Source organism: Maribacter algae (assembly GCF_047345745.1).
Taxonomy (GTDB): Bacteria; Bacteroidota; Bacteroidia; order Flavobacteriales; family Flavobacteriaceae; genus Maribacter.
In genome coordinates, this window is sequence record NZ_JBLFES010000003.1 from 115,343 (window position 1) to 173,013 (window position 57,671).

46 protein-coding genes and 1 tRNA gene (1 of these 47 cut by a window edge) are annotated in these 57,671 nt (G+C 39.4%); 32 read left to right on the forward strand and 15 right to left on the reverse strand.

Features of this window, described 5'->3' with window-relative positions; translation table 11 throughout:
• Positions 1-1,356, reverse strand: partial view of a carboxy terminal-processing peptidase gene (locus ACKWBX_RS12170; protein WP_413968975.1) — the 5' portion only. The gene continues 786 nt to the left of window position 1, outside the view; the window shows 1,356 of its 2,142 coding nt (coding positions 1-1,356); it begins with the start codon at positions 1,354-1,356; its stop codon lies off the left edge, out of view.
• Between the two features lie 190 nt (positions 1,357-1,546).
• Here ACKWBX_RS12170 and surE point away from each other — a divergent pair, with 190 nt between their 5' ends.
• The 5 genes from surE (at position 1,547) to ACKWBX_RS12195 (ending at position 6,427) form a co-directional block, all read left to right on the forward strand.
• On the forward strand, positions 1,547-2,329 hold the full coding sequence (surE, locus tag ACKWBX_RS12175; RefSeq protein ID WP_413968976.1) for a 5'/3'-nucleotidase SurE: 783 nt from the start codon (positions 1,547-1,549) through the stop codon (positions 2,327-2,329).
• Positions 2,319-2,603, forward strand: a complete 285-nt coding sequence (locus tag ACKWBX_RS12180) for a hypothetical protein (RefSeq protein ID WP_413968977.1) — start codon at positions 2,319-2,321, stop codon at positions 2,601-2,603. The genes surE and ACKWBX_RS12180 overlap by 11 nt, the downstream gene beginning before the upstream one ends.
• An 18-nt stretch (positions 2,604-2,621) precedes the next feature.
• Complete coding sequence (lpxB, locus tag ACKWBX_RS12185) at positions 2,622-3,740, forward strand: lipid-A-disaccharide synthase (RefSeq protein ID WP_413968978.1); 1,119 nt, start codon at positions 2,622-2,624, stop codon at positions 3,738-3,740.
• A 100-nt stretch (positions 3,741-3,840) separates the two neighbouring features.
• Positions 3,841-4,413 carry a C40 family peptidase gene (locus ACKWBX_RS12190; protein WP_413969440.1) on the forward strand — a complete coding sequence of 191 codons (573 nt, stop codon included), beginning with the start codon at positions 3,841-3,843 and terminating at the stop codon, positions 4,411-4,413.
• Position 4,414: 1 nt separating this feature from the next.
• On the forward strand, positions 4,415-6,427 hold the full coding sequence (locus ACKWBX_RS12195; RefSeq protein WP_413968979.1) for a ComEC/Rec2 family competence protein: 2,013 nt from the start codon (positions 4,415-4,417) through the stop codon (positions 6,425-6,427).
• A gap of 12 nt (positions 6,428-6,439) precedes the next feature.
• Here the strand turns inward: ACKWBX_RS12195 and ACKWBX_RS12200 are convergent, their stop codons facing one another.
• Both ACKWBX_RS12200 and ACKWBX_RS12205 read right to left on the reverse strand, forming a co-directional pair.
• Positions 6,440-8,005: a peptide MFS transporter gene (locus ACKWBX_RS12200; RefSeq protein WP_413968980.1), complete on the reverse strand. Its 1,566-nt coding sequence runs from the start codon at positions 8,003-8,005 to the stop codon at positions 6,440-6,442.
• A gap of 41 nt (positions 8,006-8,046) precedes the next feature.
• Positions 8,047-10,275: a S9 family peptidase gene (locus tag ACKWBX_RS12205; RefSeq protein WP_413968981.1), complete on the reverse strand. Its 2,229-nt coding sequence runs from the start codon at positions 10,273-10,275 to the stop codon at positions 8,047-8,049.
• Between the two features lie 166 nt (positions 10,276-10,441).
• On the opposite strand from ACKWBX_RS12205, the gene ACKWBX_RS12210 reads away from it, so the two are divergent.
• A complete protein-coding gene (locus tag ACKWBX_RS12210) occupies positions 10,442-11,773 on the forward strand; it encodes a hydroxymethylglutaryl-CoA reductase, degradative (protein WP_413969441.1) in 1,332 nt (443 codons plus the stop codon).
• A complete protein-coding gene (locus ACKWBX_RS12215; RefSeq protein ID WP_413968982.1) occupies positions 11,773-12,681 on the forward strand; it encodes a GYDIA family GHMP kinase in 909 nt (302 codons plus the stop codon). Before ACKWBX_RS12210 ends, ACKWBX_RS12215 begins: the two co-directional genes overlap by 1 nt.
• A 51-nt stretch (positions 12,682-12,732) precedes the next feature.
• On the opposite strand, the gene ACKWBX_RS12220 is transcribed toward ACKWBX_RS12215, so the two are convergent.
• The 6 genes from ACKWBX_RS12220 to ACKWBX_RS12245 all read right to left on the reverse strand — a co-directional run bounded on the left by ACKWBX_RS12220 (position 12,733) and on the right by ACKWBX_RS12245 (position 20,460).
• A complete protein-coding gene (locus tag ACKWBX_RS12220) occupies positions 12,733-14,847 on the reverse strand; it encodes a peptidylprolyl isomerase (RefSeq protein WP_413968983.1) in 2,115 nt (704 codons plus the stop codon).
• A 93-nt stretch (positions 14,848-14,940) separates the two neighbouring features.
• Entirely contained in the window at positions 14,941-16,227 is a 1,287-nt protein-coding gene (locus ACKWBX_RS12225) for a hemolysin family protein (RefSeq protein ID WP_413968984.1), read from the reverse strand.
• Positions 16,228-16,422: 195 nt separating this feature from the next.
• A complete protein-coding gene (gene lptC / locus ACKWBX_RS12230; protein WP_413968985.1) occupies positions 16,423-17,034 on the reverse strand; it encodes an LPS export ABC transporter periplasmic protein LptC in 612 nt (203 codons plus the stop codon).
• Between the two features lies 1 nt (position 17,035).
• On the reverse strand, positions 17,036-18,406 hold the full coding sequence (locus tag ACKWBX_RS12235) for a tetratricopeptide repeat protein (protein WP_413968986.1): 1,371 nt from the start codon (positions 18,404-18,406) through the stop codon (positions 17,036-17,038).
• Between the two features lie 38 nt (positions 18,407-18,444).
• Positions 18,445-19,731, reverse strand: a complete 1,287-nt coding sequence (locus tag ACKWBX_RS12240; protein WP_413968987.1) for a hypothetical protein — start codon at positions 19,729-19,731, stop codon at positions 18,445-18,447.
• Positions 19,732-20,460 (reverse strand): type III pantothenate kinase, encoded by a 729-nt coding sequence (locus tag ACKWBX_RS12245; protein WP_413968988.1) that lies wholly within the window; start codon positions 20,458-20,460, stop codon positions 19,732-19,734. It lies immediately after the preceding gene.
• A gap of 100 nt (positions 20,461-20,560) precedes the next feature.
• Between ACKWBX_RS12245 and ACKWBX_RS12250 the strand changes: the two genes are divergently transcribed.
• From ACKWBX_RS12250 to ACKWBX_RS12270, 5 genes are all read left to right on the forward strand, one after another.
• A tRNA-Phe gene (locus tag ACKWBX_RS12250) sits at positions 20,561-20,633 on the forward strand.
• 123 nt (positions 20,634-20,756) lie between these two features.
• On the forward strand, positions 20,757-21,260 hold the full coding sequence (locus tag ACKWBX_RS12255; RefSeq protein ID WP_413968989.1) for a rhodanese-like domain-containing protein: 504 nt from the start codon (positions 20,757-20,759) through the stop codon (positions 21,258-21,260).
• A gap of 30 nt (positions 21,261-21,290) precedes the next feature.
• The gene (locus ACKWBX_RS12260; RefSeq protein WP_413969442.1) at positions 21,291-21,962 is read left to right on the forward strand and encodes a TIGR04282 family arsenosugar biosynthesis glycosyltransferase; all 672 of its coding nucleotides are present in this window, start codon (positions 21,291-21,293) and stop codon (positions 21,960-21,962) included.
• A complete protein-coding gene (locus ACKWBX_RS12265; RefSeq protein ID WP_413968990.1) occupies positions 21,959-22,774 on the forward strand; it encodes a purine-nucleoside phosphorylase in 816 nt (271 codons plus the stop codon). Before ACKWBX_RS12260 ends, ACKWBX_RS12265 begins: the two co-directional genes overlap by 4 nt.
• Positions 22,775-22,817: 43 nt before the next feature.
• Positions 22,818-23,522: a TIGR04283 family arsenosugar biosynthesis glycosyltransferase gene (locus ACKWBX_RS12270; protein ID WP_413968991.1), complete on the forward strand. Its 705-nt coding sequence runs from the start codon at positions 22,818-22,820 to the stop codon at positions 23,520-23,522.
• Positions 23,523-23,598: 76 nt separating this feature from the next.
• On the opposite strand, the gene ACKWBX_RS12275 is transcribed toward ACKWBX_RS12270, so the two are convergent.
• The 6 genes from ACKWBX_RS12275 to ACKWBX_RS12300 all read right to left on the reverse strand — a co-directional run bounded on the left by ACKWBX_RS12275 (position 23,599) and on the right by ACKWBX_RS12300 (position 29,552).
• Positions 23,599-24,648 carry an N-acetylmuramoyl-L-alanine amidase family protein gene (locus ACKWBX_RS12275; RefSeq protein WP_413968992.1) on the reverse strand — a complete coding sequence of 350 codons (1,050 nt, stop codon included), beginning with the start codon at positions 24,646-24,648 and terminating at the stop codon, positions 23,599-23,601.
• Between the two features lie 114 nt (positions 24,649-24,762).
• On the reverse strand, positions 24,763-26,025 hold the full coding sequence (locus ACKWBX_RS12280) for a POTRA domain-containing protein (RefSeq protein ID WP_413969443.1): 1,263 nt from the start codon (positions 26,023-26,025) through the stop codon (positions 24,763-24,765).
• A 70-nt stretch (positions 26,026-26,095) separates the two neighbouring features.
• The gene (locus ACKWBX_RS12285) at positions 26,096-26,815 is read right to left on the reverse strand and encodes a hypothetical protein (protein ID WP_413968993.1); all 720 of its coding nucleotides are present in this window, start codon (positions 26,813-26,815) and stop codon (positions 26,096-26,098) included.
• Positions 26,812-27,819, reverse strand: coding sequence for a glycoside hydrolase family 113 (locus ACKWBX_RS12290; protein WP_413968994.1), 1,008 nt, complete (start codon positions 27,817-27,819; stop codon positions 26,812-26,814). The genes ACKWBX_RS12285 and ACKWBX_RS12290 overlap by 4 nt, the downstream gene beginning before the upstream one ends.
• Positions 27,820-27,864: 45 nt before the next feature.
• Positions 27,865-28,806 carry a hypothetical protein gene (locus ACKWBX_RS12295; RefSeq protein ID WP_413968995.1) on the reverse strand — a complete coding sequence of 314 codons (942 nt, stop codon included), beginning with the start codon at positions 28,804-28,806 and terminating at the stop codon, positions 27,865-27,867.
• A 32-nt stretch (positions 28,807-28,838) separates the two neighbouring features.
• On the reverse strand, positions 28,839-29,552 hold the full coding sequence (locus tag ACKWBX_RS12300) for a DUF547 domain-containing protein (protein ID WP_413968996.1): 714 nt from the start codon (positions 29,550-29,552) through the stop codon (positions 28,839-28,841).
• Between the two features lie 333 nt (positions 29,553-29,885).
• Between ACKWBX_RS12300 and ACKWBX_RS12305 the strand changes: the two genes are divergently transcribed.
• The 20 genes from ACKWBX_RS12305 to ACKWBX_RS12400 all read left to right on the forward strand — a co-directional run bounded on the left by ACKWBX_RS12305 (position 29,886) and on the right by ACKWBX_RS12400 (position 57,259).
• Positions 29,886-31,232 carry an NAD(P)/FAD-dependent oxidoreductase gene (locus ACKWBX_RS12305; protein WP_413968997.1) on the forward strand — a complete coding sequence of 449 codons (1,347 nt, stop codon included), beginning with the start codon at positions 29,886-29,888 and terminating at the stop codon, positions 31,230-31,232.
• Between the two features lie 93 nt (positions 31,233-31,325).
• Positions 31,326-32,906, forward strand: a complete 1,581-nt coding sequence (locus ACKWBX_RS12310) for a 4Fe-4S binding protein (RefSeq protein ID WP_413968998.1) — start codon at positions 31,326-31,328, stop codon at positions 32,904-32,906.
• Positions 32,907-32,909: 3 nt separating this feature from the next.
• A complete protein-coding gene (locus ACKWBX_RS12315; RefSeq protein ID WP_413968999.1) occupies positions 32,910-33,401 on the forward strand; it encodes a toxin-antitoxin system YwqK family antitoxin in 492 nt (163 codons plus the stop codon).
• Positions 33,401-34,090 carry a glycosyltransferase family 2 protein gene (locus ACKWBX_RS12320; protein WP_413969000.1) on the forward strand — a complete coding sequence of 230 codons (690 nt, stop codon included), beginning with the start codon at positions 33,401-33,403 and terminating at the stop codon, positions 34,088-34,090. Before ACKWBX_RS12315 ends, ACKWBX_RS12320 begins: the two co-directional genes overlap by 1 nt.
• 1 nt (position 34,091) lies before the next feature.
• On the forward strand, positions 34,092-35,576 hold the full coding sequence (locus ACKWBX_RS12325; protein ID WP_413969001.1) for a cellulose synthase family protein: 1,485 nt from the start codon (positions 34,092-34,094) through the stop codon (positions 35,574-35,576).
• Positions 35,577-35,628: 52 nt separating this feature from the next.
• Positions 35,629-36,972: a mannosyltransferase gene (locus ACKWBX_RS12330; RefSeq protein WP_413969002.1), complete on the forward strand. Its 1,344-nt coding sequence runs from the start codon at positions 35,629-35,631 to the stop codon at positions 36,970-36,972.
• Positions 36,973-37,206: 234 nt separating this feature from the next.
• Complete coding sequence (locus ACKWBX_RS12335; protein WP_413969003.1) at positions 37,207-37,821, forward strand: GNAT family N-acetyltransferase; 615 nt, start codon at positions 37,207-37,209, stop codon at positions 37,819-37,821.
• Positions 37,818-39,026, forward strand: coding sequence for an argininosuccinate synthase (gene argG / locus ACKWBX_RS12340; RefSeq protein ID WP_413969004.1), 1,209 nt, complete (start codon positions 37,818-37,820; stop codon positions 39,024-39,026). The genes ACKWBX_RS12335 and argG overlap by 4 nt, the downstream gene beginning before the upstream one ends.
• Before the next feature lie 105 nt (positions 39,027-39,131).
• The gene (gene argC, locus ACKWBX_RS12345; RefSeq protein WP_413969005.1) at positions 39,132-40,106 is read left to right on the forward strand and encodes an N-acetyl-gamma-glutamyl-phosphate reductase; all 975 of its coding nucleotides are present in this window, start codon (positions 39,132-39,134) and stop codon (positions 40,104-40,106) included.
• A 92-nt stretch (positions 40,107-40,198) separates the two neighbouring features.
• Positions 40,199-40,993 carry a pyrroline-5-carboxylate reductase gene (proC, locus tag ACKWBX_RS12350; RefSeq protein ID WP_413969006.1) on the forward strand — a complete coding sequence of 265 codons (795 nt, stop codon included), beginning with the start codon at positions 40,199-40,201 and terminating at the stop codon, positions 40,991-40,993.
• A 212-nt stretch (positions 40,994-41,205) separates the two neighbouring features.
• Positions 41,206-42,333 (forward strand): aspartate aminotransferase family protein, encoded by a 1,128-nt coding sequence (locus ACKWBX_RS12355; protein ID WP_413969007.1) that lies wholly within the window; start codon positions 41,206-41,208, stop codon positions 42,331-42,333.
• Positions 42,330-43,526: a glutamate-5-semialdehyde dehydrogenase gene (locus tag ACKWBX_RS12360; protein WP_413969008.1), complete on the forward strand. Its 1,197-nt coding sequence runs from the start codon at positions 42,330-42,332 to the stop codon at positions 43,524-43,526. The genes ACKWBX_RS12355 and ACKWBX_RS12360 overlap by 4 nt, the downstream gene beginning before the upstream one ends.
• A 1-nt stretch (position 43,527) precedes the next feature.
• A complete protein-coding gene (proB, locus tag ACKWBX_RS12365) occupies positions 43,528-44,292 on the forward strand; it encodes a glutamate 5-kinase (protein WP_413969009.1) in 765 nt (254 codons plus the stop codon).
• Positions 44,293-44,298: 6 nt separating this feature from the next.
• Positions 44,299-45,270, forward strand: coding sequence for a Rossmann-fold NAD(P)-binding domain-containing protein (locus ACKWBX_RS12370; protein WP_413969010.1), 972 nt, complete (start codon positions 44,299-44,301; stop codon positions 45,268-45,270).
• The gene (locus tag ACKWBX_RS12375; protein ID WP_413969011.1) at positions 45,267-45,455 is read left to right on the forward strand and encodes a hypothetical protein; all 189 of its coding nucleotides are present in this window, start codon (positions 45,267-45,269) and stop codon (positions 45,453-45,455) included. Before ACKWBX_RS12370 ends, ACKWBX_RS12375 begins: the two co-directional genes overlap by 4 nt.
• Positions 45,439-46,263 (forward strand): acetylglutamate kinase, encoded by an 825-nt coding sequence (gene argB, locus ACKWBX_RS12380; RefSeq protein ID WP_413969012.1) that lies wholly within the window; start codon positions 45,439-45,441, stop codon positions 46,261-46,263. Before ACKWBX_RS12375 ends, argB begins: the two co-directional genes overlap by 17 nt.
• Before the next feature lies 1 nt (position 46,264).
• Positions 46,265-47,335, forward strand: coding sequence for a M20 family metallo-hydrolase (locus ACKWBX_RS12385; RefSeq protein WP_413969013.1), 1,071 nt, complete (start codon positions 46,265-46,267; stop codon positions 47,333-47,335).
• Between the two features lie 75 nt (positions 47,336-47,410).
• Positions 47,411-48,691, forward strand: a complete 1,281-nt coding sequence (argH, locus tag ACKWBX_RS12390; protein ID WP_413969014.1) for an argininosuccinate lyase — start codon at positions 47,411-47,413, stop codon at positions 48,689-48,691.
• A 548-nt stretch (positions 48,692-49,239) separates the two neighbouring features.
• The gene (locus ACKWBX_RS12395) at positions 49,240-56,322 is read left to right on the forward strand and encodes a BspA family leucine-rich repeat surface protein (protein WP_413969015.1); all 7,083 of its coding nucleotides are present in this window, start codon (positions 49,240-49,242) and stop codon (positions 56,320-56,322) included.
• A 4-nt stretch (positions 56,323-56,326) separates the two neighbouring features.
• Complete coding sequence (locus ACKWBX_RS12400) at positions 56,327-57,259, forward strand: PorP/SprF family type IX secretion system membrane protein (RefSeq protein ID WP_413969016.1); 933 nt, start codon at positions 56,327-56,329, stop codon at positions 57,257-57,259.
• The last annotated feature ends 412 nt before the right edge of the window (positions 57,260-57,671 follow it).

Below are 57,671 nucleotides of genomic sequence, written 5' to 3' on the forward strand. Positions count from 1 at the left end.
CTTATCATCATAAACATCTTTATCTTTTCCACCGGAGCGAACCTGAACTATTGGACCATCTTTGATGAACAATCCGGCCATCTCTACAACGGTTTTTAGTGATCCGCCGCCGTTATCCCTCAAATCTAAAATTAAACCTTCTGCACCTTCTTGTTTTAATCGCTCTACTTCCTTGGCAACATCCGTTGCTGCGTTTCTTTCACTATAATCTTCAAAATCCACGTAAAACTTTGGTAGGTTTATCAAACCATATTTATTGTTGTCACGAATAATATTAGCAGATTTGGCGTATGACTCTTCAAGTTCAACAATATCCCTGGTAAGGGAAATGGTTTCGAAAGATCCATCAACCTTGCGCACCGTTAAATCGACAACTGTTCCTTGTGGACCTTTTATCAATTTAATGGCATCTCCAATTCGCATCCCAACAATATCAATGGATTCTCCACCGTCTTGTCCTACTTTTACGATTTCATCACCCACTTCCAAACGCTGATCTCTCCACACGGGTCCTCCCGAAATGATTTCAACGATCTTAGCACCTTCGGGTTTCTTTTGAAGTCTGGCACCAATACCTTCAAACTTACCGGACATACTGGTATCAAATTTTTCTTTCTCCTCCGGAGCAAAGTAAAAGGTATGTGGGTCAAATTCATCAACAATAGTATTTATGTACTGTACAAACCAATCTTTTCGCTCCAGATCATCAACAAAATCAAAGAATTCGTCCAAAGTAGTTTCGGTAGATTTTCTGGCCTCAATTTCTGCTTCTTCCGTGGTATGAACGTTGTGGTCGTTATCATCGGAAACGGCTTCCTCATCCACATTCATATGTCTTATTTTGGAATCGTAAGTGCCTAAGGTAGCATACTTTAATTGCTTTCTCCATCGCTCTTGCAACTCCTTTTTATTGGTCGCAAATGGTTCTTCCTCATATTTAATGCTTATGCTCTCGTTTTCGGTATAATCAAAAGGTTTTTCCAAAACCTCTTTATAGATTTCTTTGGCTTCGGACATTCTTAAGACCAACCTCTGGTACACGGTATTGAAAAAAGTGATATCCGTATTTTTTATTTGATCGTCAATTTGAAATTTGTACTGCTCAAAATCAGCAATATCGGAACTTAGAAAATAGCGTTTTGTAGGGTCTATCACATCTATGAAATCTTCAAAGACATTTACTGAAAAGTCATCATCTATGTTCTTAGGCTCATAATGGCCTTTTTCGAGAACATAGGTAATCAAATCCAAAAGCAACTTGTCCTTATCGTCGTTTTCAAAAGATTTATTGGTAAAGCTGCAAGAAGCTACAGCCACTAACATTACTACTAAAACGTAGGCTAAATTTCTTTTCATAAAACTTTGTTTTTTATTCTTTTTCAAAATCTTGGAATTTAGAAGCAGTTATAGGGTTCACCACTTCCTTAATTCTCTAAGATAAAGAAAAAACCATGCCAATTTGGGACTGGATGATTAATTTTTTGTTAAACGGCATCTCTATGATATCCTTTATAAAAACGTATTTTTACTCTATAAAGTATATAGCATGCCAAAACCTTTAATATTGGTCACCAATGATGATGGAATAACCGCTCCGGGGCTTCGCGCATTGATTTCCTATATGAAGGATTTAGGCGATGTTTTTGTGGTAGCGCCGGACAGTCCACAATCTGGAATGGGGCATGCCATTACCCTTGATAGCACCCTATTTTCCAAAAGGGTACAGATGACCAAAGAACTATCCAACGTTCAGGAATATAGCTGCAGTGGAACGCCAGCGGATTGTGTAAAATTGGCCCTTAGAGAACTCTTGGACAGAAGGCCTGATATTTGTGTAAGCGGAATTAACCACGGTTCTAATTCCTCCATCAATGTAATTTATTCCGGAACCATGAGTGCCGCTATCGAAGCTGGGATAGAAGGGGTTCCCGCTATAGGTTTTTCGCTTTGTGATTACAGTTGGGACGCTAATTTTTCCCATGCCGAAGATTTCGTGAAAAAAATTGTAAGCGAGGCGCTTTCCAATGGGATTCCCAAAGATGTTGTGCTTAACGTTAACATTCCAAAACTTTCGAAAAAAGAAATAAAGGGAATAAAAATCTGCAGACAGGCAAAGGCGAATTGGAAAGAAAAGTTCGATAAAAGGACCAACCCCATGGGAAAAGACTATTATTGGCTTACCGGGGAGTTTGAACTATTGGACAAAGGGGAAGATACCGATGAATGGGCTTTGAGCAATGGCTATATCTCCGTTGTACCGTCACAATTTGACCTAACCGCCCACCATGCCATTCAAGATATTAATAATTGGGATTTAAATGAACACTAAAAAAGAACTTGCCATTGGATTTTTTGTTGGCCTTATCGCCAATACCATAGGAACCTTATCCTATATCCTGCTTTTTTCTGATTTGAGTATTGCCGAAACATATGCCGCGGCCGTAAAACAAGGTCATGTGGGAAGTCTTTTGGCTTTGGGAGCCATATTGAATTTAGTGGCCTTTTTTGGTTTTTTACGGATAAAAAGAGATAACAGGGCGAAGGGTGTACTCATCGCCACCATCCTCACAGCACTGGTCATTCTATATTATAAGGTCTTTTAATGTGAACCTATACCAAGCATGAAATACTACATCATAGCAGGGGAAGCCTCCGGAGATCTTCATGGCTCCAATCTCATTAAAGCTTTGAAAGCTGAGGATACCAAAGCAAACATTCGTTGTTGGGGAGGGGATTTAATGCAAAATGCCGGCGGAACTTTAGTGAAACATTACAAGGAAATGGCCTTCATGGGCTTTTTGGAAGTCCTTTTCAACTTAAATGCTATTTTTAAGAACATTCATTTTTGTAAGACCGATATTGAAAATTTTCAACCGGATGTCATTATTTTCATTGATTACTCTGGATTTAATCTGAGAATAGCCCAATGGGCCAAGGAAAATCATTTTAGGACCAACTACTATATTTCTCCACAAATTTGGGCATCTAGAGAAGGTCGAATCCATAAAATTAAGCGTGATATTGATGCGATGTATGTCATCCTTCCCTTTGAAAAGGAATTTTACGAGGATAAACATGATTTTCCGGTTCATTTTGTGGGTCACCCCTTAATCGATGCCATATCCAATAGAGGAGCTTTGGATAAAGAAAGTTTCTACGAAACTTTTCATTTAAAGAAGGATAAGCCCATTATCGCGTTGCTCCCCGGAAGCAGAAAACAAGAAGTGGAAAAAATGCTTAACGTAATGTTATCCGTAGCCAATTCTTTTTCAGAATACCAATTTGTTATTGCGGGAGCACCGAGTTTAGATGCAGATTTTTACACGCCGTTTCTTAAAAACCCTAATGTTGGTTTTGTCTCCAATAGAACCTATGACCTATTGAGTGTTTCCCATACGGCATTAGTTACCAGCGGAACGGCGACGCTGGAAACCGCACTTTTCAATGTTCCACAAGTGGTTTGTTATAAAGCCAATTGGCTATCCTATCAAATTGCAAAAAGAATCATCACCCTGGAATACATCTCTCTAGTAAACCTCATTATGAAAAGCGAAGTAGTGAAAGAATTGATTCAGACCAATTTGAACAGGACCAACCTAGAGACCGAACTTTCTAAAATCATAAAAGGCCCCGATCGAGAAAGAATTTTGGAATCCTACAACGCACTACGTAGAAAATTAGGTGGCGAAGGAGCCAGTAAAAAAGCTGCTGCACTTATTGTTTCAGGAATAAAAAAGTAAACCAAACATCACCTTCTTTAGACCTAAATCTATTCTCACCAACTACTTATACAAAATAATTCTATAATTTTGATGTTCAAGTAGCGTAGACATTACTTGAATTATGCGGAAATTCCTTAGCATTTTATTACTACTTATTGTTGCCAGTTGCGGGACTGGAAAAAAAAGCAAGACTTCCAAAAAACAAGCTAGGACAATCTCCGTAGCCGCTGCCAATGATGCCCGTAAAGGTGTTACGGCGAACAAACCGGTCAAATCGGAAATTACGAGCACTCCGTCCGAATACGTAACGGAAGCGGATAAAATAATAAACACGGCACTTACTTTTTCCGGCGTTCGTTATAAATTTGGGGGCACTACAAAAAGAGGAATGGATTGTTCCGGTCTGTTATACGTTTCCTTTGGAAAGCACGATATTAAACTCCCGAGAACATCAATCCATATGGCCGAAGAAGGCAAAAAAATAAAGGTCAAAAATGTAGCCAAAGGAGATTTGCTATTCTTTAAAACCAATAAGCGTGCTAAAAGAATCAACCATGTGGGTATGGTCGTAGATGTTTCCAATGACGATGTGAAATTTATTCATGCTTCCTCTTCCAGAGGTGTAACAGTATCTTCCTTAAGAGACGGATTTTGGAACAGTGCTTTTGTAAAAGCCACCCGAATCCTATAACATGAGGTTATTAGATTTTGTGCCCATAAAACTGACACTTCTTTTAGTGTTGGGAGTGCTGTTAGGTTACTACTTTCCTTTAAACGTTCACTTGGTGTTGGGCCTGGTTATATTCTTTCCATCACTTCTTGGAGTCGTCTTTTATTATGAAAAGAAAACTACATCAACTTTGTTTGGAGTTATCACAGCGTTGACAACAATTACCTTGGGTATTTTTATTATGCTTAGGGCACAGCCCATAAACCAAGCTTCCCACTATTCCCGTTCCAATACAATAGGTGCGGTACCATGGGAACTAAAAATCAAGGAAGTACTAAAAACCACATCGTTTTCTGAGCGATATATTGCTTCGGTAATCAGTCAAAATGGGACACCTACAACAGGAAAAGTCTTATTGTCACTCCCTTTGGATACCTTAAAACAGGATTTAAATGTGGATGATGAAATTATAACGTTCACAGGAATAGAAAAGTTAAATGCCCCCTTGAACCCACACCAGTTTGATTATAAATCTTACCTAAGTAAACTTGGGGTTTATCATCAAATAAGATTGAACGCTAAACATTATCTCAAGAAAGAAAACCCTTCAAGAACTTTATTGGGAATTGCCGCCCAAACCAGAAACCATATCATCCAAAAACTCAAACAGTATGATTTTGGAGCCGATGAATTAGCCGTAATACAGGCATTGCTATTGGGTCAACGCAATGATATTTCCAATAAGACCTATTCCGATTATAAAGATGCTGGGGCCGTGCATATTCTCGCCTTGTCAGGGTTGCATATTGGTGTACTCCTTTTGATTATCAATTTTCTATTGAGACCCTTGGAATATCTCCCAAAAGGAAAGGTCGTAAAATTAATACTTACACTAATATTCCTGTGGGGCTTTGCCTTTGTGGCCGGTCTTTCGCCTTCCATCATAAGGGCTTGCACTATGTTTACGTTTATTGCGTATGCTCTATACTTGAATAGGCCTAGTAACAATTTCAACATACTGTCGCTTTCTATTTTATTCATCCTTCTGTTCATTGACCCAAATTTATTATTTCAGGTCGGGTTCCAAATGAGTTATGCCGCAGTGTTCGTTATTTTTTGGATGTATCCGTTACTTCAAAAATTTTGGTTTCCAAAAAACAAAATAATTCGTTATTTCTGGCAGCTACTTTCCGTGAGTATTGCAGCGCAGTTAGGTGTACTGCCCATAAGTCTTTTTTATTTTCATCAATTTCCAAGTTTGTTCTTTGTTTCAAATTTGCTCATCGTTCCTTTTTTAGGATTGATACTAGGCTCGGGAATAGTTGTCATTGTTTTGGCATTGTTAGACAGCTTGCCAAATTGGATTGTATTTGTTTTTGATAAGATTATCGCAACCATGAATCGGATAATTGAATGGGTGGCGGCCCAAGAAGCGTTTATTTTTAGGGCCATATCGCTGGATGGTATCCAATTATGTTTTTCCTATCTCATCATTATCACTTTGGCCTTTATGCTTTCCAGAAGCACCTTTAAAAGAATGGCGCTCTTTCTTATTTGTTTGATAGGATTTCAATCCTGGACATTTTATCTAGCGCATGTCTCATCTACAAAACAGGAAGTTATAGTACCCCATGTAACAAAAAATAGTATCATTTTAAATAGAAACGGGACGCACTTAGAAATACTGTCAAATCATCAAACTACGCCAAATAATTTTGTTCAGGATTATGAGATTGGTGAACGAATCGATTCCATTTCGATAAAACCTCTTGCCAACGGCTATCGTTTCAAAAATGAATCAATCCTTATTCTGGACAGTACAGGAATTTATTCCAAAGAGCATCGGTATAATTCCATTTTAATCACACAATCCCCTAAATTGAATTTAGACCGACTCATAGAAAGCGTTGCTCCAAAAGTGATTATTGTAGATGGGAGCAATTACAAATCGTACATAAAAAGATGGAGAGCTACCTGTTTAAAACAGAAAATCCCTTTCCACTACACAGGTGAAAAGGGAGCCTATATTTTTTAACTTTTCTAAAAACTAGTGATCGGACAACTCAAAACCTTCCGTCTCATCATCATTAACGATTAAAGATTCATTATCCTCCGCACCGTGTGTAAGTCGTTTTAAAGGTTTCAACAATAGAATTACCAATAGTCCAAAAAGCACCGCGAAAACAAATAATCCACCAAAGACTTTTAGTTCTCCTGCCTGCACCGAGCTTTCCCCTATGATACCTGCTACCTTGTTTCCTAATCCCGTGGCCGCCCAATACACGCCCATCATCAATGCCATATATCTCGCCGGTGCCAATTTTGTAAAGAACGAAAGCGATACGGGAGACAAACACAATTCCCCAATAGTATGGAACAAATAGGCCAGGACCAACCAGTACATGGCAGAACTTCCGTTGGCCTCATATTGTAACGAAGCAAAGACCATATAGACGAAGCCAATGCCCATAATAATGACGCCGACCGCCATTTTAAACAGGGACGATGCTTCCTTACCCTTTAATTTTCTTTTTGCCCAAACGTTTGCGACCAAAACCGCGAACAAGATGATAAAGCCCGCATTGGCCCCTTGGAACCAAGCTGCGGGAACTTCCCAGCCCATTAGCATTCTATTGGTTTTTTCTTCGGCATATAAATTCATCAGACCGCCCATTTGTTCAAAACAGCCCCAAAACACCAATACCATTAAAAGTGATAAAAGAAGTACTACATAACGGTCTTTCTCTACTTGGCCATTCAGGTTTTTATAAATCATCATCATGAGACCCGTAACCAAGGACAGCACTATAAATAACGCCCCATACCCCCAATGGTCCGGTCCTTCAAACGTAAATCCGGCATATATGGAAAGTGCCAAAAATACTACAACAATCCCCAATTGTAATGGTGATTTGAGCAGTTGGGAAAACAATGTTGCCAAGCTCACATCTCCGGATTTTTCCTCTACCGTGGGTTCGTTCCCAACATGTACTAAAAAACGTTGCCCATACAAATAAACGACCAATCCCAATAACATACCGATGCCTGCCAGACCAAATCCGTAGTGCCAACCGTATAAAGCAGCAACCAAACCAACAGATAACGAAGCGGTAAAAGAACCCAAGTTAATACCCACGTAAAAAATACTGAATCCTTTATCCCTTCGGATATCATTTTGCTTGTAAAGGCCACCGACCATAGTAGAAATGTTTGGTTTTAGCATTCCTACGCCCAGAATGACCAATCCAAGTCCGGTGTAATAGGCCCAGATAGCATCAATGGCCAAAACACCATGGCCCGCCGTTAATAAAATGGCACCAATGGTTACCGCTTTTTTTTGTCCTATGAGCCTATCCGCAATAAAACCACCGGGAATACTCATTAAATAGACCAACATAGTGTACCAACCGTAGAGCGCCAAGGCTTCGGTCGTGGTCCAACCCAAGCCACTTTGAGGGTCATTTTCCAATGTTTTGGCCGTCATGTAGAGCGTTAACAGCGCTCGCATTCCATAGTAGGAAAAACGCTCCCACATTTCCGTAAAGAATAATACATAAAGTCCTACCGGATGTCCGAATAGCTCCCTTTTATGGGCTGGTTTAACTGTACTCATTGATTTTTGTTTAGGTTGATTATGTTGATAAGGAGGGTTAATTACCCTTTGATATTATCGGATTTCATCATTTCTTCTTGATCCATCTCCTTCATAGGTCTGTTCATTAAATTTTCATTCAAGAAATTCGTCATTTTGTTATAGAGATGTACTCTTGTGTTTCCTCCATAAATACCGTGATTTTTGTCAGGATAGATGGCCCAATCAAATTGCTTGTTCGCCTGGATCAAAGCTTCTGCCATACGCATGGAGTTCTGATTGTGCACATTGTCATCCCCTGAACCGTGGACCAATAAATAATCTCCCTTTAAGCGTTCCGCATAATTCAAAGGTGAGTTTTCATCATATCCACTTGAATTTTCTTGGGGCGTTTGCATGTAACGTTCCGTATAAATGGTATCATAAAAACGCCATGAGGTAACGGGTGCCACCGCAATGGCCGTTTCAAACGTTTCATTCCCCTTTAAAATACAATTGGTGCTCATAAATCCGCCATAGCTCCAACCCCAAATTCCAGTTCGATTTTCATCAATATAAGATAATTCGCTTAACTTTTCAGCAGCGGCGATTTGGTCTTGCACCTCATATTTCCCCAGTTCTTTTTGGGTCACCTTTTTAAAATCACGGCCTTTAAAACCAGTTCCACGACCGTCTACACAAGCAACGATATAACCTTCCGAAACTAATTTTTGATGCCAATAGTCATTTCCGTTCATCCAACTATTGGACACGTTTTGAGACCCTGGTCCGCTATATTGATACATGAACAAAGGATATTTTTTGGAGGGGTCAAAATCCGTAGGTTTTATCATGTACATATTCAGCTCGTTCCCATTTACGGAAATTGTAGAAAATTCCTTGGGGCTCAACTCATATGCCTTTAATTTTTCCAATAGCTGCGTATTATCCTTGATCTTGGTGACTTCTTTACCGTTCAATGCCTTATGCAATGTATAGGTTGGCGGTACTGTTGCACTGGAATACGTGTTGATAAAATACGTGAAATCCGAACTGAAATCAGCCGTATTTGTACCTTCTGTGGCAGCAAGTATTTTTTTGTTTTTTCCGTTGGATGCGATACTATACACGCCACGGTTTATAGTCCCGTTCTCCGTAGATTGGTAGTACACCCTATCTTCATTTTGGTCATATCCGTAATATTTTGTCACTTCCCAATCCCCTTTTGTAATCTGGTTCATCAACTTGCCATCTTGATCGTACAGATAAATATGGTTCCATCCGTCCTTTTCGCTGGTCCAGATAAAACTATCATCCGCCAGAAAGGTTAAATTATCCGTTACATCTACATAGGCATCGTCTTTTTCTTCCAATAAGAGTGCTACCGAATTATTCTTGGCATCAACCCGATGTAATTTTAATACATTCTGATGCCTATTGATTGTTTGTACGCTTAAGTGTCTTGGGTTTTTCATCCATTTAATACGAGGAATGTAATAAGGATTCCCCAGGTCCACTTTTGAAATTTCACCAGATTTTACATCCAACATATGCAATGAAACCATGGCATTGGCCTCGCCCGCTTTTGGGTATTTAAATACATTTTGTGTTTGGTATAATTCCTCTCCATAAATATCCATGGAGAATTGGGGTACATTAGTTTCGTCAAACTTTAGAAAGGCTATTTTGGTTCCGTCCGTATTCCATTGAAACGCTTTCACAAAAGCAAACTCTTCCTCATAGACCCAATCCGTAACACCGTTTATGATTTTGTTCTTTACACCGTCCGTAGTAATCTGCCGGGTCTTTTTGGATTCCAGATTAAAAATATAAAGATTATTATTGGACACATAGGCAACCTCTTTCCCGTTAGGAGATAAGGTGGGTTCCTGAATTTTAGTGTCCGAAATTTTTATAAGCTGTTTAGAGGCAACATCATATACATAAAAAATGCCAAGGGAAGACCTTCTAAAAATAGGTTCTTTTTGGGTCGCCAATAGAATTTTACTTTCATCGTCGTTAAATTCGTAAGAAGAAAAAGAGGGGATTTCCGGTAAGTCTTTTGAAGAAACAATAGTACCTACTTTTTCTTGTGTAGTGTAATCATATTTGTCAATGCTCGTGTTTTTAAAAACACGGTCCGTATTTAAAATGGTGTATTGCTTTCCATTTTTCATGGACCGTAATGCATCCAAACGCTCTGTTCTAAATGTTCCATCATATATTTCTTCTACCGTTACCGTTTTTTTCTGTGCTACCAAAAAGGCATTAAAACAAAGAAAGCATACTGTTATGATGTGTAATTTCCTCATAGGATTTTAGAATTTGTTAAATCTTTCAAGTTTACTACTATTTCTACAAAAAACCTCGGGTTAGCTTTAAAAAGAAAAGAATTTTAACTTGGATTTATCACCTCGCCCATAAAGTGCATTATGATTATCTTTATGCTTGTAATGTACCCGCCATAATAAGGTTGAAATTGAATTATACATGACCAAGCCAATAAGTGGTTTCTCCAAACTTAGCAAGAAAGATAAAATAGATTGGTTAGCTTCTGAATATACTACAGACCCAATACAGACCAAAACCATACTTGAACAATATTGGAACTCCGACGAAAAACTACAAAAGCTACATGACGAGTTTATAGAAAATACGATTACCAATTTATACCTGCCCCTTGGTATTGCGCCCAATTTTTTGATCAATGAAAAATTATATGCCATTCCCATGGCAATCGAGGAAAGTTCTGTAGTAGCAGCCGCAAGCAAGGCCGCTAAATTTTGGGGCGGCCGCGGAGGTTTCAAGACCACTGTCATAGACACTGAAAAAGTTGGCCAAGTCCATTTTATTTTTAAGGGCGATGTAAAAAAGTTAGAAACGTTTATCAATGCCATAAGACCAAAATTCTATGAGGATACTGCTGTTTTGACCGAAAGTATGTCCAAAAGGGGTGGAGGCATCAAAGACATCGCATTGCGAAATCTCAGTGAAAAGTTGGACAATTATTATCAGTTGCATTGCACGTTCGAAACCATGGATGCCATGGGCGCCAACTTCATTAACAGCTGTTTGGAACAATTTGCCGCCACCTTGAAACGGGAAGCCCAAAACTATGCTACATTTACGGAAACTGAAAAGGATTTGGAAGTGGTTATGAGTATCCTTTCCAATTATGTCCCAAATTGTCTCGTAAGGGCGGAAGTTAGCTGTCCTATTGAAGCATTGAACCTTTCAAAAGAAATTAGCCCGGTTGCATTTGCCCAAAAAATGGTACGTGCCATAGAAATAGCCAAAGTGGAACCCTATAGAGCGGTTACGCACAACAAAGGCATTATGAACGGGATCGATGCCGTTATCATGGCCACGGGAAATGATTTTAGGGCCATTGAAGCGGGTGTTCATGCATACGCCTCCAAGAACGGAAGGTATTCCAGTCTTACCCATGCCGAAATAAAGAACGATATGTTTAGGTTTTGGATTGAACTTCCTTTGGCGTTGGGTACCGTCGGTGGTCTTACCAAATTACATCCTTTGGTAAAACTGAATCTAGATATGCTAGGACAACCCTCTGCCAAAGAACTGATGCAGATTGTCGCCGTTGCCGGACTGGCACAAAATTTTGCTGCGGTAAGCTCTCTTGTTACTACAGGAATACAGAAAGGCCATATGAAAATGCACTTGATGAATATTCTAAATCAAATGAACGCGACCCATGAAGAAAAGGATGCTTTGGTCTTACATTTCAAAACTAATACGGTAACGCACAGAGGGGTTGTCATTGCATTGGAAGCTTTGAGAAACAACTAATGGAACAGGAATTTTACAGCAATGGAAAATTATTGCTAAGTGCCGAGTACGCTATATTGGATGGGGCAAAGGGTTTGGCAATCCCTACCCGATATGGGCAATCCTTAAAAATTGAAGAAACCGATTCTGGCAAGATATTATGGAAGAGTATTGACAAGAACGATACGGTCTGGTTTGAGGCAAGCTTTGATTTAATCAATCTTTCCATCAAAAAAACGACTGATAGTTCTGTCGCAAAAAGCTTACAGGCTATTTTTTTGGAAGCGAAAAAATTAAATCCCACTTTCTTATCAAAATCCAAAGGTTGTTCCATGGAAACGAAACTCACTTTCCCTCGGAATTGGGGTCTGGGAACTTCTTCTACCCTGATCAATAATTTTGCCAATTGGGCAGCAGTTAATCCTTTTCAACTATTAGAAAGGACTTTTGGCGGAAGTGGTTATGATATTGCATGCGCTCAAAATGACACCCCTATTTTATATCATATAGAAAAAGGAAAGCCTAAAGTTGAAAATGTTTCCTTTAAGCCTGATTTTGGCAAGAACTTATTTTTTGTGTACCTCAACCAAAAACAAAATAGTAGGGATGCTATAATTGCTTACAGAAAGCTGGACATCGATAAAAGTCGGTTATCAAAAAAAATAACTCAAATAACCGAGAATTTGGTAAACACATCGTCACTTGCCGATTTTGAAAATTTAATCGAATTTCATGAGCAAACACTTTCCGAAGTACTTGGAATACTACCCATAAAAAAGAAATTGTTCCCTGATTATTTTGGCACCGTAAAAAGTCTTGGAGCTTGGGGAGGGGATTTCATATTGGTTACCGGAAATAAGGACACTCCAAATTATTTTAGACAAAAGGGATACGAAACCATCATACCTTATTCTGAAATGGTTCTATAAAAAAAGGGCTTCTATACCTAGAAACCCTTTTTAATTCTTTTATATGTATCACTAATAGAACGTCGCTCTTTTATCCTCAATCTCAGCTCTTTCTTTTAATGCATTATAAACAGCAGTATTTACCCTATTGGCCGAATTGCTCTTAAGCGTATTGGAATAAGTGCTGTAATTGTTCAATTCCGTTGCTGGCGTTCTTTTGGTAATCTCTATCTTAAAAACACCGGAATTTCCTTCAATTAGCCCCGAAGTTTCTCCTTCTTTCATTCCATAAGCCGTACCGACAACGACAGGTTCACTGCCCGCTCCCGGTATCGTTGGGGATTTTACGGTAAGTGCCGAAGCACTGGAAACGGAAACGTTGTTATCCTTTGCTAGTTCTTCTAAAGACTTCCCTTTATTGTTCGCTATTATTTGCGCCGCTTTACGCTCTTTTCTAATTTTTGGCAAGGCCGTTGCCGAAGCATCTTCGGGAGCCATTAAACCTTCTTCATAACTCCCGGTAAGTTGCACTACGGCGTACCCATCGTTGATATTAAATCTTTTTATATCGCCTACTTCGGTTTCACTGTTAAAAGCCCATTTCACAATATTTCGCTGACTGGATAATCCTGGAAGGTTTTCATCCAATGCCTTTATTTTATTTACGGGCCTTACCGTGTATTCTCCCTTTTTGGCGATTTCAGTAAATCCACTCTCGTCATCGATCACTTCCATCTCAAATTTAGTGGCATCCGTAAACAACGTATTAATGGTTTCTTCGGAAGGAACTATCTCACGGGACAATGTTGCCAATTGCACCACGTCCTCTTTATCATCAATCTTAATGACATGAAAACCAAAATCTGTTTCCACCAAACCAATAGCCCCTACTTCATTGTTAAATGCAAAATCGTTGAATTCTGCCACCATTCTCCCTCTTTGAAAATATCCTAAATCCCCACCTCTTGGCGCTGAAGGTCCATCCGAGTTATCCCTTGCCAATTGAGAGAATTCCGCACCCGGCTTTTTGGCTTCTTTCAACAATCTGTTTGCCTCCTCTTCGGCCTCTTCCTTTGTTCTTTTAATGTCCGGATTGGCCCTATTGGCTCCTTCGTAAGTTATCAAAATATGGCTGGCCTTAACGGAACCGTTTGGTTTTCTATCCATCATTTTGGAAATTCTATAGAAGTCCCCATCTTTATAAGGGCCATAAATCTCTCCAACATTCAACGTCATCAAGGTGTCCGCAAAGGAAGTGGATAAATTCTTTTTAGGCTGATAAATAGTATCAAATTTAGTATCTGAATTACGGTCCAAAAATGCTTCCACATCTTTGGTATTTCTGAAACCATATTCTCTGTATGTAGTATCTGCCCCTTTGGTTACTTTATCCTCCAATAATTTCATGATATCCTCTTTGATTGCGGCTTCATCCGCATCCGAGGGTTTCTCTTGAAAATAGACAAACTGTATATCCCTTGCCGGTTCTTGTTTATAATCTTCCGCGTGTTCTTTGACATAAGCGGCGATTTCACTTTTAGAAACGGTTATTGTACTGTCCGGAATAGAGGTGAATGGAATACGAACATATTTGATATCCATCTTTTCATTCGCCAATTTATAATCCAACTCCCCTTCTTTTAAGGTAGCCCCAACACCAGCTTTCACTAAATTGAAGTACGTTTGTTCCTTGGCCTGCTGAATAATCTCTTTTTCTGTCTCTAACCAAGCCTCGTATTGTAATGGATTGTTGACTTTCCAATCGGCTACGGTCTGTTTGAACACATTGGCATCAAAAACCCCGTTTTCATTTTGAAACTGTGGATTCTGTGCATAGCCGGTCGTTTCAATAAAGTCGATTATTTGATCCTGCTCAATTCCAATACCTAAATCCTCAAACTGCTCCCCAAGAATGGCACTCCTTACTTCCCTATCCCAAACCTGGTTCATGGTCTGCATGGAAGATGCGTTAGGTCCTACTCTTCTGGACATGCTTTCCACTTTCTGCCTAAATTCATCTATAGAAATTTCATTACCATTTATCTCAGCAACAGCGGAACCCACTTTTTCTCCCGCACCAAAATTACTACTCGTGAAAACACCCGATATTACAAATGCAAAAAGTGCCAAACCGATAATCAATATCAATACGGTCGTACGCTTTCTAATATTCTCTAAAACTGCCATCCTCTGGTATAATTAAAATCAGTTGGCAAAACTACCATTTTTAATTGAAATATTAAAAACTAAAAAGCCATGAAAATATGGGAAGGAAAGCACCTAATCTTCCTCTAGAAGCTCTAGGGAAACCAAATCTATTTTGGTATTGGAAACCTCTAGAACAACAAACCTGAACCGTTCGATGACCAACTCCGATTCCTTCTCCGGAATCTCACCCAATTGATGTACCAGCAACCCTCCCAAGGTTTCATACTCGTCACTTACGGGCAGGTCCAATTTATAGTTCTCGTTCAGGTAATCTACCTCTAGCCTAGCGGACAGTAAAAAGTTACTCCCGTCTATCTGTTCTTCCCTTAGATGCGTACTATCATGCTCATCTTCTATTTCCCCGAAAAGCTCTTCTACGATATCCTCTACTGTCATAATTCCGGAAGTGCCCCCATACTCGTCCAAAACCACGGCAATACTTTTCCTTTTCTTGATCAGGACGTTCAAAATATCCTGAATCAACATGGTCTCCGGCACCAATTCTACCGGTAGCAAAATACTTTTAATTGTTTTCGGTTTTTTAAAAAGTTCATAGGAATGTACATATCCAATGATATTATCTACGGTATCCTTAAAAACCAATATTTTGGAAAATCCGGTTTCGGTAAAAAGTTTGGCCAGGTTTTTAGGGGTCTCGTGCATTTCAACCGCGGTAATCTCCGTTCTGGGAACCATAACCTCCCTTGCTTTTACCCCCGAGAATTCCAATGCGTTTTGGAAAATCTGTATTTCAGAGTCTACTTCATCTTCTTCTTCAACCGTTTCCATCTGCTCCGTTATGTAGTCTCCCAGTTCCATTTTACTGAAAGCCAATTGTACCTCATCCCCTGAAGTCCTAAAAATTCTTTTTAAAATAAAGTCCGAAACGCCAATAACAAAATTAGAGATGAACGAGAAAATAACATAGAAAAGATAGGCGGGCAATGCCAATGCCTTTAATAGACTATTGGCATAGATTTGAAACAGTACTTTTGGCAGGAACTCGGCCGTAATCAGGATTACGAAAGTGGATATGATGGTCTGTGACAACAAACTAAAATCTGTCAAAAGAAGTTTTAAGAAAATATTGTTCGGCGAAAAACCCGTAAACCAATTCATCAATAGCTCTCCCATGAACAGACCATAAATCACCAAGGCTATATTATTGCCGATCAACATAGTGGCAATAAACTTGGATGGCTTTTTGGTAAGTCGCGTCAGTATTTTTGCTAAAAGACCTTCTTGCTTTTTTTCAATTTCGATATGTATCTTATTTGCGGAAACAAAAGCTATTTCCATGCCCGAAAAAAAGGCAGAAAAAAATAGCGAAAGAATAATGATAACTACGGAGCTATCCACTACTGTTGATTTTCTTGTTTTCGTTTCTCGAATTTCTTGCGATAATTACGTCTGAAGAAAAACATGCCTGTAGAAACGACCGCAAAAAACACGAAAAAATAAGCCATGGAACGATCAACGTTCCAATCCGTAAATATTCTATACACGGAGAAAAATGCAACAATAATGTATAGGTATTCTGTATATTTTAAAATCTTAATCATCGTTCCTCTCTTCTTTAATAAGCATTAGACCATAAGTTTTGTGTGCATTTAGAAAACTTAAATCCTTTTTAATATCCATTCCTTCACCATCCATTATGGTACCATCTTCCGGATTGGTAAACTTAAACTTTTCTTGCGTAAAAGCCCATTCATTAGCCCTATCGTAATATAACTGTGGCGCCTCTAGTTTTTTTCCGTCCTCACTTTTAATGATAACATTCCCTTGCAAATCTACAATCGATGTAGCCGTGTAATACACGCCGTGGTCTGCTTCTATGGTAATTTTTTCATTTTCCTCGTTAAAAATTTCAACTAGTAATCCTTTGGGAAAAGTTTGGTAGGGGAACTCCAAGTTTTCAAAATCATTACGCAAAGGTCCTGACATGACGGCCAATACTCTTGATGCCCCCGTAGCTTCGGAGTTTATTTTTTCGGGAGATTCCGTATAGGTCAATGTAAAATCTTCCGCAACCCCTTGAGGATATATGTTCTTTTGGGCTTCTTCCCCAACTCGCTTATAATTATCCTTACAACATAAAAAAAGTATTGCCATGGATGTGACCATGGCAATACTTTTAAATTTATCTGATAAATGTTTGGACATTTTACAAATTAGGAACTTTTACACTACCCCCTACCCAACAAGAAAAAGTTACCGTCTTTCCGGCCATACCAGAGCTGAATATCATTTCCTTGGTTGGTGCTTTGGCACTATAACTTGCAGCAGATTGATTGGCCCTACCTCTTAAAGAAGGGTCCACCCTACCAGCTTGTCTTGCTATCTCCGCAGCTTTCCAGTAGATGGCGCGCTTTTCAAACGGCGTTGCGCCACATTCGTTAGCACTACTATTGTATAGACTTGCTATCAATAAATATGCTTTTCCGTTAGCGGGATTTGCATCAAGTGCTTGCTGCGCATATTTTCTAGCGGTAGACTTACTTCCCCTTCTATAGATCGTAGCCACTTTATATGCAATATTGGAACGTTTTTTGGCATCTGCCTCTAATTCCAATGCTTTATTAAAATTAGCTACCGCTCCTTTTGTATCACCGCTTTTAGAATCCAAAGAACCTAAATAAACATATACATCTGCAGAAGGATCAAGTTCTGCTTGCACAGCAACCATCTTTTTGAACAAAGGATCGTCCGTACATTCTTTACTGAACATTCTACTTACGGCTCCTTTTACCCATTTTACATCACCTTTCTTCTCCTCAAAGTTCTTGGTATATAATGGTATCAAGTTTTCACAATCTGCCAAGTTTCCTAGTTTCGTGTCTATACTTCCCGAAATTTTACCATATACTTCAGAATAGGAGTTATATGATTTTAAATATTTTTTTTCCTTGGCAGTCAAGGTGCCTGCCTCTTCCTTTGGTAAAAGCTTTGCTATTTTATCCGTAAGGATATCATTCTCTTCCTCAATTCTTCCGGTAACATCATCATAGACATCAAAGACCTCTTGTAAATCTTTCTTGCCTTCCCCATGCAAATCCACTAAACTGGAGAAGTAAATGTATAGTGCTTTAGGGTCTTTAAAATTCTCGGCATCTTTTGAAAATGCTTCGCCCAACATTTCGTACATCTCTGCATCGTTGGTCATTTTATTGTCATATTTCAACTTCGCCTTATCAACGATAGTCTCGGCCATACTGGTCTTTTTCGCAAAATATTTCAGTTTATTGTCATAAAGCCCCATTAGCTCATTGATAAAACCTTCTTTTTCAGCTCCTGTCGCTTTTTCAATTTTCGCCTTCAAAATTCTTTCGCCATATACATATATAGCATTATTTAATTGAGGGCATTTTTCATACACCTTTTTGAACGGTTCGTAAGCCGCATCATAATTCTTAACTTTTGCATGTTCTGAAAATATGGACAAGTTGGTCATACATTCAGGGTCTTGCGCCTGCGCATTACTTACTCCCATTATTCCAAAGAGCATAATCGCCGTGAAGTAAATTTTCAATTTCATCTTGTTGATTTTAATGTGGTTAATGTACTAAATTTTTACTAATTTATTTTTCTTTTTCGAAACCATTGGTCATTTAAGGATAATCCGATATTAATTTTCAAATAACTTTCCTCTATCAAATTGGCCCTAGTGGTACCGCGTCTTCCCAGTTCAAATCCTAGGTTTAAATTAGAAAGGCTTCTACCCATTGGCAACCCAAGTCCAAAAGTTATGCCAAAGTTGTTTATGTCCACATCGTTGACCACCATTCCGCTTTTATCCAAACGCAGTCCGGCACGATAGGTAATGCGCTTCAAATAACTTGAAAAAGAGTTGTAATCCGGAGTTATAGAACCCCCTAAAGCAAAAGAACTAGCGTCCTTATATTGGATATTGTCCACTCCTAAAAAAGGATTCTCAAAAGAGCTTAACCCTTGAAAACTATATTCCGCTCCCAGAAACCATTTGCGGTCTTTGCCGTATCCTAAACCTACCGTAGCGATAGTTGGTATTTTAAACTCCGTATTCCGCAAATTATTGGCATCTAGATTTACATTTATTTCCTCAATATTACCTCCAGTGGCAATGGAAAAAGAACCGATATTACGGTCATTCTTTGAGACCAAGTTTCCTTGCGTATTTATCCTTGCAGAGGCGTAAAGTGTGTGGTTATTTTTTAACTCAGGGGTGTAGTTCACGGCATAATTAAAATCAAAACCGTTCACTCGTGAAGATCGTCTATCAAAAGTTCCGAATTGAACATCCTGTATTTGTTGCAATCGTTCACTCTCTAATGTCCCGTAATTAAAATTCACCGTAACCCCCAGACTCAAATTCTTTACAACTTCATATCCGATGGAATAATAAACGCGGTTAAGCCCTCCTTCTCCGGAGAAAATGTTGGTCAACGGATTGGCTCCCGTAGTCCTTTGTTCGACTAAATTATAACCCACGGAAGAATAGGGCATAATACCAAAGCCCATTCCGAAGCCTTCTTTTATACTAAAACCCAAAGAAAGATAGTCCAAATTCGTTACCGAACTGCTTTGTTCCTGTGTGAAATCCTTTAAACGAAACTGTTTATTGGAAAGACCTATGGTGTAGACGGTCACTCCAAAATCATCCCCGTACCGAACACCTAAATTAGCATATGCCGCGGGGTTTTGTAAATTAACGTGCGTACTGTCGGCAAAAACGGCAACCCCTCCCATCATCTGGTTTTCCATGGTTCCAGGATTCCTTAAATCACCAATACCAAAAAAAGAATAGGGTGATATAGTACCGTCTTGAGCGTATGAACCTATGACAGCTATATACACTATTGCAATTACAATTTTTTTGACCATCTAAAATTTGTTGTATTCCAGCAAATGGTTAAGTCCTTTCAGGAGAAATTTGGAATCCGCAAATATGGTATTTTTTAGTCGTTCTGACAAAAATTGGGCATCACCGCCTGTTAAAATAACTGTTAAATCTTTAAAACGTGATTTATACATGTCTATGGCTGCATCAATTTCATTGGCAACCCCATAGATTACCCCACTGTGCATACTATTTTCCGTGGAGTTCCCAATGTAGTCCAAGACCTCTTCCCTTTTTAACAAAGGAAGCCTTGAAGTCTGTTCGTGCATGGCCGTATAACGCATTTGAATACCTGGGGAAATAGCACCTCCCAAATACTCATCAAAATCATTGATAATATCAAAAGTGATACAGCTTCCCGTATCTATGACCAAGGTATTGCTGTGCGGTTTATTATAATAGGCCGCAGCGACCAGGGCAATGCGGTCCACACCAAGGGTCTGGGGCGTAGCATATGAATTTTTAAAGGGGAGGTTGGATTTATAGGACAATTTGTGGACCTTACAATATAATTGTAGGATGTCTTCGTGGGATTTGGTCAAAAAACCCACACTTGATACTATAGCGGCATTGATCCTTGGATATTTCTCAAAAACAAATTTTATACCTTCCTGAAAAGCGTTCAAGGTTATGGTTTCATTGTAGACCATATTATTTTTTTGAAATACGGCCAGTTTTATCCGTGTATTCCCTGCGTCTATGATTAAATTCATATGGCAAAGATTATAAATTGAAGAAAACAAAATGCTTTTTTTATGATTTAGTTTGTATATCCTAAATTTGAAATTATATTTGCAGCCGCTTATAGCGTATGGTGCCTTAGCTCAGTTGGTAGAGCAATGGACTGAAAATCCATGTGTCCCTGGTTCGATTCCTGGAGGCACCACAATTAATCCTCGTGTTTGCGAGGATTTCTTGTTTATAAAACATTATTCTAAAAAATAGAATTTTCACAATTTCTCATACCTCTCTTAAATAGTACCTTTGCAGTACTAAAATCTGCCAAGATATGAGGTTTCTAATCTTCGTTGTTGCTATATTATTTTGTTGTTGCACATTGGTTGCCCAAAGTAAATTGGACAATACCCTTAAAAAATTCAATAAGGAATCAGTCCCTTATATTTATCCGGAGCATCTTTCTCCTTCACAAAATATGATTTTATTGGACACCCGTAAAAAGGAAGAATTTGAAATCAGTCATTTAAAAAATGCTATTTGGGTGGGACATAAAAAATTCAATGCACAAAAATTCGCGGAGCAGTTTCCTGACAAATCAAAGCCTATGGTAGTATATTGCTCTATTGGTGTACGTTCCGAAAATATTGGAGAAGAATTGTTAGCTATGGGCTATAAAGACGTACAAAATCTATACGGCGGTATCTTTGAATGGAAAAATCAAGATGGTAAAGTGTACAATCAGTATGAAAAAGAGACCGATAGCGTACATGCCTTTAACAAACATTGGGGCAAATTGCTCACGAAAGGTGAAAAAGTATATAGCGGAAAAAAGTAATTTATAAACAAACCTTAATACAACTTGGGAATACTACACACGAAAAAGGAAACTAAGGACGATAAAACCATAGATTTTCATTTGGCCAATTCTAAAAACCTCTTGCTTATTTTTACACGGAATCCTGAGTTGGGCAAATGTAAGACGAGATTAGCGGCCAAAGTAGGCAACCTTGCAGCACTGGATATTTATAAGTTTCTTTTAGACCACACGGTGAAAATCACCCAAAATCTTTTTGCTAAAAAAATAGTTTATTACTCCGAAGAGATTTGGGAGAATGACATTTGGAACAATACATTTTTTGAGAAGCGGCAACAAAAAGGGACCGACTTGGGCAAAAGGATGGAAAATGCCTTCATTGACGGATTTGAAAGGGGGTTTGAAAAAATAATTATCATTGGCAGTGATATGTTCGATTTGGACCAAAACGATTTGGAAAAGGCTTTCAGCGCTTTGAACCAAAATGATTTCGTTATGGGCCCTGCTCAAGATGGCGGATATTATCTTCTGGGAATGAAAAAAATGAAATCGGAACTTTTTAAAAACAAAGATTGGGGGTCGGAAACCGTTCTAGAAAATACACTAGGTGATTTGGCCAATGAAAAATTTGCGCTTTTGGAAGAACGAAACGATATTGATCATTATGAGGACATTCAAAACAATCCTGGTTTTGAACCTTTTTTAAAACACATGCAAGCATGACAAAAAAACAATTAGAAGAATCTGTAAACTACTTGATTAACAAAGGTTTTGATAATCCTGAGATAGGCATCGTTCTAGGTACGGGACTCGGAAAGTTGGTAGATGAAATAAAAGACCCTATCGAGGCACATTACAATCACATTCCTTTCTTCCCCCTGGCTACGGTAGAATTTCATACCGGAAAATTGGTGTTCGGGACCATAGAAGATAAAAAAGTGGTGGTCATGCAGGGGCGTTTCCATTTGTACGAAGGTTATGATTTCTTGGACATTACCTATCCCATTAGGATAATGCACTTGTTAGGGATTAAGCAATTATTCATATCCAACGCCGCAGGAGCCATAAATCTGGAGTTTAAAAAAGGGGATATGATGTTGATAGAAGACCATCTGAATTTACAGGGAGGATCCCCATTAGCTTTTAAAGGAGTGGCAGAATTCGGTGAGCGCTTCACGGATATGTCCGAACCCTATGATTTGGAAATGCGCCAGAAATTAATTGAAATCGCAAAAGAAAATGACATTTCACTACAAAAAGGAGTTTACGCCTCTGTAGTAGGTCCACAATTGGAAACAAAGGCAGAATATCGCATGTTAAAGATTATAGGGGCCGATGCGGTTGGAATGAGCACGGTTCCCGAGGTTATCGTTGCAAATCATCTGGGCCTGCCTATCGTGGCCGTTTCCGTTTTAACGGATGAATGTGACCCTGACAACCTAAAACCTGTGGACATTGCTGAAATTATTGAAATCGCCGGAGCAACAGAGCCAAAAATGGTTAAATTATTCCGAGAATTGATCAAGCAACTGTAAGTTCAAGACGCACGGGCCTACTATTGACGTGTAAAAAGTTTGCATGAATAGGTCAGTTCCCAAAATTAGCATCATTATTCCAGTACTTAATGAGGCAGCGTATATTAAAAAAGTACTTTTTAGCATTCAAGAGCATTCTTCTTCCGGGCAAATAGCCGAAATATTGGTCATTGATGGTGGTAGCACTGATGACACCATCAAAGAGGCAAGGTCTTTTGGTGTCACAGTGGTAAGTTCTCCAAAAGGCCGTGGCAAACAAATGAATTTAGGTGCCCGACTAGCGAAAGGGGATATACTTTATTTTTTACATGTAGACACATTACCTCCCGCAGCTTTTGACCGTTCTATCTTAAAAGCATATTCAGACGGATACCAAGTGGGTTGTTTTCAAATGAAATTTGATAGCCGAAGCCTTTTTCTTCGGGTTTTCTCTTGGTTCACCAAATTGAACCATAAAATTTGCCGCGGTGGCGACCAATCTCTTTTCATCACAAAAAAGCTTTTTGAAAAAGCGGGTGGTTTCAATGAAGACTATAAAATATACGAGGACAACGAGTTTATTGGCCGCATTTATAAAATGTCCCCGTTTAAAATACTTCCGGAATATGTACGGACTTCGGCAAGGCGATATGAGGAAAAAGGGATGGTCTCGTTACAGTGCCATTTTGGTGTCATCCATCTAAAACATTATTTTGGGGCTGCGCCCGATGATCTATACCAGTATTACAAACGAAAAATTGCGACCTGATTCTTTAGAATACCGTTTTAAAATAATATATCATATTCCCCGGTACATCCATCCCCAAAACCACCAATCAGATTAATTATCGTATCGGACCTATTTCACCAGTATCGAAATCCAAAAGAACGCCTTCAGCTATCCATTTGGCCAAAGCCTGCCTATTGGCCGGATCTAGAATACGTCTTTGATCCTTATTATTTCTAATGTTCCCAATTTCTATATAAGTCATTGCAGGGTATGTATTCTTTACCATGTAAAGATTGGTCCGATCTTGAAAAGTACCTGTGTACGTTCTATTGGGTTGGTATTTCTTGTATTTGCTGAGAAAGGTTTTATGAACGCTCTCGGCCAATTTCTTTCCGTTTTTACTTTTTTCATGATGGTAGAAAAACACATCTATGTTCTGACCAACTTTTCTACTATCCACATGCGTAACGATAAGCCTTTGGAATTTTCCTTTATTCTTTTTGTACAGCTTATTTATGATACCAACACGTTGTTTAAGACGTTTTAATTGATTTAGCGGTATTGTTTTATCGGGATATGCTACCTCGTCATGGTCAATTTCCAAAATGCGTTCGTCCCTTATACCATCGTTCTCATCCCTTATAATAATATAAACCTCCGCTCCATGGGCCATTAGTTCCCTGGCCAATCGCAATGTGATATCGTACGCATATTCATCCTCGGCAATAGAGGTTCCTGCATATTTGGCCATGGCACCGGGGTCAGGGCCTCCATGACCTGAAACCAAGTAGTAAACCGATTCTTTTAAACGTTCACTTTTGGCCACAACCGTTTCATATTCTTTTCCAAAAATAGGAAAGGTCTCAACTTTTATTTCCTTAATGGTTTTGGTCTGTTCTTGAATGGAATCTAAAATAGGAACGGTATCCAATGCTGCTTTTGGGAAAATATAGGAACGCCCTTCATATAAGTGGATACTATCCCTTAGGTTGTCAATGTTCAAACGGACGAACTGATCATAATAGTCATAGGGATTTACACCTTGTTTGCGCAACAAGGACAATATCCCATCGCCTTTATCAGCAGTAATCATCTGTATCGAATCCTGACCATAAAGACCTAGATTAAAGAAAGTAAACAATAGGATAAAGACTTTGGATCTCATGATTTCACAAAAACAAATTTCATGCCTCTTTTCAATGCATCAAAATAACGATTACAAAAATAGAGGTTGGAATCATTTTTAGGTATTCTTTCTAAAATTTTAGAATACGCATGTCTAAAAATATTGCCCAATACCAAAAACAATACCCCTATCCCCGTCTTTGGTAATGCCGTAACCATAATCGATCCTAAAAATAGCATTAAAAATACGTTTGTGCATAAACCGCAAACCCAATCCCGGATAAATACGAATGTTCTGATTATCACCAAAATCACTAAAATCCCCTCCAGGATTTCGCCAAGACCCACCATCAACAAAAATATTGCTTTGTAATACGAACCAATCTTTATCCACTAGGGTGTGACGGTACTCCGTGTTAAAAACAATGGCACCGGTACCGCGGTCAATCGTATTTCCTACACCGCGAATATTCAAATTGTTGTCTACCGTAAAAGGGGCAAAAGGCGTATTCACATTACTGGCCAGTCCCAAACGAAGCCTACTGGCCCAATTACCACGTTTTCCTACTCTGTGATAGTATGAAAAATCATTGAACCCAATCCAAAAATCGGGTAAATTCACGTCCGAACTACCTACGTACTGCAAGTTCAATGCACTTCTGAAGCCCGATAAATATTGATAGTAATAATCAACGTTGTCATGGTTGTAAATGAGTTTAAAAAGATGTTTGTCCACTTTAAGCGCTTGCGGCACGTTAGGGTTTACAGCTCCCGTTAGATAGCTATAGTCTTCCGTAAAAAAACTAGTTCCCAAAGCAATTCTGTTCTTAAAATTTATTTCATAAAGTCCCAATACTTCAAAACCCCTATTATTATAACGATAGTCGGCCTCTCCTTCTTCCAAAAAAACGGGCTCTCGTGTCGTGAAATCATTATAATTGAAAGCGATTCCGAATTTATTCGAGAAGAGATAAGGTGCTTGAATACTGATACCATAGGAATTAAAAACATCAAACTGATAAAATCCTCCAAGCGTAATGTTCTGTCCTAAAAGATTGAATTCTTGTAAACCTACTCGAAATGCAAAATCATCATTGGAAGAACTAAAAAGATTGGCAAAGGGAATCAGCGTGAAATTCTCCTCAACCGTATAGAAAACATTATGTTGTCCACTTTCCGAAGAAAAAACTTGGTAATAGGCATGTGCAATGGACGGTAGCCTTTTTAAACGCGTCATATCCTTTTCCATAAGCGTAGAATCCAAATCCATTCCCGGTTTAAGTTCTATCAGCTTTTTCAGAAAAGATACTTTTGTCCTTTTGGTGCCCTTAATTTTTACATCAAGAACAGTTTCCTCCTGTGCAACTACAAGCAGACATTGCAGTATTAAAGTCGTTAAAAGAAGGAATCTAGAAATCATTATGTGCAATTAACATTCAAAAATAAGCGATAGGGATAACGAATGTATCACATGTTGCGGATTAACTTTAATCCAAGCTAAAATCCAATTCGGAAAATAGATTCACCCAATTGTCCTCACTCACCGCCAATAAGGTAAATCCGTATGTTTCATTAGACTGTAATGTTTCGGGTGTGCCGGGCGTAATATTCAATACCACATTGTCTAGTTCATAAAACTGAAAGGTTTTTTCAAAAGTATAGGTGCCGGATATAAAATCATTAGAAACATCGGTCAACACCTGAAAGTATATTTTGGTATCGTCATATATGCCGTCTTCCCAATTGAAAATCGGATTGATGGTATTGGTCCGCACCGAAACATTACTGGAAATAAATTCCGTGGGCTTACTTTGATTTTTGATACGGATAGGATTGGAGACATGTACTTTTCCGGCTTCCTCAAAAGTTACGATTACCCACTTTTCCTCAGGGATAGCCACTTCAAACTTTTTTAGGAATCCGTTGAAAACATCCAACAGAGGGGCTTCTACTTGGTTATATTGTGTAAAGTCGTTTTTATCTATCTCTCCAGTATTCGCTTCATAATATTGAAGATTACTTGCACCTTCCCTTGGATAAAGGAATACACTTACCAAATCATCATTTTGATTGCTAGCGGCACAGGCTATGACATTGTCCAAAACAAATTCCTTATCAGAAATAGAAGCTGCCAAAGTATTCTCTACGGCCAAATCATTGGAACAACCCAAAAAACAGAGAGCAAGAAAAAGGAGGGCATACTTCAATTGGAATACATTTTATACTGCTCTGCTATGACTTCCTGAGCAGGTTTATTTTGTGGGGTAAACCTATTATCTTCCATTCCTCCTGAAGTATCATGTTGAATGAACCATTTCCATACATATCCTCCGGCGAACCATTCCTCGTTCCAGAATTCAGCAAAAATGGCTTTTTTTGCATTTACCTGTGCTTCCAGGTTTACGCCTTCCTCGTTCCGATCCACAAGCCATGGTTTTTTGGCCGTATAATCCATACTACGATATCCAAATTCTGTAAACAACACAGGTTTTTCATTTTTCATAGAGACCTCCATCATTTTTTCTTTCCAAGGTTTCCACCCTGTTCTTAACTCTTCCACAGATGGCGTTTCCGCTTCTGACAATGGAAAATAAGCGTCAATTCCTATATAATCCAATTGGTTCCAAAAGGGTGTTCTTTTGTATTCGTCCCAATTGGCGGCGTATGTTAATTTGCCATCATAAGCAGCTCTAATTCTCTTAATTAGTCCTTTCCAATATTCCGGCCTATTTTCCACAAATTTCTCCAGTTCTGTGCCAATGCATAGAATAGGTGTTTTTGTTTCTTGGGCCAACTTGGCAAATGTGAGTATAAACTTATCATAAGTGTTTTCCAACTGCTTCCATTCCGCCTCGGATTTCATCATTATGGTTCCCGTAAATTCTCCCCGCCATACCCATATCTGGGGCTTCAACATCACTTGAATACCATTTGCCCGTAATAATTCTATATACTGCTTGGCCCCTTTTTTGGTCTCTCCAAACCATTGCCTATCCGTATCGAAAATTATTTCCGGGGAGTTGATATCCCTTATAAATCCAAAGGGCATCACCGCAGCGCTGTTGGCATGTATTTTCATGATCTCATCCACATGCTTCTGCGCAGCTTTTTCCCTAGAGGCAACAAAACTTACCCCATTTAGCTTTTTTTGGGCTTCACCCGTACATGAAAATTGAATGAGATATAAAAAGAGGAGCCCTAATTTTTTCATAGAAATAAATTACAGCTCCTAATTTAAGTTTTTTGTGCATCACTCTTAAAAAATGGCCCGTAATCCTATGTTAAAAGTTTCTCCCAAACCGGTGTTGCTACCACGAACAAAATTGGTGTACAAGGCCTCTAGGTTCAAGGCATCGGTCAGTTGGTATTTAGCACCACCGCCCAAAGCCGTAAAATCTTGTGTAAATTCATTTCCCAAATCCAAACGTTGTGAATGTTGTGCCAAGACCAAGACCGTGAATTTTGAGCTTGGAAAATAGCTTAAAAAGATACCTGGGTTAATGTTTAAACTATTGTTGGCAAAGCTTCCTTCGATAGTATTACCAGCAGAATCTTGTACAGCCGACTTACCAAAATTAATTTCAGTAGTCAGTTCTGAGAATAATTGCCATTTATCGCCAGGAAAGGTATAGTCATAAAACAAACGGTTTTGCCATACAAAACCATTTTGCTCTAGGAAAACGGACTCTCTAATTCTATTAAAACCGGTATCCAAAGCTCCATCTTCACTTTCATTATCTATTAATGGAATAAAGATGGAACTCTGAATGGAAAAGTTACTCAGAGAAGCAAAAGGCACAAATTTAATGGAAGGGGCTATTGCTGTAAGACCTGATCTTGCAGTACCTTCTTCACCATCAAAAGAAAATACTTCTAAAGCACCGCGATTTGAAATTACATTTGAACGTAGTCTAGCGATCAATCCGAGGTTTACCCTTTTATTATTTCCAACACCTGTATAGAATTCAAAAGTAGACGTAAAAAAAGTCTGCCTTGGTTCAGTCCCTTCTGAGAAGGTACTTTTAGTTTGTGTATAGAGGTTGTTGAACCATTTAATATCCACTTGCCCTTTCTCTATTAATTTTGAAGGGGTGTATTGTTGAATATTACTTTTTTGTTTTAAACTGTCTTGCGCCATTCCGCCAAAAAAGGCTAAAAGAGTTCCCGCAAGAATTAAATTCCTGTACAATGATTTCATTTTAAAGTTTTTACGTTGTTGTTTTATTGTTTTTACTTGGCTTCGTTCAAAGTCCAATCATATGGATAGTAAGAGACCTTACTTTTTTCAGGTAATTGCTCTTTTTTATAGGTATTTAAGTAGTCCACTAGATTTTTACCGTTTTGTGTAAAATCTCCTTTATACCACTCAAAGATTTGAGATACTTTTACTTTGTTCTTATTTACTTGGATAAAGTTGGGATCGTTGATCGCTTTCACAGTTTGTTTCTGTAATTGCGCATCCAACGTACTTGGTTTGTAGGCCGATGCTATAATGGGAGGACAACCCAACCCGGCGCATACCAACACGAAGTGAAATCTTGATTCCGATGGGAAGTTTCCACGAAGTAATTTATTTTCAATATCATTTAGCGTAATGTTTTCTCCACCTACATCATGTTTCGTCTTATCAAAGAAACCGGCAACATCCAAAGGTGATTTTAAGGGATAATTATCCAGAACACTTTTGATGACCAAAAGATTATAGGTATTTATCCAAAAGGCCTGATAGGTGTTTGCATCGGTTTTGGAAACCCTTATGGCTTTCGCCATATCCAGTAAATTATTGATTCCCGAAGGGTCTGCTTTTATATTCTTGTAAGCCACTCTTCCATTGGATACATTGGCCTTTAAAAAACTATCCGCCTTTGTAAAATATTCAGCGGTACTTTGTGCATTGCCAAAGGCAAAGCTTAAGAAAATCGCTATTAAGGTTATTTTTTTCATCATGTTATTATTTAATTGATTTTCAATCGGCTATAACTTGCTACTCTGTCGCAAGCATTTTTAAAACCCTACATTCGTTTCGTTTTTTATGATTTATTTTAGAATTTAATACCGTTTACTATAATAGGTATCCATAATACTTGAATACGTGTTACTATCTATTTTTTTGCGAGGCGAAATTCCGGTTAAATTATCACAGAGCTATCACAAATTCTTGATCTTTAGGTACGTTCTAACAATCCAATTCACAAAAAGAAAAAAACAAAGAAGTTCACCAAAATATTGTTAAGTATTATCTTTAAGAACGACACAACGAACACCAATTAAATAATTATGGAACATATCGTCATTATTGGTAATGGTATTTCTGGAGTAACCGTGGCCCGACATATTAGGAAACTCTCCGATAAAAAAATTACTATCGTTTCTGCCGAAACAGATTATTTCTTCTCACGAACTGCACTGATGTACGTTTATATGGGCCACATGAAATTTGAGCATACGCAGCCCTACGAAAATTGGTTCTGGAAAAAGAACAGGATAGATTTGGTCAAGGGCTATGTAAATACGATCATGGCGGAAGACAAGAAAATAATTTTGTCGGACGGGAAAGCCATTGACTATGACAAACTGGTGATTGCCACTGGGTCAAAACCTAACAAATTCGGATGGCCCGGACAGGATTTAGACGGTGTCCAAGGGCTCTACTCAAAACAGGACCTGGATGCACTTGAAAAAAACGCCCCTAACAAAGAGACCTGTAAACGAGCTGTAATCGTTGGTGGAGGACTCATAGGCATAGAAATGGCAGAGATGCTCAGAAGTAGAAAAATACCGGTTACTTTTCTGGTTCGCGAAACCAGTTTTTGGAACGGAGTGTTACCAAAAGGGGAATCGGCCCTGATCAATGAGCATATTTTGGAACATCATATTGATTTACGCTTGGAAACAAATCTTGTTGAAATCCTTGCGGATGAAAATGGCAGGGCAAAAGCCGTAACCACGGATAAAGGCGATACCATTGAGTGTGATGTGGTCGGACTTACGGCTGGCGTTTCCCCGAACATAGATTTTTTAAAAGAATCAGGAATTGAACTAGGAAGAGGCGTTAAGGTCAACAGGTTATTGGAAACCAGCGCAAAAGATATTTATGCTATCGGGGATTGTGCAGAGCAGCACGAGGCCATAGGTAATAGAAGGCCTATAGAAGCGGTATGGTATACCGGTAGAATGATGGGTGAAACCTTGGCGCAAACGCTTTGCGGTAATCCAACGGAGTATAAACCGGGTCATTGGTTCAATTCCGCTAAATTTTTGGATGTTGAATATCAAACCTATGGTTGGGTATTCAGTGAAAAAGGCAAAAAAGAATACGAGCAGCACTTTCATTGGCGGCATAGCACTGAGAAAATCTGTATCACCATCGCATTTCATAATGAATCAAAATTATTCTTGGGCATTAACACTTTTGGTATGCGAATGCGCCATGAAATTTTTGACAGATGGTTGACCGAAGAACGTACCGTAGATTATGTTATGGAACACCTAAAAGATGCCAATTTTGATCCTGAATTTTATAAGCAATACGAGAACGAAATTGTGTCCAAATACAATACCGAGTTTGGAACGTCTATCTCGCCAAAGAAAAAAAGTTGGAAACGAATATTTAGCAACGCATAGTTACTGTATCAGGTCGAGCGCAGTCGAGACCTAATTCTAAAGTAAAAACAAAAAGATTCCGGCCCCTGTCGGAATGAAAATAAAACATTTTTGATGAAAGCAATTAAAAATATAGGACTGGTAATTTTCTTGATTGGGCTCTCCATCTTTACGATATTGCCTGTTATCGGCACATACAAAGTCACCCCTGAAATTTTTCAGGAATTTGTAACTCAAAAAAAAATAAAAAGTGATGTGTTTATTACTAATATTCAACAAAATGTAGTTGGGAAGGACTTTGAGGGAATGCTATCGTTTGCACCGAATATCACAACAGCGTTAGAAACAGCCAATGCACAACACCGCAAAAACAAAGAATACAAAAAAGTAATTTATACCAAACCACATGACATGGCCGCCGAGCTTGGCAAAAAGTCCGGCAGTGGTTTTATTGTAGAAAATAAAGGCTTAATGTGGTTTCTGACCTTTGGATTGGGAATCATTGGCGCGCTTATGTTCATTGTTCCCAATGTGGTACTCTTAGGTCAAAAAGGCATTAAAAATGATGGCATATATCATAAAAGCAGCACCAATAGAGGTTGGGTAGCATGGCTGGTCTTTATCTTTTTGGTCGGGTTTTACCTCATCCTTTATTTCCGATCGGAGTATGCCGTAAACTGGACTTACCTCGTGGACCCTATCAGTGAAAGTTTAAGTGGTAATCCAGCAGGACATTGGTTCGTTTACGGATTTATGTACTGTGTAGTCATGACCGTCATGGCCGTTAGAATGTACATAAAGTACCGGCATAACATGTACCAAATGGTACGTACCACTTCGGTATTGTTCTTTCAAATTGTATTTGCCTTTCTGATTCCGGAAATTATGGTGCGCCTGCAAATGCCCTACTATGATTTTAAGAATGCCTTTCCGTTAGACTATGATTTCTTTTTTCAATGGAATTTAAAATCGTTGATCAATAGTGGTGGCATCGGAATGTTTATTCTGGTATGGGGAATTGTATTGACTTTGGTCGTTGTTCCCGTTATGGTCTATTTCTTTGGAAAACGATGGTATTGCTCCTGGGTCTGCGGCTGTGGAGGATTGGCCGAAACCTTGGGCGACCCCTATCGCCAGCATTCCAGCAAATCGCTCTTTTCATGGAAAATAGAGCGCTGGTTGATCCACGGCGTGCTTTTATTTGCCTTGATCATGACCGGAATGACCTTATATAGTTTCTTTTCGGAAACGGGAACGGTGCTCGGTTTTAAAACTTCCGGGGTTCAGAACACCTATAGTTTACTGATTGGTTCCGTTTTTGCAGGAGTTATCGGAACAGGTTTTTATCCCATTTTTGGGAACAGGGTCTGGTGCCGTTTTGGTTGTCCGTTGGCAGCTTATTTAGGTTTTGTACAACGTTTTAAATCTCGTTTTAGAATTACGACCAATGGCGGACAATGCATTTCCTGTGGTAATTGCTCTACCTATTGTGAACAGGGTATAGATGTTAGAGCCTATGCCCAAAAAGGCGAAAACATTATTCGTTCAAGTTGCGTAGGTTGTGGGGTTTGTTCCGCAGTATGCCCAAGAGGCGTACTTAAATTGGAGAACGGTCCGGAAAAAGGACGTATTAATCCAACGCAGGTACTTTTAGGAAATGATGTAGACCTTATGGACCTTGTAAACCGTAAATAAGATATGTCTATTAAAATCATCACATATATGCTGTTTGCCTTTTTTATTGGCAATGGTATTTCTTCAGATGATAACAAAATCTATCAAAAGACCTACCATGACAATGGTAAACTAAAGTCGGAAGGTTGGTTGCGCTTCAACGTAAAAACAGGGTACTGGAAATTCTATCATAAGAACGGTCATCTTTCAGAGCAAGGGCATTATAAATATAACAAACGAGAAAGCTATTGGTATTTTTACGACGAAAACAGAGTGCGCACCAAAGAGGGTCATTATAAAAATGACGATAAGGTAGATTGGTGGATTTTTTATGACAAACAAGGGCGCATCAACCATAAATGCCAGCTGAACATGGGCGTTAAAAATGGTTACTGTCTAAAATACAAGAACGAAAAGTTAACTTCCGCAGAAAAATACAGCAATGGTAAAAAAATCAAGGAATGGACAAGTTTTAGCGCTTTTAAGAGCGAAAACAGTTTATCCGACTTAAAATAATGGCGGATATAAAGGTAATCATTCCAGCTTTTAACGAAGCGAACTCCATTGAGCATGTGATAAAAGAACTTCCGGACTCCGTTTCGGAAATTATTGTCGTCAATAATGATTCTACGGATGAAACGGTGGAAAATGCCCGAAAAGCAGGAGCTACCGTACTTACGGAAAATAGAAAAGGGTATGGATATGCTTGTCTCAAAGGCATGGATTATATTGCCAAACAATCTAAAGCACCGGATATTATCGTATTTATTGACGGAGACTATTCCGACTATCCCGAAGAATTGGATAAAGTGGTAGCTCCAATTTTGCAAGATGATATAGATTTTGTCATAGGTGCAAGAAGAAAAAAATTACGTGAAGCAGGTTCCATGACACCGCAACAGGTTTTTGGAAACTGGCTTGCAACATTTTTAATGCGTCTGTTTTTTAGAGCTAATTTTACCGATTTGGGTCCTTTTAGAGCGATTAAATACAAAAAGCTCAAAGAATTGGAAATGGAAGATAAGACCTACGGATGGACCGTTGAAATGCAATTGAAAGTGTTACGAAAAAAAATGACATATACCGAAGTACCAGTACGTTACAAGAAAAGAATTGGTATTTCCAAAGTATCAGGTACGGTAAAAGGTAGTATATTTGCCGGCATAAAAATATTGAGTTGGATATTTAAATATAGTTTTAAATAATATGGCACTAACAATCTCTTACATCATCATTGCGATTTACAGTATTTCGTTAGTACTCATCTTCTTTTATGCCTTGGCACAATTGAATTTATTGATAAATTATTTAGGGCAAAAAAGGCAAAACCAATCCGCTCCCAAGTTCAACTTATTAGACCCAAAGGAAATACCCTATGTTACCATTCAACTTCCTGTGTATAATGAGGAATATGTTATGGAGCGTTTGTTGGAGAATATTGCAAAAATAGAATATCCCAAAAGTAAATTGGAAATTCAGGTGCTGGATGATTCTACCGATGACTCAGTGACCATTACCGCGGAAAGAATAGCGGAATTAAAGGAAACAGGCTTGGATATTGAGCACATCCGCAGAGAGAATCGCATAGGTTATAAAGCAGGAGCCCTAAAAGAAGGTCTGGAAATAGCGAAGGGCGATTTTGTTGCCATATTTGATGCGGATTTTCTACCCTCTCCGGACTGGTTAAAGAAAACCGTTATTTACTTCAAGGACGAAGAAATTGGAGTGGTACAGACCCGTTGGGGACACATTAACCGAGACTATTCTACTTTAACTAAAATCCAAGCGTTTGCATTGGATGCCCATTTTACATTGGAACAGGTAGGTAGGAATGCGAAAGGACATTTTATCAATTTTAACGGTACCGCCGGGATATGGCGAAAGGAATGTATCCTAGATGCCGGAAACTGGGAAGGCGATACGTTGACCGAGGATTTGGATCTAAGCTACCGTGCCCAATTAAAAAACTGGAAGTTCAAATATTTGGAAGATGTAGAAACACCAGCTGAACTCCCCGTGGTCATTAGCGCGGCACGTTCGCAGCAATTCCGTTGGAACAAAGGTGGTGCGGAGAATTTTAGAAAAACGGTTTGGAGCGTTATTACCGCTAAAAACATTCCCTTCAAAACAAAGTTTCATGGCGTAATGCACTTGTTGAACAGCTCTATGTTTCTTTGTGTATTTATCGTAGCGTTATTGAGTATTCCCATGTTGTACATTAAAAATATGTACGGCCATTTGGGATGGGTTTTTGAAGCTACCAGCTTCTTTATTTTGAGTACCATTATATTGTTTGTATGCTATTGGTTTACCTATAAGAGCATACAGGGAAGTGGCTTTAACAGCTTTGTTGACTACATTCGTATTTTCTTTACCTTTTTCTCCGTGGCATTAGGATTTTCCTTGCACAACTCCATTGCCGTTTTGGAAGGTCACATGGGCAAACGAAGCGAATTTGTACGCACCCCTAAATTTAACATCAATAGCCTCAAGGAAACTTGGAAAGGCAATAAATACTTGGCAAAAAAATTATCCCCGAACATGATACTGGAATTTGCGCTAATGGTGTACTTCTTATTTGGAATGTACAGTGCTATTCCATTGAATGATTTTGGACTCTTCCCGTTCCACTTTATGTTATTTCTTGGTTTTGGATATGTTTTTGTAAAGTCGCTTACGGCCAGGGCATAATTCTCTTCTTTAAAATATACTATTTTAGCAGTCAGCCAATATCCTGACCAAAATGCCTAAAAGAGCTATTACATATTTGAAACTGCACAAAGTTTCGATAGCACTGGCATTTTTGAGCGCGGTTTTTTATTTCGTTTTCGCCCATCATCTGGTACGAACGGACTTCATCAAACTCCTTACTCTTTTTACGGCACTTTTTATTTTATGCTACAAACTCATTCAATTTGAAAAATGGAACTTTAAATTTCTATTGGGTGTTGGCATCGTATTTCGTTTAATATTTCTGTTCGGGGAACCCAATCTTTCCCAAGATTTTTATCGATTTATATGGGACGGTGAACTGGTGATTCATTTCATCAATCCATATTTGAACATCCCGAACACCCTAATAGAACAGCCACATTTGGTCATCGCCAACGCCCAAGAGCTATATAACGGTATGGGAAGCCTGAGTGCGAGGCATTTTAGCAATTACCCCCCATTGAACCAGATGATATTTGCAATTGCTGCACTGCTAGGCGGAAAAAGTATTTTAGGTTCGGTTATGGCAATGCGAATCATGATTATTCTCGCGGATATTGGCATTTTCTATTTTGGCAGGAAACTTTTAAAAAATCTAAACCGCTCTCCGCATTTGATCTTTTGGTATTTTCTAAATCCGTTGATTATTATAGAACTGACTGGAAATCTTCACTTTGAAGGAGTGATGCTTCTTTTCTTTGTATGGGCCATTTATTTATTGTCCATTCAAAAATGGCAATGGGCCGCCGTAGTTTTGGCCTGTTCCATATCGGTTAAATTGGTTCCCTTAATTTTTCTGCCCCTTTTTCTAAAGCATTTTGGTTTTAAGAGAAGTATTCTGTTTTACATTATTATCGGCCTTACTTCATTAACCTTGTTCGCGCCATTCTATTCATCGGATTTCATCAACAACTATTCCAAGACCATTGGGCTCTGGTTCTCCAATTTTGAATTCAATGCAGGACTTTGGAACGCCATAAAACATATTGGGATTCAACTCGATGCCAAACCCTGGGAACTTATCAAAACCTATGGTAAGATTACACCCGTCGTTACTATTACTGTAGTTTTTCTATTTACTTTTTTGAGAAAAAACCAGAACCTGACGGTGTTACTATCCTCCATGTTATGGATTTTGACCATTTATTATTTGATGTCTGCTACGGTTCACCCGTGGTACATAAGCTTCTTGGTAGTCCTCACTATTTTTACAAAATATAGATTTGCTATACTATGGTCCGCAGTAATCATTTTAAGCTATTATGCATATTCCAGAGCTTACTTCAAGGAAAATCTTTGGTTGCTCTCCATTGAATATTTATCAGTATATGCCTTTTTGGTTTATGAAATTGTTGCACATCGTAACAAAACATGAAGTTTTTGTAAAAATTTGGCGTTGTCTTAGGTCAGTTTAATATAATTTGTACATTTGATTCATAATGAACGAACAAATACACATATTTACTTCTTTGAGCAATAACGCTCCCACACGTCCGTTCGCACGCCGCCGTCGCCCGTAAGGGTACTATATATTTTATGGAAATAGGTGAGTCCATTTCCGCAAGACAATAATCACATTTTATTTTTTACCGCTTAAAATCCAATAGCAATGAATTTAGTTGTTGCTAATACATCACATTTTAACTACGCACAAATCATTTGCGACACCATAGCGGATTCCGCTACGGTGAGGGGCACGGGCATTGCCAAACGCACCCCGGACTATATTCGTAAAAAGCTTGAAAACGGCAATGCCATCATTGCTTTGGATGGGGAGGTTTTTGCAGGTTTCTGTTATATAGAAGTCTGGGGGCATGAGAAATTCGTGGCCAATTCCGGACTCATTGTACATCCGGATTATAGAAATCAGGGATTGGCCAAAAAAATCAAAAAGGCCATTTTTGAACTTTCCATAAAAAAATTCCCCGATGCCAAAATCTTCGGAATCACTACCGGACTGCCCGTAATGAAAATCAATTATGAGTTAGGATATAAACCGGTCACTTTTTCCGAACTCACGGATGATCCCGAGTTTTGGAAAGGTTGCCAAACCTGTAAAAACTTTGATGTTTTAACGAGAACAGAGCAAAAGATGTGTCTATGTACAGGAATGTTATACGACTCGGCCACAAAATCCAAAGAAGACAAAAAGATAAATGGGAAGGCATTCAAGAGATTAAAGAGTATAAAGGAAAATTTATTCCTTAAAAAGAAAATGAAATGAAAAAATTAGTTTTAGCCTATAGCGGCGGTTTGGACACCAGTTATTGTGCCAAATATTTAAGTAAGGACAAGGGTTTTGAAGTACATGCCGTAAGTGTAAATACAGGTGGATTTTCCCCTGAAGAAATCAAGACCATTGAAGAAAAAGCGATTCAACTGGGAGCAACCTCCTACACTTCTATCGACGCGGTACGGACCTTCTATGACAAGGTCGTGAAATACCTCATTTTTGGAAATGTCCTCAAAAACAACACCTATCCGTTATCCGTAAGTGCGGAGCGAATTGTCCAAGCCATAGAAATTGTAAACTATGCCAAAAAAGTAGGCGCAAAATATATTGCCCATGGCAGTACGGGTGCGGGCAATGACCAAGTACGGTTCGATATGATTTTTCAAATTATTGCACCTGAAATTGAAATCATCACTCCCATTAGGGACAACAAGCTATCTAGAGAAGCCGAAATAGAATATCTAAAACAAAATGGGGTGGATTACTCTTGGGAAAAAGCCAAATACTCCATAAACAAAGGGCTGTGGGGAACATCTGTTGGTGGCGAGGAAACCCTGACTTCAGAAAAGCCCTTACCGGATTCGGCTTACCCAAGTCAATTACAGAAAAAAGAGCCGCAAGATGTGAAGTTGACCTTTGAAAAAGGGGAACTGATTGCCATTGATGATCAAAAAGATAATCCTGTCGCCAATATTGAAAAACTTGAAAAAATGGCCTCCAAATACGCCATTGGCAGGGATATTCATGTGGGCGATACCATTATCGGTATTAAGGGCCGTGTTGGTTTTGAGGCCGCTGCAGCTCTTTTGATTATAAAAGCGCATCATTTGTTGGAAAAGCACACTTTATCCAAATGGCAACAATTCCAAAAAGAACAACAGGGGAATTTCTATGGGATGTTATTGCACGAAGGCAATTATTTGGATCCCGTAATGCGAAACATTGAAGCTTTCCTGACCGATACCCAAAAGACCGTTTCAGGTGACGTATTTGTGAGTTTATATCCTTTTCAGTTTCGATTGAACGGAATTTCTTCCGACCATGATCTAATGAACGCTTCTTTTGGAAGTTATGGCGAAATGAACAAAGGTTGGTCGGCAGATGAGGCCAAAGGCTTCATTAAGATACAATCCAATGCAGGGAAAATTTATAATCACGTGAATAGCCCCCAAGCCCCCAAAGGGGGTACCGAGTAGTTGATAAGAAAGAACAATACGAAATAAAAAATATAAATGTCAAAATCAAATGCAATTTTAGCGTATTGAATTTGAATTTTGTGTTTCAATTTGAATTTTGAAGATATGATCAAAGCAGGGATTATTGGCGGTTCAGGATATACGGGCGGGGAACTCATACGAATTCTTCTCAACCATCCCGGAGTGGAAATAGATTTCGTATACAGCACCACAAGAGCTGGAAAACCCATTACATCCGCTCATCCAGATGTACTGGGCACTACGGAATTGAATTTTACGGATAAGGTCAATCTGCATGTAGATGTGGTTTTCCTTTGTCTGGGGCATGGTAATTCGACTTCCTTTTTAAAAGAACATCTTTTTTCGACCGATACAAAAATCATCGATTTAAGTAATGATTTCAGATTACGGGCCGATGCCAATCCCGATGGAAAAGCATTTGTTTATGGATTGCCCGAATTAAACAGAAATCAGATTGAAGATGCACAGAATATAGCCAATCCGGGGTGTTTCGCTACAGCAATTCAACTGGCACTTTTACCTCTGGCAAAGGCTCAAAAGTTAAACGGCACCGTACACATAAATGCAGTAACGGGCAGTACGGGCGCAGGCGTAAAACCAATGGCTACCACCCATTTTAGTTGGCGAAACAACAATGCCTCATGGTATAAGCCCTTTACACACCAACATTTAGGCGAAATCAACGAGAGCCTACAATCGTTACAAAATAACACTGGGACTCTTTTATTTCTCCCAAATAGAGGCGATTTCAGCAGGGGTATTTTTGCCACTTGCTACACTGATTTTTCAGGTAGTCTGGAAGAGGCTAAAATACTGTATCAAAATTTTTATAGAGATGCATTGTTTACCCAAGTCGCGGAAGAACCCATACATCTAAAACAAGTGGTTAATACCAATCAGTGTCATGTACATCTTCATAAACATGAAAATGTTCTTTTAATTACCTCGGCCATTGATAACCTTTTAAAAGGAGCGTCTGGACAGGCAGTACAGAACATGAACCTCATTTTTGGGTTGGAAGAAGATTTAGGATTGAATTTAAAAGCGGGAGTGTATTAAGTATTGGGTACTAAGTATTTAGTATTAAGAAAATATTGTTGAACAGAAATGAGTACTGAATACTCTGTACTTATTACTAATTACTATCATAAATGAAAATAGCAATCATAGGAACAGGGAATCTAGGTCTGGCCATAGCCAAAGGCATCCTCAATAGCAACGGAGCCACGAGCATGTATATGACCAAACGGAATCCTGAATCCATCAAGGAGTTTGAAAAATACGGTAACGTTACCGTTACTTCGGACAATCAGGAGGCGGTCAAAAATTCGGATATCTTAATTTTCGCAGTGCAGCCTGGGCATTTTGAAGATATTTTAAACGACGTCAAGCATTTGTTTATTGAAAACCATGTCATCATCAGTGCCATTACCGGTTTCGGTATTCAAAAAATTGAAGCTACCATTGGCACCGACCATTGTATCATTAGGAGCATGCCCAATACCGCTATTTCCGTTGGTAAATCCATAACCTGTATTTGCGGGAATGCACTGGGCAAAAAACGTATAGACTTGGCAAAAGCCATTTTTAACCGGATGGGACATTCCATGGAAATTCCCGAAGAACAAATGCAAGCGGCAACTGTCATCTGTGCCAGTGGTATCGCTTTTTGGATGCGATTGATTCGTGCTACTACACAAGGTGCCATTCAATTGGGTTTTGATGCGAAGGAAGCTCAAGAATTGGCTATGCATACCTGTAACGGAGCGGCAAGCCTCTTGATAGAATCAGGAAACCATCCGGAAGAAGAAATAGACCGTGTAACCACGCCCATGGGCTGTACGATTCAAGGATTGAACGAAATGGAACATCAAGGGTTAAGCTCCTCGCTCATTCAGGGAATTGTGGCCTCTTTTGATAAAATAACCGAGTTTAAAACAACATAGAAAGGTTAAGGCTCCTCCCCTCAGACGAGGGGAAGTGGTTTTCCACTTTATTGTGGAAAAGCGGAGGGGGTCTAAAAACGTAAGCCTTAGCAAAAGAAAATAACTTACTCAGAATTGAGCAAGTTTGCGTGGTCAACCACCCCTTTCTTCCGATAAATCGGAATTCATTCCTCTCCTCAGACGAGGAGGAGAGCTTAAAAAATAAAAAGAATATGAACCTATTCAATGTTTATCCCTTTTATAATGTAACGCCTGTTTCGGCCAAAGGAATTGTGGTTACCGATGATAAGGGACAGGAATATTTGGATTTCTATGGAGGTCACGCGGTCATTTCCATAGGGCATTCACATCCACATTACGTAAAACGACTTAAAGACCAGTTGGACAAAATTGGCTTTTACAGCAATGCGGTTCAAAATCCTTTACAAAAAGAACTTGCTAACAAATTAGGGCAGCTTTCCGGCTGTGAAGACTATAATCTATTTTTATGTAATTCTGGGGCGGAAGCCAATGAAAATGGCTTGAAAATGGCTTCTTTCCAGACAGGGAAAAGTAGAGTCATCGCCTTTAAAAATGGGTTTCACGGCAGAACTTCGGCTGCAGTTGCCGCTACGGATAACGAAAAGATAAACGCACCGCTCAACAAGCAACAAAAAGTAACTATTCTTCCTCTGAACGATATAGATGTTTTTAAGAGCGAAATTAAAAAAGGGGATGTTTGCGGGGTAATCCTAGAAGCCATCCAAGGTGTTGGCGGTCTGGATGAACCTACGACGGAATTCTATCAAAAAATCGAAAAGCTGTGCAAAGAATACAACGTAATCCTAATTGCCGATGAAGTACAGTCGGGGTTTGGGAGAAGTGGGAAATTTTTCGGTTTTCAACATCATGATATCCGACCTGACATTATAAGTATTGCAAAAGGCATGGGCAACGGTTTTCCCGTGGGAGGAATTCTGATTCATGATCGTATTAAAGCATCTTACGGACTACTAGGCACCACTTTTGGGGGCAACCATTTGGCTTGTGTAGCAACTTTGGCGGTTTTGGAAGTTCTGGAAAACGAGAACCTTATTCAAAATGCCGCTGAACTTGGAACGTATTTCAATGAAAAGGCCAAAGAAATCCCACAGGTAAAACGGGTCAAAGGACGTGGCTTAATGCTTGGTCTTGATCTTGGCTTTGAGGTAGCGGCACTGCGTAAAAAACTTATTTACGACCAAAATTTGTTTACAGGTGGTGCAAAAGACAAAAATGTGCTCAGAATTTTACCCGCGCTCAATATCACGAAGCAACACATCGATATATTTTTCAACGCCCTAAAAGCAGAACTAAAGTGAACAAACCCCTGAACATAACAGAACGAAACGCTGTATTGACTAAAATGGCGGAACTCGTTGCTGACCATCAAACAGCTATTCTAAAGGCCAATCAAATCGATTTGGAGGACTATACCGGCGATGACATCTCGATGAGAGACCGATTGAAAGTCGATGACACCAAAATTTCAGGTATGGTCAAATCCTTGAGAGAATTGGCCAATGCAACTGACCCTTTAGATGTAGAACGATTCGGTTTCACGCATGAAAACGGTATTCAGGTAAGCAATAGAACAGCTCCTTTTGGCACCATTCTCATCATTTATGAATCAAGACCTGATGTTACGATTGAAGCCGCTGGAATCGCTTTTAAATCGGGCAACAAAATATTTTTAAAAGGAGGCAAGGAATCGTTGAACAGCAACTTGATTTTAGTGAACCTTTGGCATCAAGCCTTGGAAGATTTGGGACATGCGACAGACTGGGTCATCTATCTCCAATTCAACAGGACAGAAACACAGGCTTTTCTTGAAAAACCTACCCAAAAACTAGATTTAATTGTTCCAAGAGGTGGCGAAAAACTCATCGCTTTTGTAAAACAGCATGCCACTTGTCCCGTCATAGTAAGTGGACGGGGCAATAACTTCGTGTTCGTAGATGCGGAAGCCGATTTACAAATGGCACTGCATATTATCATCAATGCAAAAACAACCAAAATATCAGCTTGTAATGCCTTGGATAAAGTGCTGATTTCAAAGAACCTACCAAGGAAACAGAAATTTTTACAACAGCTCATCCAAGAATTAAAAAAGAGCAATGTAGAAATTTTAACGGACCATAAATTGAACGGCCTGGAAAATACAATGCCAATGAAAGACGAATCGGTTTGGTATGAAGAATTTTTGGACTATAAAATTGTCTTGGGACAAGTACTAGATGTGGAGGAAGCCATTACTTTCATCAACAAATACGGAGGTGGGCATTCTGCTGCAATCGTTACGGCAAACAATGATACTGCCAACACTTTTATGCAGTCTGTAGATACCGCAGCGGTGTATCACAATGCATCCACTCGTTTTACAGATGGAGGTCAATTTGGCCTGGGAGGAGAATTGGCCATTAGTACGGACAAGCTACACCAAAGAGGACCTATTGGTTTGCAACATTTGGTTACCAATAAGTGGTATGTAAAAGGAAACGGACAAACGAGATAAAATGGCAAAGAAAAGAATCTTATTAAAAATTGGTTCCAATACCTTGACCAAGGAGACCGACCATATTTCCCGAGGGAAAATTGAGGATATTGGTAGGCAAATAGCATTTCTGAAGGAGGATTATGAATTCATAATCGTTAGTTCGGGCGCTATTGCGGCGGCCAAACAGTTTGTAAAGCTGGAACATAACGGAGAGGAAATTAATGTAAAGCAAGCGTTAGCGGCAATCGGGCAGCCCCATCTCATGCGTATTTTTCAGGAAAATTTTAGGGAGCTCGGACTGTTTACCTCACAATGCCTGCTTTCTTATTCGGATTTTGAAAAGGCACAATCCAAGTTGAACATCAAAAACACGATCAATGTACTCGTTGCAAATAACTTTATTCCCATAATAAATGAGAACGATACCGTTGCTACCGACGAAATTAAATTTGGGGACAATGATAAATTAGCGGCATTGACTGCCGCTCTATTAAAAGTAGATATGCTCATCATTGCAACCAATACAGATGGGATTTATACTAAAACATCCATAGAAAAAGGGGATTCTAAAACAATTGCCGCAGTTTCGGATATCAAGGATTTGGAAAAGGAGATTAGTATTGAAAAATCCTCGCACGGCACCGGTGGTATGCAGTCCAAAATAGAGGCGGCTATCATTGCACAAAATGAAGGTATTGAAACTTGGGTGGTAAACGGATTAAAAGAAAATTTTATGACCGATGCGCTTCACGGCAAAAGTAATTTCACCAAAATAATAGCTTAGCACACCATGAAAAATTATCTTTCCATACATGATATCGATAACTTGACCGAATGGGTAAAAGAAGCAAAAAGTCTGAAAGAAAATCCGTTGGCAGATAAAAGTTTGGGCAAAGAAAAAACAATTTGCCTCCTGTTTTTCAACAATAGCTTACGTACCCGTCTCAGTACCCAAAAAGCAGCTATGAATTTAGGGATGGAAGTAATGGTCATGAATTTTGGAAGTGAAGGTTGGCAATTGGAATTTGAGGATGGCGCGGTGATGGATCAAGGAAAATCGGAACATATCAAAGAGGCGGCAAGAGTTGTTTCACAATTCTGTGATATCGTGGCAATACGTGCTTTCGCATCCTTGACCGATAAGGAAAAAGATGAAGCTGAGATTGTTCTGGATGGTTTTGCAAAGTACGCTTCTGTTCCTGTGGTGAACATGGAAAGTTCCGTTGGGCATCCGTTACAGGCACTTGCCGATGCCATTACCATAGAAGAAAAAAACGTACTGCAAAAGCCAAAAGTAGTTTTGTCATGGGCACCACATCCAAAAGCCTTACCGCATGCCGTGGCCAATTCTTTTGTTCAAATGATGCAATTGCAAGATGCCGATTTCGTGATAACCCATCCCAAAGGTTATGAACTGAACCCCAATATTACAAGAGGATGCACTATTGAATACGACCAAAAAAAAGCTTGTGAAAATGCAGATTTTATTTATGTGAAAAATTGGAGTAGTTATTCCGATTACGGAAAGGTTTTAAAAAAGGATAAAGATTGGATGATGACCCAAAAAAAATTGGGAAAGGCCAAATTTATGCATTGCTTGCCCGTAAGACGTAATGTAGTGGTAGCGGATGACGTTTTAGATAGCGACCAAAGCTTGGTAATCGAACAGGCCAATAACAGAACTTATGCTGCGCAATTGGTTTTAAAGAAAATACTAAGCCCCCTATCCCCCAAAGGGGGAATTATAAACAAGATAGGATGAACCGTAAAAGAATAGTATTTATTGTGATAGCTTTATTAGCATTGGCCTTGTTTATTGTAAATATGTTGCGAATTGAATACTCTACTGCAAATTGGAAAGATTACATGGGTCCTACTAGCAATGTTTTATTGATTATTGCAATGACGATAATGGCCAAGAATACAAAAAATGAAAAAAACGAATAAAAAACACCTAACCTTTGGGGAGGGGGAGGACGGGAGGAGCTTGTCCGTAGTAAAAATAGGTGGAAACGTTATTGGAAACGAAGATGAGCTGGCGAAGTTCTTAAAGCTCTTTTCCCAAATGGAAGGACCTAAAATCCTTGTTCATGGTGGTGGAAAATTAGCCACGCAATTGGCCGCCAAGTTGGGTGTTCCCTCAAAAATGATAGACGGGCGAAGAATCACGGACGCAGAAACCCTGGAAATTATTACCATGGTGTATGGTGGGCTGACCAACAAGAACATTGTGGCACAGCTACAGTCCCTCAAATGTAATGCGATTGGCTTGAGCGGTGCGGACGCCAACACCATTCAAGCGCATAAAAGACCTGTGGAGGCTATAGATTATGGTTTTGTAGGAGATATTGATGATGTCAACACCAAGGTACTTTCCAAACTTTTAAAAACAGGATTGATCCCTGTTTTTTGCGCCCTTACACATGATGGTAACGGCCAGTTGTTAAATACAAATGCGGATACGATTGCAGCAGAAATCGCTATTCATATGAGCAAATTTTACGAGACAACATTATATTATTGTTTTGAAAAAAAGGGCGTTTTACGAGATATTAATAATGAAAACTCCGTCATTGAACAAATTGATAATAGAAGCTACACCCAATTTTTAGCGGATGGTATTATCGCAGACGGAATGATTCCGAAAATTGACAATTGCTTTTACGCCGTGGAACGCGGCGTAGAAAAAATATGTATCGGACATCATGCTATGCTACACCCAGAAAATAAACTTTTTACCACTATCACTTTATAAAATGATGCAGGAAAAATTGACAGAGAAAGCATTAGATTTATTGAAACAACTGATTTCAATCCAATCATTTTCTGGTGAAGAAGATAAAACGGCCAATGCTATAGAAGATTGGTTCAAGGCCTTCGGCATCCCATTTGAGCGTATTCACAACAATGTTTTTGCAAAGAATAAATATTGGGACGAGAATAAACCAACCTTATTGTTGAACTCTCATCATGATACTGTAAAACCTAACAAAGCCTATACCAAAGACCCGTTTTATCCACATGTTGAAGAGGGTAAACTGTACGGTTTGGGCAGTAATGATGCCGGCGGATGTTTGGTTTCGTTATTGGCCACCTTCACATATTTCTACGAAATTGAAAATCTAAACCATAATTTGCTAATGGTAGCTTCCATGGAGGAAGAAAATGCCGGGGAAAACAGTTTAAGAGGATTGTTGCCGAGCCTTCCTAAGATTGATGTAGCCATTGTGGGCGAACCCACGCTCATGCAATTGGCCATCGCCGAAAAAGGGTTGGTCGTATTTGATGCCGTTGTAAAAGGAACACCGTCCCATGCCGCACATCCGAACGATAACAATTCCATTTACAACACGATTGAAGTGTTGGAATGGTTCAAGAATTACAAATTCGAGAAAACCTCGAAAGCGTTGGGCGATGTGAAAATGACCGTAACACAAATTAATGGGGGCAGCCAACATAACGTAGTACCTTCGCAAGTAGAATTGGTAGTTGATGTCAGGGTGAACGATGCCTATTCCAATAAAGAAATTGCGGATTTATTGAAATCCCAAGCACCCTGTGAGATTAAGGAGCGAGGGCTTAAATTGAATTCCTCGAAGATTGATAGAGACCATCCGTTGGTACAATCGGGCATTGCCTTGGGAAGGACCACCTATGGTTCCCCTACCCTTTCCGACCAGGCGGCATTGACTTGTCAATCCTTAAAATTGGGACCTGGGGACAGTACGCGTTCGCACTCCGCAAATGAATATATTTATGTTCATGAGATAGAAGAAGGAATCGATTTATATATTAAAATATTAGAAGGATTTATAAAACAGAATTGAGATGTTAGATATGAGATGCTAGACTAAAGTTGGTCCGTCTTATATCTTTTATCTAAAATCTAACATCTATTTAACATGAAACTCTGGGACAAAGGCTTTAGCACCGACAAAAAAATAGACCACTTTACGGTGGGTAACGATAGGGAACTTGATTTATTTTTGGCAAAGTATGATGTAATGGCATCCAAAGCCCATGCGAAAATGTTGGGAAAAATTGGATTGCTCACTAATACGGAAACTATAGCCTTGGTGAACGAATTAGAAAATATAGGCAAAACCATAGGAAATGGTGAATTTACCATTGAGGATTCCTTTGAGGACATGCATTCCAAAATTGAATTCTTACTGACCGAAAAATTGGGAGACACTGGCAAAAAAATTCATACGGCACGTTCGCGAAACGATCAGGTGCTAGTGGCGATGCATTTGTATTTAAAGGACGAGCTTTTAGAAATTAAATCGCAAACCAAGTCGCTTTTTGATTTATTGATGAATTTGGCCGAAGAGCATAAAAAAGTCCTGTTACCCGGTTATACGCACTTGCAAATTGCCATGCCCTCCTCTTTTGGCTTATGGTTTTCGGCCTATGCGGAGAGTTTAATAGACGATCTATATTTTGTTGAAGCTGCCAATAAAATTGTAGACCAAAATCCGTTAGGAAGTGCGGCAGGTTACGGAAGTTCTTTCCCGATAGATAGGTCTTTCACTACGAAAGAAATGGGATTTAAAACCCAGAAATACAATGTTGTCGCTGCCCAAATGGGACGAGGGAAAGTAGAAAAAGCTACTGCATTTGGAATTGCAAGTATCGCCGCTACATTATCAAAAATGGCCATGGACATCTGTTTGTATATGAGTCAGAATTTTGATTTTATCTCCTTTCCAGATGAATTAACCACAGGCAGTAGTATCATGCCGCATAAAAAAAATCCAGATGTTTTTGAGTTGGTTCGTGGTAAGTGCAATAAACTTCAAGCTGTGCCAAATCAATTAACATTGGTCATCAACAACCTCCCAAGCGGTTACCACAGGGATCTGCAATTGGTGAAGGAAATCATTGTTCCTGCTATTCAAGATATAAAAGCTTGTTTGGAGATTTTGACTTTCAGCCTTAAAGAAATCAAGATTAATAAAAATATCTTGGAAGACCCCAAATACGATTATCTTTTTAGCGTAGATACCTTGAACGAATTAGTTCAAAACGGAATGCCTTTTAGGGATGCCTATAAAAAAATGGGGCAAGAAATTCAAGCTGGGACTTTTTCTCCAAAACGGGATATTGAACACACGCACGAAGGTAGCTCGGGGAATTTATGTTTGGAGGCAATCCAAAAGAAAATGGACAATCTATTTTAATTTCGCAACGACTGGGAAATAGATAATGAACAAATTGAAATGTATACAACCGTACGTTTCCATTTTCTGTATTTAAGGTGATTTTTTTATTTCTACTAGAGCATTCAGCATGTAATTATTAGTGCTCAAAATCCATATTTCTGAATTCAATTTTCAACAGTTGGGGTTAAACGCGTAGGAATCGTCTGTTCCACGTTATCCTGAAACCTTGGTGGGAAAGTATTGAAAAGAAATACAATTGCGTGTAGTTCTTCATCGCCTTTACACCCAACTAAGTGCTTAAGAGCAATCTTGTTGAAAGGACAAATAGGATTAAAGTCGTTTAATCCATCTGCAACAACATCCCTAGAAAGCTCAATCATAAAGTCTCTATCTACTTTTAAAATAAGAACATTTTGGATTTAGAAGATTCACGGTTTACCGTGTTTTAGGGGAAAAACCCTCCTATTACATTTGTATTTAACACCTCCCTGAAAACCGTGAATTAAAATAAATGTTAAAATATTTACTGACAGTTTCCGTTACTATCAAACACTTTTTTAACCACCATGACTAAGAAACTATTTCCCCTTTTTCTACTATTTTTAAGTTGTAACCTATTTGCCCAAGATTTTTCAGCTATCTGGAATACGACCAACGAAAGTTTCGGCTCTTCATTGGCCAACGAAATCACCATACCAACAAACCCAGCGTATACCACCTACAATTATGATGTAGATTGGGGAGATGGCAACAATGATACTGGCGTAACAGGAGATATTACTCATACCTACTCCACACCCGGCAACTATACCATATCCATTAGCGGTACGTTTCCTGCCATATATTTCAATAATACGGGAGATAAGCTTAAAATCATTGAAATCTTGAGTTGGGGTACTATTGAGTGGCAGACTATGGAAGATGCTTTTCATGGTTGCGAAAACTTGAATTTCGACTCTATTGACGCGCCTGATTTAAGTGCTGTTACCACATTGCAAAACATGTTCAGGAATTGCATCACATTCAATGGTATCGTAAACAATTGGGATGTTAGCACTATTGAAAATATGTCGGGATTATTTGCTGGTGCACGCGTTTTTAATCGACCTGTGGACCGTTGGACCACAAATGCCGTCACCAATATGTCTGAGACATTTTCAGGTGCGAACCTTTTTAATGAACCCTTGGATAATTGGCGAGTTGATAACGTAACCGACATGTCATTAATGTTCAGTGGTGCGGGCAGGTTCAATAGGAACATTAGTAATTGGAATACGACACAAGTGTTGAACATGAGCGGAGCCTTCCGTTATACAAATAGCTTTAATCAGCCACTAAATGACTGGACGGTAGATAATGTGACGGATATGTCAAATATGTTCGAAGGTTCAGCATATGACTTACCATTGACTAGTTGGAACGTGGATAAAGTAACGGATATGTCCGGTATGTTCTCGCAGTATAGCAATTTTAACCAAGATATCAATAATTGGACCGTGAGTGCAGTGACGGATATGTCGCAAATGTTTCATAGAGCAACAAGGTTTAATCAACCCCTTGAAAACTGGGATGTAAGCAACGTAACCAATATGAGCGGAATGTTCGATGGTTTCTTCATAGACATGATATTTGATCAGCCTTTAAATGCTTGGGATGTGAGCAAAGTAGAAGATATGAGCAATATGTTCAGGGATTGCCCATCCTTCAACCAACCACTGAATCTATGGTTGGTCAATGAAGTAACCAATATGAGCGGAATGTTCGAAAATGTTATACTATTCAACCAAGATATTACGGGTTGGAATGTTGGCAAAGTAGAAAACATGAGTAATATGTTCAGGGGAGCCGAAGCATTCAATCAGCCCCTAAACGCTTGGACGCCCACCGCAATTACAAACCTGTCCGGTATGTTCAGTGCTGCAAGTCAATTTAATCAACCATTGGACACTTGGGACGTGACGTTGGTCACCAACTTCAGCAATATGTTCCAGAATGCAACGCTCTTTAACCAAGACCTTAGAGGTTGGGTAATGGACTCGGCTACAAATATGAGAGGAATGTTCCAAAATGCCGCTGCCTTTGACCTTGATCTGGGCTCTTGGAACATTAGCAACGTATCGGCCATGAACGATATGCTTTCAAACTCAGGACTGTCACAGGAAAACTATGACAATACCTTGATCGGTTGGGCCGCACAGACAGTGCGCGAAAATATAAGTTTGGGGGCTACCGGCCTAAACTATTGTGACGCATTAGATGAAAGACAAGACCTTATAGACAATTTTAGCTGGAACATCACCGGAGATATTGTGAATTGCTCATTTGTACTGTGCACAGAATTGATTTCACCAATTGATGGAGATACGAACGTCCCTGCGAGTGCGAACCTGACTTGGGCGCAGACACCCGGTGCAACAGGTTACTATGTTACCGTTAGGATCGAGCGTGGAGGCGTCACGTCCACCCCGTTCAATGATCTTCAAGTAGTTGGTGGTAATACAACCGGTCTAAATTTAGAAGACGGAGGCGGTAACGATCTATTGCAACCAGGCGATGAAGTGTTCGTGACCGTTGTACCCTACAACGACACCGATGGTCGTGCAACTGGATGTACCGAAGAAAGTTTTACGGTAGTACCATCTTGGGTCAACAGCCCCGATGCATTTAAATTTACAATCGATACTAGAAACTTGGATAGAAATTCATCCGGAATAAATCAACTTAGACTGGAACATAACAATACCTATAGAAACGACTATAATTATTCCGTTGATTGGGGAGATGATCAATTTGATAATAATGTAACCAGTGAAATAACCCATACCTACCCCTCACCGGGCATCTACACGGTTTCCATAATACGAGATTATCCCTCACACATTTACAATTCCTCCAACCGAGATAACCTAAAACTTTTATCCATAGATCAATGGGGCACCTATGAATGGAAAAGTATGAGACAAACTGCATACTTCTGTGAAAACATGGTATATAACGCAACGGATATACCTGATTTATCTCAGGTAACTATTATGAGTAGTATGTTTCGCCGAGCCATTAATTTCAATGGAGACATCAATAATTGGGACGTTGGTAATGTTGAAAATATGAGCAACATGTTTTACCAGGCCTCTATTTATAATCAACCTATGGATCTATGGGATGTGTCCAGTGTAACTACCATGGCCCAAATGTTAGATTCTGCACCGGCATTTGACAAACCCATTGGGATGTGGGAAGTAGGAAATGTCGAAAATATGAACAGCATGTTCAGAGGTGCTATAGCGTTCAATCAACCCCTTAACGGATGGGATGTGATTAAGGTTACGGATATGGCCAGTATGTTCAATAACGCAACATCTTTTAACCAACCTTTGAATGATTGGGATGTAGATAATGTTACAAATATGTCCAGTATGTTTTCATCCGCTACTGCCTTCAATCAACCTTTAAATCTTTGGAAAGTAGATGAAGTACTGACCATGCAAAGTATGTTCAGTTCAGCTTCTGCATTCAACCAAAACCTCAATGATTGGGACGTAGATAAAGTGACCAATATGTCACTTATGTTTTCATCTGCAACGTCATACGATCAGCCAATGAATAATTGGAATGTTCTGGCCGTAACCAATATGTCCGGGATGTTCCGATTTGCTTCAACCTTTGACCAAAACCTCAATGATTGGGATGTGACCAATGTCATTGATATGAATTCGATGTTCAGAAGGGCCCTAGCATATAATCAACCAATGGATGAATGGGAAGTAGATTCTGTCGTAAACATGAGCACTATGTTCGAGTCCGCTGAAGCATTTGATCAACCTTTGAACGAATGGGACGTGAGTGCGGTAGCGAACATGTCCTCCATGTTCAGGTATGCCCTCGCGTTCAATCAGCCTTTGAATTCTTGGGTCGTATCCTCAGTAACATTAATGCCGTCAATGTTTGAAGGTACCGCTGCTTTCAATGAAGAAATCGGCAACTGGAACGTTGCTTCTGTTACCAACATGCAATCCATGTTCAAAGATGCCCTATTATTTGACCAGCCTATACAAAGCTGGGATACCGGTGAAGTGCTGACCATGCAGGAAATGTTTGAAGGTGCAGAAACCTTTAACCAAAATATTAATGGTTGGAACGTATCTTTTGTTCAAACCATGCGCAGTATGTTTCAGGGAGCCTTAACTTTTAATCAAGACTTAGATTCTTGGAATGTTGCTTCGGTAACCGATATGGAAAGTATGTTCCAAAGCGCAACGGCATTTAATGGAGCTATAGGAAGTTGGAACGTGAGAGGGGTTACTACAATGGAGGATATGTTCAATACCGCAATCGCATTTGACCAAGACATTTCTAATTGGCGAGTATCCGGAGTACTGAATATGGAAAGTATGTTCCAAAACGCGACCAGTTATAATCAGCATATGGATAGTTGGATTTTAGGAACTACAAATATGCGAAACTTTTTAAGGGACGCTACTGCCTTTAACCAATCTTTAGCTGAGTGGGACGTAAGCAATATCACCGATATGCAAAACATGTTGGACAACACCGCTATTGAACGTACCAATTATGACAATATCCTGATTGCGTGGTCAGAACTGACACTTACCCCAGGTATAACTTTTGGAGCGTTAACATTACCCTACTGTGATGCGCTTGAGGAAAGGCAATCTATTATTGATACGTACGGTTGGAATATTGTGGGTGATGTCAGAGACTGTCCTATACCGGAATGTACCGTATTGACCTCTCCGCTGAACGGCGACACCGACGTGCCTGTTAATACCAATATCACTTGGGAACCTGCATTGTATGCAAGAGGGTACCGTCTTACGGTAGGAACCAGCCCCATTGGAAACGACATAGTGGATGACGAAACGATCAATGACGAAACTTCATACGAATTTACATCTGATTTCAATACCGGTGATGTCGTTTATGTAACTATAATTCCTTTTAACGATGAAGGGGATGCCGTAGGACCCTGTACCGAGGAAAGTTTCACAATCTCGAGTGACCCTGCAACCATACCGGATTGTACCAACTTGAACGAACCTTTGAACGGTGATAATGATGTTGAGATTACTACGGATTTAAGTTGGAATCCCATTTCTAATGCTGATGGATACCGGTTAACCGTAGGAACAACTACAGGAGGCAACGATTTAGTAGATGACGAAGATGTGGGTAATAGTCTCATCTACGAATTTAGTACAGACCTTCCTGAAGACACTGATATTTTCGTAACTGTAACGCCTTATAATGATGAAGGCGATGCAATGAGTTGTGTAGAGGAAAGTTTTGATACCGAATTGATTCCCGTTCCTCCTAGTTGTACCAATTTGATAAGTCCAGCAAATAACGATACCGATGTCCCCATTGATACCAATTTAAGTTGGACACCTGTTGATGGTGCAACGGGCTATTTGGTTAGTGTTGGAACCACATCAGGTGGTATAGAAGTCGAAAACAATATCGATGTAGGCAACATGACCACTTTTGATATTTCGGATGATTTGTTAGAAAACAGAAGGTATTATGTTACTATTATCCCTTACAATGACGTGGGCGATGCAACAGGCTGTATTGAGGAAACCTTTCAAACAGGAGATTCTTCAAGCCCTCCATCTTGTGTATTATTGTCAGACCCGTTGAACGGGGCGGAAGGAGTAACTTTGGACACCAATATCTCATGGGATGGTTCGGGTACAGCTGATGGTTATCGTTTAACGGTAGGTACCTCAAGTGGCGGCACGGAGATATTCACAGGAGACCTAGGTGATGTAACCACGTTTGACTTAGCCGATGACCTTCCTGAAAATACAACGATATACGTAAATATTACGGCCTATAACGTAAACGGTGATTCTACCGGCTGTACCGAACAAAGTTTTATGACAGACGGTCCGCCATTGTGTACTAGCCTGATAGCTCCTGCTAATCTTGATACCAATGTTGCTATAAATCTTTCCAGTATTGAATGGAATGCTAGTGCGGACGCGGACGGATATACGCTGACCGTCAATGCTAGTAGCAGTACCGCAAATGACGTAACCGCTTTGGACATTCCAACGGGAACAAGCTACAGTTTCCCCAATGATTTTGAACAAGGCGAAACCGTTACTGTGACCATAATCCCTTATAATGAAATCGGGGATGCTATCGGTTGCTTATCCGAAAACTTTACTATTAAGCCTGTGCCTAACTGTACCAATCTGGTCGTACCTGCAAATAATGCCATTGAAGTACCGGTAGATACTGATATTTCTTGGACACCTATTGCAGATGCCGATGGATATAGATTAACGGTAAATGCCAGTTCAAGTACTGCTAATAATTTAACCGACGTTGATGTCAGCACGAATACATCCTACAGTTTCGCTAACGAATTTGAACAGGGAGAAATAGTAACGGTAACCATTACCCCATATAATGAAATAGGGAATGCCATAGGTTGTACTTCGGAACGTTTTACAATTGAATCAGTTCCTGACTGTACCAATCTGACTATACCTGCGAACGGAGATGTTCTTGCACAGGCTAGGGACATCACGTGGAACGCCATAGCGAATGCAGATGGTTATAGGTTAACGATCAACGGCAGTAATACTACTATTAACAATGTAACCGATTTTGAATTCATTGGAACAACCTATGTTTTTCCTAATGACTTTACACAAGGAGAAGTAGTCACCGTTACCATTGTTCCTTTCAATGAAGTTGGCGATGCCATTGGATGTACTTCGGAAAGTTTTACCATAAGACCCATACCAACTTGTACAAACTTAATTTCACCGTTAAACAATGCGACACAGGTTTCCGTAATGTCGGATGTTTCTTGGAACCCCGTCTTTGATGCCGACGGATACCGTGTTTCCGTAGGTACTGCTCCAAACGGAACCGATATCGTAAACAACGAAGATGTGGCTTCTTTAACGAGTTATACGTTTGCCGAGGATTTACCTTCTGAAACACGTATTTATGTTATGGTAATCCCATACAATACTTCAGGTGAGGCCACAGGATGTGCTTCGGATAGTTTCGAAACGGAAATAATAGCACCGAATTGTTCCACATTGATCAGTCCTGCTAACAGAGCTATTGATATACCGCTAGAAACTACCATAAGTTGGGAAGTTGTGGAGAATGCTACAGGTTACCGTCTATCCTTAGGGACCAATCCTTCTGGAACGGACATTCTGGACAATTTGGATGTTGGTATGGATACGAACTATACTCCTACAAGGGAATTCCCGTTCGATACTGAAATCTACGTGACCATTACACCGTACAACACTGTTGGGGATGCCGAACAGTGTGCAGCGCAATCCTTCATGACATTGATTCCCGAAGATGAGACAAAATATGGCTTCTCTCCGGACGGTGATGGCATCAATGAATATTGGCATATTGACAATATTCAATATCATCCAGAGAATGTAGTCAACATTTACAATAGATGGGGTGATATGGTTTTCACTATCAATAATTACGACAACAATAATAATGTGTTTGAAGGTACTGCGAATATGAGAACGAAAATGGGAGCCGGACAGCTGCCTTCCGGAACCTATTTCTTTGACATACAGATCGAAGGAGAGACCCTTCTCAAGAAAACAACTGGATACCTACTCTTAAAGCGATAACAATATGATGCCCATTAAAAAAAGTTTCACCTCTTTGGTGATGGTATGTCTTGCCATGTTCGGTATCAAAAATAGTACCGCACAACAGACCCCGACCTTTTCGGAGTACAACAACAATCCCTATCTCATCAACTCCGCTTATGCAGGGCTCACCCCGAATGCAGAACTGTCCCTCAGCAATGCCGGGTTTTTCAATCAACTGGAAGGGAGTCCCAGAAGTTTTGCCGTGAGTTTTCATACACCGCTAAATCGCGGAAAAGTAGGTCTCGGCGCGGGAATCGTTCGTGATCAAATAGGTGTTACCACTTCTACCAGTGCGTTTGCTACCTATTCCTATAAAATATTTTTTGACACAAAGTCCAATAGACCCTATTGGCAAATCTATATTCCTAATTCCCTATCTTTTTCCATATCGCCCGGGGTACAGCAATATCAGGAAGACCTTTTGCAATTAGGAATTATGGGAGACCCGAACTTTACACAGAACGTAGACGCCACCGTACCTACCGTGGGTTTGGGAATACTTCTGAACCTGGCCAACTTTCATATCGGTTTTTCAACACCCAATGTTCTAGGGGATAGGCTCGCATCCAACGACCAGGGGTTGGACCTCAACAGTGTCTACTACGGCTATATGGGATATCGCTTTTTTTCCAGTAAGTTTGAGGAGTTCATGCTCAAACCCAATTTACTGTTCAAGTACGAAAACGGAGCTCCTTTCCAAGTGGACCTTAACCTTGCCCTGAGCTTTAAAAACAAGTTCGAAATCGGAACGGGTTACCGGACCAATTCCTCCATCAACCTGCTTGCTGGTGTGTATCTCTTTAACAATATCAGGGCTATTTACAACTATAACCTCGCCGTGAACGACTCTCCACTTGGAAATACTCACGGGTTTATATTGAGTTATCAGTTTGGGGATGGGTACGCACAGTAGTTAGTAATCGTTTTCCCTAAAATTTTTAGCGATTGAAAAAATACAATTTCACGGTATGCTTACAGGAAAAATACGATTTCTAAAAGCGTGGCATTTTCTTTGGAATTGTTCTCTAAACTATTGAATTAGTTAGATATTGGAAAGTCGCATTCAATTTTGTTTCAATATGATTTTAGTTACATTTTCTTCTTATAGCAGAAAGTAAAATATTAATAAAATAAGCAACTTGACCTACTAAAAATCCAAGAATTCCATACTCAATATTAGGATTTGAAAATACAGTATTTTGATAATACCGGCGAGGTATATTTTGAAAATCAATAAAATAAAAATCAGATAAAATCAAAAGCGTACAAAGAAAACTAAAAAATAAATGAAATATGGTAAGACCATATTTCAGCTGAGCTTTAAA

What these genes read in the sequence shown, in the direction of transcription:
- ACKWBX_RS12315 (WP_413968999.1), top strand. Translation starts at nt 32,910, where the DNA reads ATGTCTATTAAAATCATCACATATATGCTGTTTGCCTTTTTTATTGGC.
- ACKWBX_RS12255 (WP_413968989.1), top strand. Translation starts at nt 20,757, where the DNA reads ATGAGGTTTCTAATCTTCGTTGTTGCTATATTATTTTGTTGTTGCACA.
- ACKWBX_RS12355 (WP_413969007.1), top strand. Translation starts at nt 41,206, where the DNA reads ATGAACCTATTCAATGTTTATCCCTTTTATAATGTAACGCCTGTTTCG.
- ACKWBX_RS12370 (WP_413969010.1), top strand. Translation starts at nt 44,299, where the DNA reads ATGAAAAATTATCTTTCCATACATGATATCGATAACTTGACCGAATGG.
- ACKWBX_RS12235 (WP_413968986.1), bottom strand. Translation starts at nt 18,406, where the DNA reads ATGAAATTGAAAATTTACTTCACGGCGATTATGCTCTTTGGAATAATG.
- ACKWBX_RS12295 (WP_413968995.1), bottom strand. Translation starts at nt 28,806, where the DNA reads ATGAAATCATTGTACAGGAATTTAATTCTTGCGGGAACTCTTTTAGCC.
- ACKWBX_RS12375 (WP_413969011.1), top strand. Translation starts at nt 45,267, where the DNA reads ATGAACCGTAAAAGAATAGTATTTATTGTGATAGCTTTATTAGCATTG.
- ACKWBX_RS12245 (WP_413968988.1), bottom strand. Translation starts at nt 20,460, where the DNA reads ATGAATTTAATCATAGACGCAGGGAATACACGGATAAAACTGGCCGTA.
- ACKWBX_RS12300 (WP_413968996.1), bottom strand. Translation starts at nt 29,552, where the DNA reads ATGAAAAAAATAACCTTAATAGCGATTTTCTTAAGCTTTGCCTTTGGC.
- ACKWBX_RS12275 (WP_413968992.1), bottom strand. Translation starts at nt 24,648, where the DNA reads ATGAGATCCAAAGTCTTTATCCTATTGTTTACTTTCTTTAATCTAGGT.
- ACKWBX_RS12330 (WP_413969002.1), top strand. Translation starts at nt 35,629, where the DNA reads ATGCCTAAAAGAGCTATTACATATTTGAAACTGCACAAAGTTTCGATA.
- ACKWBX_RS12335 (WP_413969003.1), top strand. Translation starts at nt 37,207, where the DNA reads ATGAATTTAGTTGTTGCTAATACATCACATTTTAACTACGCACAAATC.
- ACKWBX_RS12320 (WP_413969000.1), top strand. Translation starts at nt 33,401, where the DNA reads ATGGCGGATATAAAGGTAATCATTCCAGCTTTTAACGAAGCGAACTCC.
- proB (WP_413969009.1), top strand. Translation starts at nt 43,528, where the DNA reads ATGGCAAAGAAAAGAATCTTATTAAAAATTGGTTCCAATACCTTGACC.
- ACKWBX_RS12395 (WP_413969015.1), top strand. Translation starts at nt 49,240, where the DNA reads ATGACTAAGAAACTATTTCCCCTTTTTCTACTATTTTTAAGTTGTAAC.
- ACKWBX_RS12400 (WP_413969016.1), top strand. Translation starts at nt 56,327, where the DNA reads ATGATGCCCATTAAAAAAAGTTTCACCTCTTTGGTGATGGTATGTCTT.
- argG (WP_413969004.1), top strand. Translation starts at nt 37,818, where the DNA reads ATGAAAAAATTAGTTTTAGCCTATAGCGGCGGTTTGGACACCAGTTAT.
- ACKWBX_RS12200 (WP_413968980.1), bottom strand. Translation starts at nt 8,005, where the DNA reads ATGAGTACAGTTAAACCAGCCCATAAAAGGGAGCTATTCGGACATCCG.
- lpxB (WP_413968978.1), top strand. Translation starts at nt 2,622, where the DNA reads ATGAAATACTACATCATAGCAGGGGAAGCCTCCGGAGATCTTCATGGC.
- ACKWBX_RS12215 (WP_413968982.1), top strand. Translation starts at nt 11,773, where the DNA reads ATGGAACAGGAATTTTACAGCAATGGAAAATTATTGCTAAGTGCCGAG.
- ACKWBX_RS12305 (WP_413968997.1), top strand. Translation starts at nt 29,886, where the DNA reads ATGGAACATATCGTCATTATTGGTAATGGTATTTCTGGAGTAACCGTG.
- lptC (WP_413968985.1), bottom strand. Translation starts at nt 17,034, where the DNA reads ATGTCCAAACATTTATCAGATAAATTTAAAAGTATTGCCATGGTCACA.
- ACKWBX_RS12270 (WP_413968991.1), top strand. Translation starts at nt 22,818, where the DNA reads ATGAATAGGTCAGTTCCCAAAATTAGCATCATTATTCCAGTACTTAAT.
- ACKWBX_RS12385 (WP_413969013.1), top strand. Translation starts at nt 46,265, where the DNA reads ATGATGCAGGAAAAATTGACAGAGAAAGCATTAGATTTATTGAAACAA.
- ACKWBX_RS12195 (WP_413968979.1), top strand. Translation starts at nt 4,415, where the DNA reads ATGAGGTTATTAGATTTTGTGCCCATAAAACTGACACTTCTTTTAGTG.
- ACKWBX_RS12325 (WP_413969001.1), top strand. Translation starts at nt 34,092, where the DNA reads ATGGCACTAACAATCTCTTACATCATCATTGCGATTTACAGTATTTCG.
- ACKWBX_RS12310 (WP_413968998.1), top strand. Translation starts at nt 31,326, where the DNA reads ATGAAAGCAATTAAAAATATAGGACTGGTAATTTTCTTGATTGGGCTC.
- ACKWBX_RS12265 (WP_413968990.1), top strand. Translation starts at nt 21,959, where the DNA reads ATGACAAAAAAACAATTAGAAGAATCTGTAAACTACTTGATTAACAAA.
- argB (WP_413969012.1), top strand. Translation starts at nt 45,439, where the DNA reads ATGAAAAAAACGAATAAAAAACACCTAACCTTTGGGGAGGGGGAGGAC.
- ACKWBX_RS12180 (WP_413968977.1), top strand. Translation starts at nt 2,319, where the DNA reads ATGAACACTAAAAAAGAACTTGCCATTGGATTTTTTGTTGGCCTTATC.
- ACKWBX_RS12205 (WP_413968981.1), bottom strand. Translation starts at nt 10,275, where the DNA reads ATGAGGAAATTACACATCATAACAGTATGCTTTCTTTGTTTTAATGCC.
- ACKWBX_RS12290 (WP_413968994.1), bottom strand. Translation starts at nt 27,819, where the DNA reads ATGAAAAAATTAGGGCTCCTCTTTTTATATCTCATTCAATTTTCATGT.
- argH (WP_413969014.1), top strand. Translation starts at nt 47,411, where the DNA reads ATGAAACTCTGGGACAAAGGCTTTAGCACCGACAAAAAAATAGACCAC.
- ACKWBX_RS12240 (WP_413968987.1), bottom strand. Translation starts at nt 19,731, where the DNA reads ATGGTCAAAAAAATTGTAATTGCAATAGTGTATATAGCTGTCATAGGT.
- argC (WP_413969005.1), top strand. Translation starts at nt 39,132, where the DNA reads ATGATCAAAGCAGGGATTATTGGCGGTTCAGGATATACGGGCGGGGAA.
- surE (WP_413968976.1), top strand. Translation starts at nt 1,547, where the DNA reads ATGCCAAAACCTTTAATATTGGTCACCAATGATGATGGAATAACCGCT.
- ACKWBX_RS12220 (WP_413968983.1), bottom strand. Translation starts at nt 14,847, where the DNA reads ATGGCAGTTTTAGAGAATATTAGAAAGCGTACGACCGTATTGATATTG.
- proC (WP_413969006.1), top strand. Translation starts at nt 40,199, where the DNA reads ATGAAAATAGCAATCATAGGAACAGGGAATCTAGGTCTGGCCATAGCC.